Genomic DNA, 56,730 nt, shown 5'->3' on the forward strand with positions numbered 1-56,730 from the left:
CGATTAAAAGTCCGGAAAAAACGGTTGCAAGCATTCGGTCCTGGGTAATCACCATATTGCCGAACAGATTCTCAAAAATCCCCAGAATAAATGGATAATAGAAGGTACTGATTAAGGTTGTCAGCGCAAACGCCTTTCCAAGCACAAATGCGCCGGCAGCAAACATGATAATATTAAATACCCCTACAAACAGAGCAATTGAAATTCCAAGTTTTGCATGGGCAACTAAAGCAAGACCTGTTGTACCTCCTGTAATCAGCCCATTTGGAAGAATAAACAAAGAAACAGCAAGCGCATATACGGTGTTTCCTGCCAGCACCGTAGCTATTTTTTTCAAATTCATACTTCAGTAACTTCCTTTCGTATACTTATTGCGCTAAAAACTTTGCTCTGAGCGCATCCCTTTTTTCCTGAGTCACAGACAGCCGGTCTGTCAGATAATGGTCTATGGTTCCAAAGGACTGTTCTATGGCAGAAAAAGCGCGGAGAATATAAGACTCCGAAACAGTAAATAATACCCTGACGCAGTCTGCAAGGCTTCTGTCCCCAGTCTCCTTTTCAATCATGGAACAGGTGAGATTTACCTGCTCCATGACGTAATCATTGGTCTTTACAAAATCCTTTATAATGGTATCCCGTTGAACCCCAAGTGCAGTAAGGAGCAGTGCAGTCCCCACTCCCACCCGGTCCTTTCCGGCTGTGCAGTGCCATAGAACCGCCCTGTCATCCGCTTCCAGCAAAAGATCGAAAAATCTGGAATAGGAATATGCGGCGTGATCATTTAAAACAAGATCTTCGTAAAGCCTGTCCACATACGTCTCCGGCTTTCCGCCTAAGGAAGAGGCATGGAGAAGGATTGATTTTATTGCATCCGGTTCCCCTTCCTCTGCCTCCTGTTCTTCGTCTTCAAAGGTAATTCCCACTGTCTTTTCATCCAGAATGGGATTAAATATATTACGGACTCCCGGCATATCGGGATCCGGCTTCTGCTTTCTTTCCGTCGCTGTTCTGAAATCAATGACTGTTCCAAGACCGCACCCATCAGATAATATCCGGATATCATCACCGGTTGCCTCGTATAAGGTTCCGCTCCTGATCAGCCTTTTAGGCAGTATCATCTTTCCGTCCTGAGTTTCCAAACCGCCTAAATCTCTGGTGTTATGCAGCTTCTCAAGCTTTATTCTCCCCATGGAACCGGTATTTTTCTCATTCATCTTTATCATTTCCTCCCATTTTTCCTGCAGTACATTACGTCGTAGGAAATTGTATTTTGTCAAGTATATCATAATTTAACTTCAAGAGGAAGCGAGTATTTCCGGAAATCCCGGCATGGTAAGATAGCGGGAAATAATATTTTTCAGACACCAGACAGCAGTCAGGCGTTTCGTCCCTTCTGTTAAATAAACAGGAAACTCCTTTACTGTTTTCCCATTTAACATGTATGTAACAACACCCACTGCCTGCCCTTTTTTAACAGGGGCCTCTAACTGATTTGGAACACTGGTCTTCACAGTCACCTTCTCGTCATCTGCCAGCAGAAGTTTCATGCTTTTCTCCCTGTCATCTGCCATGGCACAGGCGATTAAAACCGGCTTGTCAAGCCCTCCTGATAAGGGGATTCCTTCATTTATCAGCACTTTTGGCAGATTTACTTCTTCATATACATCCCGGTAATGGAACCGTTCCATTCCATACTGAAACAGCTTTCTGGCATCGGACCATTTCCAGGTTTTATGGGGCGGCCATCCGCAGCCTAACAGGGCAATGGTAAAGATTCTTCCGTCGCTTTTAACTGCTCCCACATAGGAGTAGCCTGCCCCGCCGGTGAATCCTGTTTTTCCGGAAAATGCCCCGCCAAGGGAATTTAAAAGGGCGTTATGGTTTGTGCAGCTAAAGGTCCTTTTTCCATTTACATCAGTAAAGGAATAATTCTGTGTTCCCGTTATTTCCAGGAACTGCATGCTTTTAGGAGATTCCCCGATACAGTAATTCATGATCCTGGCTAAATCGGCCGCAGTGGTAGCATGCTCCTTTATTTCTCCGTCTTTTTCTTCCTTTGCGTCCAGACCGTTGGGGGTAATAAAGTATGTATTGCTGCACCCTAACTCCTTCGCTTTCTGATTCATGAGCTTTGCAAATCCCTCTCTGCTTCCTCCCACATGCTCTGCAATCATCATGGCTGCATCGTTGTGGGACTCAAGCATCAGACTGTAAAGCAGGTCTTTTAAATAGATTGTTTCTCCTTTATAAACTCCTAAATGAACCTTGGGCTGGTTCGCCGCATTCTGGGTGGCAGTAACCGGATCAGACAGTTTGCCGTTTTCAAGAGCAATAATACAGGTCATGATCTTTGTAGTACTGGCCATGGGACGCACCAGTTCCTCGTTTTTTCCGTATAAAATCCGGTTGGTCGAGGCATCCATTAATACTGCTGACTGGGCATAAAGATTCAGTTCATCGGTTGTCTGCAATGGTATTTTATGATCCGCTTCTTCTGAAGTCACTGATGTATGGTTTTTAACGGTCTCTTTTTCTGCCAGCTTACCCGCAAATGTTCCCATAAGAGAAAACAGCGCGAGTCCTGCTGCTGCCAGGAGTATTCCTTTGGCATGCCTCATAAAAGAGCCTCCCCCTTGACTTTATTTTATCCTATTCCGCGTATTTTTTAATTATTCCCCTTTACTTTCCGAACATATTTTCGGTATAATAAAAGAAAAAAGGAGAATCGGATATGTCAACGGAGCCTCTCATTTTCCATATTGATGTAAACTCTGCATTCTTAAGCTGGGAATCCGCAGACCGCTTAAGGCAGAATCCAGAAGACCTTGATTTACGGACGATAGCCTCTGCAGTAGGCGGCGATGCCCAGTCAAGACACGGAATCGTGCTGGCAAAATCCACGCCTGCCAAAGAATATGGAATCACGACCGGAGAACCCATCGCCCAGGCACTTCGCAAATGTCCGGGACTCACTGTGGTTCCTGCCCGCTTTGATATCTATCTGGAATATTCCAGAAGACTGATGGAACTCCTGTCCGACTATACTCCGGATATTGAACAGTTCAGCATTGACGAAGCCTTTCTCGATATGACCTCAACCATCCATTTATTCGGCTCTCCCCTTGATACTGCCAATTTAATACGGGAGAGAGTCTGGCAGGAACTGAAATTTACGGTGAACATCGGCATTGCACCGAATAAACTGCTTGCCAAGATGGCCTCCGATTTTAAAAAACCCAATCTCTGCCATACCCTTTTTGCTCATGAGATCAAAACCAAGATGTGGCCTCTGCCCATTGGAGAGCTGTTCTTTGTGGGCCATTCTGCCAGACAGAAGATGGAGAGCATCGGCATTCATACCATCGGGCAGCTGGCTGCCTGTGATGTAAAGTATTTAAAGCACCTTCTTGGAGAAAAATATGCGGTTTTAATCCACGACTATGCATGTGGAATCGATTCTTCCCCGGTCGCCCACAGGGAGCCTGCGAATAAAGGCTACGGGAACAGCACCACTCTGTCAAAAGATGTGGAAGACATGGAGACTGCACGCTACATCCTTTTATCCTTAAGCGAGACAGTGGGGGCCAGGCTGCGAAGAGATCATGTGATGTGTGACTGCGTCTGTGTGGAGATCAAGGATTGGGACTTTCATACCCAGTCCCATCAGACCACGTTAAACTCTCCTACGGATTCCACCAGTGTCATTTACGAACACGCATGCAGGCTGCTGGAAGAATTCTGGGACAGGACACCCCTGCGTCTGTTAGGAGTCCGCACGACGAAGATATCAGATGAGGGTTATATGCAGATGAACTTATTTGAATCAGAACAGTCCAGAAAGATGAAAGAGATGGAAAAAGCTGTGGATCATATCCGCAGCAAATTTGGTACTGACAGCGTGAAGAGAGCCAGTTTTTTACAAAAGGACCGGATGGTGGATCATGCAGCCGGAAAGGAGAAGCATATGAGAGAATAATGTTCTCCGTTCCGCGCTGCCAATATAATCAGTTAAAACTGCCCGTTTATGGGTTTAAAGCCTTCCCCATATACTTCATTAGAATCAGTTATGATGAGGAATGCATCCTTGTCCGTCTCATGGATCGCCCTGCGGACAGAGACAACCTGGGAGTTATTGCATGCGCACATAACCACATTCTTTTCATTTTTGGAGAAAGAGCCCTGCCCTTTTAAGAAAGTGCTGCCTCTGCCGGTTGCCTCTTCGATTTTACAGGCCACCTCCGCCTCATGGGAGGTGACTACAAATACCAGCTTGCCGGCTCCTAAACCGTACATGATTTTATCGATTACCATCGTTGTAACGATGGAGGAAACCAGACCCAGTATCACTGCATCGATATTTCGAAACACCAGTCCGCCGGCCAGAATTACAACGGCATCCACCACAAGGGAGATCTTGCCGATAGTGAGATGGGGAAATATCTTTCTGATCGCCATAACCAGGAAGTCAGTCCCTCCGGTGGAACAGTTTCTCAAATATACAATGGTTAAACCCATCCCGGAAAAAATACCCGTACATGCAGATGCATAGAGAGGATTTCCCTGATAGGCCGGCAGCATGGGTACAACATAATCCAGAACCAGTGCAAAGATCAGCATACTTTTCATGGAGCGGAGGAGGAAACTTCGTCCAAGAAGTTTATAGCTGACCAGTATAATGGGGATATTTAATACAATGCTGGTAATACCCATAGGCAGTCCGAACAGATAGCGCAAAATAAGCGCAATACCTGACACTCCTACCGGTGCAAACTGTGCATTTACAGCAAAGTTATAAATTCCCACATTAAATAAAATTGCTCCCACAAGATCACACAACAAATCAATGCCAAGCTCTCTTGGGGAATATTTATCACGGTCTCCCTTCATGTGTATACTGCCTCCGTTTCTCTACCAATTGTTTTACAGAAAATAATCATTAATCTCAAATTCTTTTTTTCCGATCTTTATCTGCTTAATCAGGACACTGACCTCTCCATCCTCGTCCGTGCAGATTCCGGTTGCAACGATCTGTGTCTTACCATAGGATTCCGTCAAATTCAATTCTTTATCCAGAATTCCCTTATCTGCCAGCGCTTCCGCCAGATCAAGCAAAACCTCTTCTACTTCTTCCTCAATATGATTTTTCTCAAACTCTGATTCCAGTTCCTCATACGTTTCTTCATTAAACATGTGATATCCCCCTTTCCGCTTTTACAAATTAATTATACTCTCAAGTCCCTTCTTGTCAATCACGTTCCTTCATGATAGAATCGGCTTATGAAAATGACCATGAATTATACAATCACAGAAGCATCAAACGATAAAACCATAGAACGGTATCTCTTAGAACAGGGATACTCCCAAAGCCTCATCCGTCACTTACGCAATACGGAGAATGCAATCACAGCCGGGGGCATGGCAGTATATACCACTCACAGACTGATATCCGGGGAAACGCTTACCATTGCCTTTCCTGATAAGAAAAATTCAGAAAATATTGTGCCCGCCAGGATGCCCATTGATATCCGGTTTGAGGACGAGCATCTTCTGGTTATCAATAAATCTGCCGGCGTTCCCATTCACCCTTCACAGGGTAACTTCGACAATACCCTGGCCAACGGACTGGCCTGGTATTTTAAAGAAAAGCAGGAGCCTTTCACCTTTCGTGCAATCAATCGGCTGGACCGTGATACCACCGGTCTTTTGATCATAGCCAAAAACCCGCTAAGCGCCTGTATTCTGTCTGATATGGTAAAAAAGCATGAGATTCACAGAAGGTATCTTGCTGTTGTTCAGGGTAAGCTTCCTATGGAAGGAATCATCGACGCTCCCATTGCCAGGACCCATGACTCTACCATAGAGCGCTGTGTGGACCCGGTGAACGGAGATCCTGCAAAGACCTTTTTTCAACGCCTTTTTTATGATCCTGTTACCAATCACTCCCTCGCAGGACTTCGCCTGGAAACCGGGCGTACCCACCAGATCCGGGTTCATTTAAAATCCATCGGCCATCCTCTTCCGGGTGATTTTCTTTACAATCCGGATTACTGTCACATAAAGCGGCAGGCGCTCCACTCCTTCCGGCTGGATTTCATCCACCCGGTTACCAGAGTTCCTCTTTTTTTTGAAGCCGCCCTTCCGGCAGATATGCAGTTTATTGGTATTACATCCACCGAAGGCCTTTGGGATAATGATTTTTAAGAATTCCGGCCGCCAGTTTTGCAAATCCGATGGAAAAACCGTCTGTCACTATAAGCACCCATCCTTTCTGGTCCAGCCTGGCTGGCCAGGAAAAGGGAGCGCAAAGAGTCTGCCCTTTTAAATATTTCACCATATCTTCATGATCTGACGGTATCTCTGCCCACTGAAGAACATCCTCCTTTTTTAAGCAAAGAGCCAGTGCATGGGAAGGTTCAAACCGGTTCTTTTTTATGGTTCCCATATGAAGTCCCGGTCGAATCACCTTAAGCCCCTTTAAATCGATCATTTCAGGCGGAAGAAGGTAGAGCTGTTCTCCAAAAAGAATATATTCTTTCCTGTCTGTAAAAGCTTCCGGTTTTACAAGCAATTCCTTTAAAAACCCCTCTGCTTCTTTCCACACCGATTTATCCTTTAAATAGGATGGACAGGACCTCTTTCTCTCAGGGCCTGCTTCCCCGCCTCTTTTTAATACTGCCAGAAAATGTCCCTCACCCTCTGACTTGTGAGGCCAGATGCGATACGTTTTTTTTAGCTCATCTGCCCCTGTATTGCTCCACAGTGCCATTCCGCGGGAAAGCCCCGGACGTTCCCCTCTGTCCACAACAGAAAAATCGGGGTGGGAAAGTAAAAAATCTTCCATCACCTGTTCATTTTCTTCCGGTGAAAAAGTACAGGTGGAATAAACCATGGTTCCCCCGGGTTTTAACATCCCTGCGGCATGAAAGAGAATCTCGCTCTGCCTCCTGGCACAGACAGCCACATGATCCGGGCTCCATTCCAGTCTGGCAGCCTCATCCTTACGGAACATCCCTTCCCCCGAACAGGGTGCATCCACCACAATCCGGTCAAAAAACTCAGGAAATTTAAGGGATAGTGATTGGGAATCCTCGTTGGTAACAACGGCATTGCTAATTCCCATACGCTCTACATTCTGAGCCAGAATTTTTGCCCGGGCAGGATGAATCTCATTGCTTAAGAGGAAACCGTCTCCTTTTAATTTACCTGCAATATGTGTTGTTTTACCACCAGGAGCCGCACATAGATCCAGAACCTTTTCTCCCGGCTTTGGATCTAAAAGTTCAACCACTGCCATGGCACTTGGTTCCTGAATGTAATAAACGCCGGCTTCATGATATGGATGCTTTCCCGGCCGTTCTCCGGCCTTATAATAAAAGCCTTCCGATGCCCAGGGAACCGGTTCAAGCAAAAAAGGCGAATCCTGAACAAATTCCAGGGGCTCAGCCTTTAAGGGATTGATCCTGAGACCCAAAGCACGGTCTTCCTCATAGCTTTTTAGAAAGGCAGGGTATTCATCCCCCAGCAGTCCTTCCATCTTTTCCATAAATTTATCCGGTAACTGAATCATTCTTATTCCTCTTCCTGTCTATTTTTAAAATCCCCGTTATTCTATGTTATTTTTTCAAGTTAGTGGCAAACTATAGGAAAGAAATACCCGGGAGGTGTCTTATGACAATTTTATCCATAACCGCTTATATTATCATCCCTGTTTATACCGTATTGTTTGCCTGGGGAACCAACTGGTTTACCCTTAATTTTTCTGTTCTTGGAAGTCTGACAGACAGAAAAAATCTGTTTCTTCTATGGGGTATTATCGTTGGTACGTATTTTTATTATGTATTAAAACGAATTATCCGCACTCTTCCCAGAAATAAAAAGGAGACAGTATTCACCACTTCTGCCCTCCTTCTTTTAGCTCTGGCCGTTATCACTCCATACCTGCCGGATTCACAGCCTTTTCACGCGGTTCTTCATGTGTTTTTGTCCTTTGCAGCCTCCATTTCGCTTCTGATCAGTCTGTATCTGGTGATATGGAAACTTTACTGCATGAATCAGGCTGCCTATCGTTCTTATTTTATGAGTCTTCTGATCATCACAGCGGTTTGTGTGGCTCTCTTTTTCCTGACCGGTATCGTCAGTTCTGCTCTTGAGATATTCTTTGTCTTATCAGACACCTTTTTGCTGCATAAGCTTTATTTGAAGGTGTTAAACCCTGGTATCATGCGGAAATATCAAAGATTATAAAGAAAAGAAATGCTGCCAGGAAGAAAGCTGCCTGCTGTTATGGCCTGATAACCAGGCGTGCGCCTGCCATTTTTTCTGTTATCTCATACATGTTCGTCACAGTACCAACGCTGAGTTTTTCTGACAGTCCATAAAAATTCAGACAGGTTCCGCAGGTTAAAATCTCAACACCCTGCGCTTCCAGTGTCTTTAAATCTTCTAAAGATGCAGAACCCTCGGTTGACAGCCTGGCTCCTCCATTGTAAAGCAGGATGGTTTCAGGCAGTTCCTCCAACTGGGTCAGGGCATACACAAAGCCTTTCATCAGAATGAGGCCAAGCTCTTCACTGCCGGTTCCCATCTGATCAGAGGAAAGCACAGCAACCAGACCTTTCTTTCGGCTGTCAGGCACACATTCTTCTAAAGCACTCTGCTGTAACGGAGCTGTTCCTTTTTCCATGTAAAACAGTACCTGATATTCCTTATCTGACAGCTTTTGGGAAGAAGGATTCATCCCTGAATAATTCCCCAGTTTCATCACGTTCTGAACTGCAATCTCATTGTCAACGAGAATGGTTAAAGTACCTTCTGTCATATCCTTCATGGCTTCCTTTGCCTTTATTACCGGCTGAGGACACGCCAGTCCTCTGGCATCAACTGTCTTATCCATGCTTCCATCTCTCCTATCCTTTTATACAATAAAATCAAAAGCCGGGACCGGCTCCATATCCCGGACCTTTCCCGACTTTTCATTCTTAATTCTCTTATTTCTCTTCTTCCTCGTCTTCGCCTACCAGTTCATCATATTCTGCTTCATCTAACAGCTGATCAAAGGCATCTGCTACGATCTCATATTCATCGTCATCTTCGATATTCGCAAGATCCGGCTGTCCGTCTTCTTTCTCAGAATAACGATACAGATAAACTTCTCCTTCTTCTGCCTCAGGGCCTTCCATAGGAAGCAGAGCGATGTAGTCTCTCTCAGCTGCTGTGAAAATTGTAAGTACAACGCACTCCAGTTCTGATCCATCATCCAGGGTCAGTGTCACTGTCATCTCCTCCTGGGGTTCCATATCATCGCGCTCTAAATTAGGATCCTGTGCCATCCTGATACCTCTCTTTTTCCATCTTAATATTATGGTGTATCATTACACCTTTCTTCACTCTATCAGACAATCCGGCAAAAATCAAGGGATTTTGACCTTATTCTTCACGTTAATATTCAATTCCCCGTCTGGCATTTACGCCCTTGTCATAGGGATGCTTTATCTTTTTTATTTCTGATACATAATCAGCCTGATCTATCAACCTGGAGGAGGGATTTCTTCCTGTGAGCACCACTTCCAGCTTCTTCGGTCTGTCAGAGAGAAAGCGGAGTACTTTATCCTCATCCACCAGTCCATAATTGCACACAGCCATAATTTCATCTAAAACCAGCAGATCAAAGGATTCTTCTGCCGCTTTTTTAAGTACTGCATCAAGAAGTTCTGAATAATAGATTCCGGCTTCCTTCTTTTGTTCCTCTGTCATATTGGTAAAAAATCCAAAGCTCCGTTCACAGGGCATGACTGTGATGCCGGAAAGGGAGTGAAGCGCCAGCACCTCTCCGGAATGATCCGTCTTTAGGAAACGGGCAATCAGCACCCTTTTATTACATCCGCTGGCACGGACTGCCAGGCCGATGGCCGCGGTCGTTTTTCCTTTTCCATCTCCGCAGTAAATGTGAACACAAGATTCCATACGTTCCATTCCCTCCTTAATTTTTACCCAGATACTCCCTTACAAAGCGGGATACCTCCTGCTTCTTTCCGTATCGTTCCGTAACATAATTTACATGAAGCCGTTCCTTTGCCCTTGTCATCGCCACATAAAACATCCTTCGTTCCTCTTCCAAATCAGCGGAAAGTACCGCCTTATGATGAGGCGTTACCCCTTCGTTGGCATCTAAAATATAGACAATTTTGTATTCCAGTCCCTTGGAGCTGTGCATCGTCATCAGTGCCACGCCTTCCGACTTTGTCTGACCTGACTTTGCCCGGTTATTCAGTTCTTCCCCATACTCTTTCATATGGACAAACCACTGGTCAAACGTCTGAAAGCCAGCCGCACTCTCCTGGAGCTGGTCCGCCACTTCCAGAAGTTCTTCCGGTTTCATTCTCCGGTACTGGGCATACTCTTTTAAATAATCATCGTATCCCACCGCTTTCCTGATATAATTGACAGCTGCCACGGGTGCCATGTTTTTAATCATCCGTAAATCATATTCCAGCTGCTCAATCCGCTCAACCATAAAGCTACGATCCTGATAGAAAGATTTTACAGACTCCCAGTTTACCGGATTGCCCTCCAGCGAATCCCTGCTTATGTAGCGGTTTGGACGGTTAATGATCTGGAGAACATTAGCTCTCTGGCGGTCTCCCAGGGCTGTTTTTATGTAGGAAACCAGATTCCCGGCAATCCAGTGATCATATAAATTAGGTACGGAATCTCTGGTGCTAAACGGAACATTATATTCCATAAACTTCTCAATCAAAAGTCTGGGGCCTAAATTAGTCCGGTATATAACAGCGATATCACTGAGACCATACCCTGCTTTTCCATAATCAAGAATCTCCCTGACAATTTCCATGGTTTCTTCCTGAGGATCCTTCCACATTCTGGTAACTACAGGTTTCCCCGGTCCTTTTTCCGTTACTATTTTTTTAGAAAAACGCATCTCGTTATGTGCGATCAGCTTTCCCGCCGTTTCCACAATGTCTCTGGTGCTTCTGTAATTAATATTTAACAGCACCTTCTTTGCATTTTTATAATCCTTTTCAAATCCCAGCATAATTTCCGGCTTTGCTCCCCGAAAGCGGTAGATGGACTGGTCATCATCTCCCACAATGAAAAGATTATCCTCAGGCTTTGCAAGCATGCGGACAATTTCATACTGCACCCGGTTAATATCCTGGAATTCATCAACCAGGATATACTGGTATTTCTTCTGCCATGCTGAAAGGATATCCTTTCTCTGGGTGAAAAGCTCATGGCACATCACCAGCATATCATCAAAATCAATTAAGCAGGCTTTTCTCAGCCTGTCTTCATACCCCTGATACAGCTGCTTAAATATTTCCTCAGAACAGTTTTTGGAATAATAATGATCCAACGGAATCATATCCCCTTTCACTGAACTGATTTCTGACAAAACAGAGGTCACAAACTCCACTTCATCCTCCACTTCCACACCGCGGCGGTCCATCTCTTCCTTAATAAATCTGGTTTTCTGGTCTTCTCTTATAATATTCCTGGCATCATAGCGGTAGGCAAATTTAAGGATACGGAAAAATATGGCATGAAACGTTCCAAAACTGACGAAAGGGGCAGGTTCTCCCATCAATGCATCAAAACGCTCCTTCATTTCCGTAGCTGCAGCCTTTGTAAATGTGATGACCAGAATACGGGAGGGATCCACTTTATATTCTTCAATCAGGTGGCAGACTCTGTGTGTGATGGTAAAGGTCTTTCCTGATCCCGGTCCAGCTAACACTAACATGGGTCCATCCCGGTGAAGAACCGCTTCCTTCTGGGCGCCTTCATAGGTCACTTGTTGTTTCATGTAATCCTCCGTGTGAAATAAAAAAGCAGGAGTCCGGTCATATACCATTCCCCTGCTTTCCACTTCTTATCTATAAAGTCTCTTTGCTTAAAAGTTCGATCCCTTTTCTGATTCGATTTAAGGATTCTTCTTTTCCAAGGACCTCCATAATTTCCGTTGCACCTGCGGGAGTCATCTGCTTGCCTGATACAGCAGTGCGGATGGGCCACATCACATAGCCTGTCTTAAATCCCTTTTCAGAAACAAACGCGGAAAGTGCTGCATAGAGCGCATCATTGCTGTAGTCCTCCTGTGCCTCCAGAATAGGAAGAATCTCCTTTAGCAGTGCAAGAGAGGTTTCGCTGTCCGTCTTCATCTTCTTATTGGAGTACATGGAACAATCATATTCCGGGAGTTCCTCAAAGAAATCAATATGATTTTCTATATCAGGGAATACTTCGATCCTGGTTTTAACCATAGCGGCGATCTTTCTAAAATCCAGATCTTTTTTTATCACTGCTTTGATATAAGGCTCTGCCATCTCATAGAACTTATCAAAGTCCATGGCTTTCATATATTCGCTGTTCATCCACTTTAATTTAGTCATATCAAACACAGCCGGAGATTTGCTGATGTTGCGGAAATCGAATTCTTTAATTAATTCTTCCAGAGAGAAAATCTCCTGGTTTCCCACCGGCGACCAGCCAAGTAAAGCAACATAATTAACCACAGCCTCAGAGATAAATCCCTGTTCAATTAAATCTTCATAAGAAGCATGTCCGCTTCTCTTGCTTAATTTCTTGTGCTCCTCGTTGGTGATTAACGGACAGTGCACGTAAACAGGAACCTCCCAGCCAAATGCATCATAAAGGCGATTGTATTTGGGAGAAGAGGATAAATACTCGTTTCCTCTTACCACATGGGTGATTCCCATAAGGTGGTCATCCACTACATTGGCGAAATTATATGTCGGATATCCGTCTGATTTAATCAGAACCATATCATCAAGCTCAGAGTTATCAACGGTGATATCTCCGTAGATCTCATCGTGAAATGTGGTGGTTCCGTCAACCGGATTATTCTGTCGGATTACATACGGCATTCCTGCTGCCAGATTCGCCTGTACTTCTTCCTTTGAAAGGTGAAGACAATGCTTGTCATAAATCATGATCTCCTGACCGTCTACCGTTTTCTTTAAAGTATCCAGGCGCTCCTGGGTGCAGAAGCAGTAATACGCTTCGCCTTTTTCCACCAGCATTCTGGCATAATCAAGATACATTCCAAGAGCATGGCGTTCACTCTGGACGTAAGGACCAACTCCGCCATCCTTATCCGGTCCTTCATCATGAACAAGTCCGGTCTCTTCCAATGTTCTATAAATAATCTCCACAGCACCTTCTACAAAACGTTCCTGGTCGGTGTCCTCGATACGGAGAAGGAAATCTCCTCCTTCATGTTTTGCAATCAGGTACGCATACATAGCAGTTCTTAGATTCCCTACGTGCATACGGCCTGTGGGGCTTGGGGCATATCTGGTTCTAATTCGATTCATTATAAACACACTCCTATATCTTCATTCTCGTGATGTTTCAGACAAATTTCATTATATAACGAACAACTGGAAAAAACAATGACTTCACCCTATTTTTATTCCATTCCAGGTCCGACAGCCTCAACCTGGGAGTCATCATCTCCAGGTCCTTCCCCGACTGCTCCGCCGGATTGCGGGTCTTCATCCCCTGGGAAAACAGAGGTTGTGGTCTCTCTCGGCTTTCCCATACCAGGTCCGATTTCCTGAGGTTTCTCAGAATCGTCCTGTTTGGGAAGTGACTGAACATGGCTGACTGCTTCATCAAGAGCCTGTTTTAAGCTGTCATAAGTCTCTGTTCCGTTTAACTGTTCCAAAAACGTTCTGGCAGAGGCAATCTTATCATCTGTGGAGCTGTCACGGTAATCCATACTGTTAAACTCTGCAATAAGCGCCTGTAAAGAGGCTGCTGCCTGTTCCAGTGTCTGCCTGGCTGCATCCGCTGCCGCCTGATTCATCTGATCCTGGGACTCCTTAAGCTTACGGGCTTCTTCCTCTTTCCATTTTCTTGAATCAGCCTTAGCTGCCGCTTCTGCCACAGATGAGAATAAATCCTTGTTTCCTGTTTCCTGATCTGTTTTTTCTCCTCTGGAATCCACATTATAAAGTGATACGGTAGAAGGCATATCCCAGTCCAGAGGCGGCAGATCCTTATTGATTTCAGTCATAAAATCATGCCACATTTTACCGGAATACGTCTTTCCGTAAACTCCCGGCATCGCTCTTGGACTATCATAGCCCACCCAGATCGCGGTAGTATAATATCTGGTATATCCGCAGAACCAGGTATCTTTACTGCTGTTTGTGGTTCCTGTCTTTCCTGCTGCCGGGACGTTAAGCCCCAGACCGGAACCTGTTCCGTAAGGCTTATCCAGCGTTCCCTTTAACACATCGGTGACCATATATGCAATGTCTTCCGTAAAGATTCTTTCATCCGCCTGGCTTCCTTCATAGATCTCTCCGTCATACTGGCTTTTCATGCTTGTTATGCAGGATTTATTGCTGTATTTCCCCTGATTTGCGAGAACGGAATAGCCTTTCGCCATATCCACAACTCTGGCTCCCTCCGTAAAACCTCCGATACTCATACTGCTGTTTCCATTGTCCATATAGCTTAAGCCGACAAAATGCATTTTCCCCAAATAACTCATGCCCTTATCCACGCCGATATCAGTAAGAACCTGCCACGCCACAGTATTTAAACTCCGGTTTAAAGCCTCTCTTACGGAAACGATTCCATAATATTTGCCTCCGCTGTTTTTCGGTCCATCTTCAAACAAATGGTCATTCACCAGTCTGGAGGGATAATAAAAACCGGTTTCAAATGCGGGGGCATAGTCAATCAGCGGTTTAATGGTGGAGCCTGGCTGCCGTCTGCTTAAAAATCCCCGGTTATATTCGTCATCCGTTCCCCGGCCGCCTACAATGGCCACCACATATCCGGTCCGGTTGTCAACACAGACAGCTGCGCCCTGCAGAGCAAATTTTCCATTCTCCTGCTTTTCTGTAAATCCCTTTAAATGGGTATCAATATTGTCCTGAAGCACCGCCTGCAGTCTGGAATCCAGGCTGGTATGAATTTCAAATCCTCCCTTGCGGATCATATCGCTCTTAGCCTGATACTGCTCCTGATATTCTTCCTTATAGGAATCATAGGATGCCTTATTGGGAAATACGTACTGAAATACAAAGCCGTCATTCTTCATCAGCTCCAGCACAGCTGAGTGAATGGCATAGCTGGTCTGATAATTTTCCTTTGTTCCGCCTTCATAAACTTTGGCAACCGTAAGGGGTTGTGCCTTTGCATTTTCCTGTTCTTCTTTTGTTATGAATTTGCAAAGGGCCATATTATCAATTACCTGATCCCTCTTCCATTTGGAGGTGTCGGGGTGAGCCACCGGATCATATCTTGAGGGATTATTACTGATTCCGGCAAGGGTTGCCGCTTCCCAGACAGTTAAATCCTTTGCTTCCTTGTCAAAGTAATAACGGCTCGCCTCGGAAACACCGTAACACCGGTTGGCATAGTAATTGGTATTGCAGTAAAATTCCATAATATCCTGCTTGGAGTACTTGTCCTCCATCCGGGGAGCTGCAAAAAATTCCGTTATCTTTCTCTGAATGGTCCGCTCCTGGGTTAAATAGGTATTTTTAATCACCTGCTGGGTAATGGTGCTGCCCCCCTGCGTCGCCACCCCTTTGTTTTTAATGAAAACCAGACCGGCTCTTAAAAGCCCTTTGTAATCAATTCCATGATGCTTATAGAATCTTCTGTCTTCCTGAGCTATGTAAGCATTCTGAAGATTTTCGCTGATTTCCTTAACCGGCACATACTCGTAGTGACCGGAATTAATGGTTCCGATTAAATTCCCTTCTGAATCATAAACTCTTGTATCCATTGGCTGTGAGAAGTCTGTTTTGGAAGTCTGGCTTATAATTGAGTCAGCCTTTTCCTTGCATGCCATGATCTCATCCTGATATTTTAAAAATACGACGCCTCCAGCCAGGCACCCTATCACCATTGCCAGTAGAAATACGAAGAGAATGATCTTTATGGGACGAAAAAATATATTCCATGCACTTTTTTTCTTCCTGCTTTTCTTCCCCATAATAACCTGCCTCCATCTTTACTTTTTATGATATGACAAAAACGGGAAGTCTCCTGATTAAGACTTCCCGTTTGTTACAAGCTGATGACGGGACTCGGACCCGTGACCTCCTCACTACCAATGAGGTGCGCTACCACCTGTGCCACATCAGCATTTCTTTGGTTCGTCGCTCGAACCTCGTATATCATAGCATGGGAAAATCTATTTGTCAACGTCTTTTAGAAGTTTTTTATAATATACATAAAACTACAAAAATTCTACAAATACTTCACTAATATATCTGTTATTCACCCTGGAAAACGATCAGGAAAGAACAGGCACCGCCCATCCTTTCCTGCCTTCTTTTTTATAAAATACCCTGAAAGCTCTCTCTTAAAGTATCGCAGGATTTGCCAAACTGCTTCATCTCTTCCTCTGTAAGAGACAGGGATAAAACCCGCTGAATGCCATTCTTGTTTATGATACAGGGAACGCCTGCATATACATCATTCTGACCGTACTCCCCTCTTAACATGGTTGATACGGTAAAGACACTGTTCTCATCTCCAAGTATAGCTTTCGTGATTCTGGTCAGAGCCATTCCGATTCCATAATAGGTTGCCTGCTTTGCGTCTATAATCCGGTAAGCTGCTCCCCGTACCTCCTCTTCAATCCGCTTTAACTCTTCCCTGCATACCATATCATCTTCCCCGCCGCTTCCGCAAAGAGATAAAATAGGTTTGGTAGCAATCATGGCCTGACTCCAGGGCACGAATTCGCTGTCCCCATGTTCTCCCATGACGTAGGCATGGACATTTCTCGGATCCACCCGAAGGGATTCTCCCAGCAGATACCGAAGTCGTGCCGTATCTAAGGCTGTACCGCTTCCAAGAACCCGCTTTGGATTGAAACCGGAAAGAGAATAGGTAATCCTGGCCATAATATCCACCGGGTTGGTTGCAACCAGAAAAATTCCGTTAAATCCGGACTCTGTTACAGGCTGTACAATGGACTCAAAGACGGAAGCATTGCGTTTTAACAGATCAAGTCTCGTTTCTCCCTGTTTCTGCGCCACGCCTGCACAGATCACCACAATATCCGCATCGGAACAGTCCTTGTATTCTCCTGCATAAATCTTCATATGATACCCGGAAAAAGCCAGTCCGTGGTTTAAATCCATGGCTTCTCCCTCTGCTCTTTTGCGGTTAATATCAATCAAAACAAGCTCATCACAAATCCCCTGATTCAGCATGGAATAAGCATAGCTCATTCCCACCATTCCTGTACCTACAAGCGCAACTTTTCTTTTATCTGTTCTCATATTTTATGCCACTCTCCTGTTCTTATTATAGATAGTGTTACTGCATGAAATGGAAACTATGCGTTTGAAATTCCCCGTTCGATTTTTTTTGACATCAGTTCACTGTTACTGCTGTAAATGATTGCATTTTCTTTTGTGATCTTACCTTCTTTATAAAGATTCAGCAGACTAAAATCCATGGAACGCATTCCTTCTGCCTGACCGGTAGCAATGACCGAATCAATCTGGTGGGTTTTGGATTCCCGGATCATGTTACGGATTGCATTGTTAAAAAACATAATTTCAAATGCCGGATATACGCCTCCGTCTACAGTGGGAATCAGCTGCTGGGAAATCACAGCCTGCATCACCATGGACAGCTGCATCCGGATCTGCTGTTGCTGATTGGGAGGAAAGCTGTCAATAATCCGGTCAATGGTATTGGCTGCTCCTACTGTATGAAGCGTTGATATCACCAGATGACCGGTCTCTGCGGCAGTCATGGCAATGCGGATTGTCTCATAATCCCTCATCTCCCCCACCAGAATTACATCCGGTGCCTGGCGAAGGGCAGATCTTAGTCCGGTGACGTAACTGTCCGTATCTGTCGTCACCTCCCGCTGGGTTACCACGCTCTGTTTATGGCGGTGTAAATATTCCAGGGGATCTTCAAGGGTTATAACATGGGCATTTCTTGTATTATTAATCTTATCAATAATGCAGGCAAGAGTGGTTGTCTTACCGCTTCCTGCAGGTCCTGTTACCAGCACAAACCCTTTCGTCAGCCTGGCTGCATCCATCACCGGCTCCGGAATATGAAGCTCTTTATAATCAGGAAGATCAAAGTTCACCACACGGATCACCGCAGCCAGGGAACCTCTCTGGCGGAATACGCTGGAGCGGAACCGGGAGATTCCGGGAATTGCAAAGGAAAAATCGTCATCTCCATGTTCTCTTACTTTCCCCATGTCTCTTTCTCCAGCCAGCTGGTAAAGCTCTGTAATCAGCAGCTCCATCTGGGCCGGGTACAGCTTTTCCTCACTCTGGTAAACAATCCTGCTTCCAATCTTATATGAAAACGGCATACCGGGTACAAGAAATATATCGGATGCCTTCTGTGCCACAGCAGAACTCAACAAATCTACTACCTTCATCTTCCAATCTCCTGCTCTGTCAATTCCCGCCGTTCCACACCGGCAGGGATTGATCAATTTCATAATCTTCTGTCTGAATCACTTTCCACTGGGATATCAAAGTCTTTCCCGCTTTATCCGGAATTGGACTCAGCTTTATGGAAAGCGACTGGGACCGTTTCATGGGAATCTGAGTGGATATGGTCCCGGATTCAGAGTCATAGTACTCTCCCAGTTCCTTTGACAGAGTATTTTGAAACGCCTGTAAATCCCCTTCTTCCTTCTGTGCATGATCCACTGTCTGCAGAACCATCTGGTAAAAGGCCTCTCCCTCTTTATCGGCTCTGTAATATTCCGTAACAGAATCTGCATTTCTCTGAGCCAGATTCCACTCACTTTTCGCTGTGGAAAGAGAGAGCATTCCGAAAGTAACCAGACAGAGAATCATGAATATTAAAATAAGAGTAGGAGTTCCGATATTGGCTCTGTAGCCAATTTCCTGTTTTGCCATATGCTTCCTCCTTCACTCAATCTGCTTCATGCCGGCTTACAGTCAGGGAATATAACGTTTTTCCATCCTTAGATACAGTTACTTCCGCTTCCATTCCGCTTATGGCCCTCAGTTCTCCGTAATAAACTGCGTGGGACTGATCAGAGGTGTTACCTCTTTTGTCAAACATCATGGTATATGTCTGTACGGGAGAATCTTTTTTCTGATTATAGGAACGGCTGGACAGACCTGCTTCTCCTTCTGCCTTCCAGATCTCAGCCGTACTTTGAGCAATCAGCACACTCTGATTTAAATCGGAGGCTCTTTTGCTGAGCAGGTCTGCTTTCACAAATGCCTGAATACAGACAGCTGCACATAAAAGGAAGAAAAATACAGCCACTATCATCTCCATCATCATCACACCGGATCTGTTTTTTCTATTCATCTGCAGCCCCTCCGCTTCTTAAAGAAATAAAGAGCTGGCCTCCTGTTTCACCGTCTGATTTCAGATGCAGAAGACCATCCTCCAAATCCATGGTGATTTTCCCGCATTCCAGTACCTGATTTCCGTCATGAATGGAAAGTCCGCTGTTCTGGTCAGCAAACAATTCCCATAAGATTCCGTCACGGTAATAAATCTGTGTCACATATACCGTGTCATCTATGGTCTGCTTTAATTTAAGAACCTGTACTCCCCCGTCTTTAGTAAGCGATACGGCACCGGCCTCATCTGCCTGCCTGACCTTATTGGCAATATAGCTGAACGCAATATCTTTCTGATAGGTCAGCTCCGATCTTTTATTGATGTTTTCATAAACTCTGCCGCCGATCAGTATGAGAAATAAGGCGCACAGCACAAACACCAGAAACAAAAGGAGAGGAAACACGATTGTTCCCAACCGGCTTTTCGGTATTTCTTTTCCTGTCATTGGGCACCTCTCTATGGATTTTGTAAATTAACGGTGATATCCGGCATGAAGTTTGATGCGAATCCGCTGTAAAACACATCGTAGCGGTCTCTGTCAATCTTAATCCCGTAATTCTCTTCTAAGTATTCCACGCTGGGCGGATATCTTCCTTCAATTGCATAACACTGGACCGATGCCCTGCGTATGGCATCCCGTAAAATCTCTGCTCCCCGTTCTCCGGATCGCTTTGAAAATGTCAATGCAGAGGAGACAAAAAGTACAACGGCAAGAGAAAACGCCCCCAGGGATAAAAGCTGTCCGGCCAGTTCTTTTCCTGATTCTTTTTGTTTTTTCATAGAAACCTCCTAGCCGATAGCAGACAGGACACCCATTAACGGCAGCATGACTGACAAAAGAATCATGCCGACAGAAACTGCCAGAACTGCTATTACAGTGGGTTCAAACCGGCCAATCATCTGTTCCGTGGCAAGGTCTGCCTCTTCCTCGTAGCTTTTAGATATTTCTGACATTACACTGTCCAAACGGCCGCTTCTTGTTCCCACTTTAATCATCTGGATATAAAAGCCGCTGAAAAGACCGGTATCTTTCATGGCGCTGTAATAATTGTTACCGGCTTCCAGCGAACTGGCACACCGACGTATCTTCTCTTCCACTGCCGGATTCTCAACCAGTTCTCCTGCAAGCTCCATCCCTTTTTCCAGGTCCAGCCCGCTTTTTAACGTCAGCGAAAGAACGGCAGTAAAACGGCGGTTTGCTATGGACTTTGCTATTTTGCTTCTTCGCTTCAGCCAGTTAACCAGTCCTTCTGCCAGAAGGATCTTTTTGCCGTTTCTTCCCATAATCCAGACAAAAAAAGCCGCAATTCCAAGGAGAAGAATGATCACCAGCGAAACGGCGCTAAATATTCCTCCCAGTCTTGTTGCAGCAATTGACACCGGCGGCATCTGGGCCCCCAGCTGTTTATATACCTTTTCAAATACAGGCATTACCCTGGTAAACAGTACAAGGAGAACAATCAAAAGCATCCCGATCATCATAGCCGGATAGGTAATGGCATTTTTCATGTTCTTCATCATAATATGCTCTTTTTCATAATATTCGGCCAGAGACTCCATAATCTGGTCCAGAGTTCCTGTTTCTTCTCCAAGCCTTGTCATTCGGACCATATAAGCCGGATAAACGCCGGTTTCCTTCAGTACCTTCGAAAACGGATTTCCCAGTTCTGCATCCTCCGCCATCTTTAACAGCAGCTTCTTTTCTTCATCCTGCTGTGCATCCTCCGCCATAACAGACAATCCCTCATCAAGAGGGATTGCCGCATGAAGAAGAATGGATATCTGAAGGCAGAATGCAGAAAGTTCCCGGGCAGAATACTGTTTCTTTTCTTCTTTTGCCATCTGTCCTTACTCCCTTTTCATTCCATTCATTAGTAGGTATATTTTGCCTTATAATTCGAACTGTTGGTAATATAATCCTTAATCTTAGGATCACTCTTTCCCGATGAGGCAAAGGTCGGATCCATCAGTTTCCACTGATAGCCATCAAAATAAATGATGTTATCCACCCAGCCCTGTCCTTCTATGTATACACTCACCCATGCATGGTAAAGACTTCCCGTATATCCTACGATCAGCTTGGTTGGAATATTCTGGGATCGGAGCATGGCTGTCATAACAGCTGCATAGTCAAAGCAGATCCCTTTCTTCACAGACAGGACATGATCCACATTTGGTAAGTAACCGGACTGGACTGTGTTGGCAAGCGCAGTATCGTATGTAAAATTCTGTACAACGTAATTATATACATTGCTCACGACTCCCAGGGCATCTGCTGCAGAAGCAGCGACCTCTGCGCCTTTTGCAACCACAGCGCTGCCCGCAGAGAAATTCACATACTGGTTGGGATAAAGAAAGGGTTCATACTCATTTGACAGCGTTACATTTATGCTGTTGTTTGATTTTACCGCATACTGGTTTCCGGAGACCTGTTCCAGCACCCTGATTGTATAGGTTCCGTTTCCTTCCGTCAGCGGGAACACTTCATACGCTGATCTGGAGTTCAGATCATAGGTATAAGTTTCTCCCCCGCTTTTTAATATCTGAACCTTAATTTTAGCTGAATCACCTGAATACTGCACCATTACATATCCATGGCTGGTATTGGAGGCATCGAGAAGAACGTTATTGCTGCTGTAAGTGACTGTTCCTGATGCCTGGGGAACCTTAACACTGCTTCCGGCAGGTTTTGAATAAAGAGGGACTGCCTCATCTTTAATTGTAACAACCGTTTTCCACTCTGTAGGTTCTGCTGTCTGATCAGCAGAAGCAATCCGGTTTGCCGGTGCACAGCCGTTTAAGGAAAGCAACAGGGCCGCACAGACAGCGGCAGCAGCCGTACCTTTTTTTCTCATGCTTATCATCTCCTAAATGGTTATCCCAAACGCTGCCTTACAATCTCATAAGCCAGCACTCCTGCAGCTACCGAGGCATTGAGAGAATCAATGTTTCCCTTCATGGGTATGGAAGCAACCATATCACAGGTTTCTTTTACCAGTCTGCTTACTCCGCTTCCCTCACTGCCGATTACAAGACCGATCGGTCCTTTTAAATTTAGTCGGTACATGCTCTCTCCATCCATATCGGCACATACAAACCACATTCCCTTTTTCTTTAAATCTTCCATAACAGCGGTTAAATTCGTCACCTTGGCAACTGGCGTATAGTTAAGAGCACCTGCAGAAGTCTTCGCCACTGTGGCTGTCAGACCTACTGCTCTGCGCTTCGGTATAATAACACCGTGGGCGCCTGCAAGGTTGGCGGTACGGATAATGGCTCCCAGATTGTGGGGATCTTCAATTCCGTCAAGTAGAAATAAAAACGGCGGTTCTCCCTTTTCCTCTGCTGCCTTTAACAAATCTTCCACTTCTGCGTATTCATAGGCAGCCGCATGGGCGATCACACCCTGATGACGGCCTTCCTCTGACATCTGGTCCAGACGTTCTCTTTCCACAAAGTTAACAATGGTATCTGTCTTTTTGGCTTCCCGCAATATGGATTGGATGGGACCATCGGAAACACCTTTTAGCACATACAGCTTGTCAATGGTCTTTCCGGAACGGAATGCTTCAAGCACCGCATTCCTTCCTTCTATTGTAAATTCTTCTATCATTCCAGTTCTCCTATTCTGTTAAGCCCCCTGCTTACCACCCAAATCAAACGTTCCAGCCTGCCGCTTAAATAGAGATAACCGCATAAAGCCTCAAACCCGGTTGCTGTTCTGTAATCTGCCACTGTGGCGTGTTTGGCTGTTGTGGCAGATTTGGCATTGCGCCCCCGTTTGTATACGGCAATCTCCTCCGGAGTCAGTTCTTCCCCTTCTACCAGACTTCTGATGATGTCCGCCTGAGCCTTTGCATTCACCAGCCTGGCACTTTTCTTATGCATGTTGTTCACCTGCGTGCTTCCGTGGTTCATGACTTTCGTCCGGATAATCAGTTCATACACCGCATCTCCGATATAGGCCAGTGCAAGAGGAGAATAGCTGGTAATATCCACTTTCTTTAACTGAAGGGTATCTGCAAAAAAACCGGCAAAGGCAGACAGTGAAATTATATTCTCTTCCATTTTACACCTTCCCTGGTGTCCTCCAGCACAATGCCCTGATCCAGCAGTTTTCCCCGGATTTCATCAGCCAGTGCAAAGTCTTTGTCTTTTCTCGCCTGCTGTCTTGCCGCAATCATGGCTTCAATCTCTTCAGCAAGAATTACTTCTTCCTTTTCTGTTATAATGCCTAAAATATCGCAAAGTCTTTCAATGGTATCTTTTAATAAGGAAACATATTCCAGAGAGCTCTCCTCATCTGTGGTGGAATTGCTTAATTTCACCAGTTCAAAAACTGTGGAAATGGCATCTGCCGTATTAAAATCGTCATCCATGGATGCTTCATATTTTTCCACCAGAGCATCGACCAGACTCCGGTCTTCTTTCTTAAGCAGACCTTCTGTGCTGGCCACTGCTTCAAGGCTCTTTAATTTTTCAACAGCAGTCAGAATGCGCTCCAGTCCGTTTTTTGAAGACTCCATCAAATCTGCACTGAAATTTAAGGGACTTCTGTAATGAGCGCTGAGCATAAAGAAACGCAGCACCTGAAGATCATATTTTTCACTGATATCACGGACTGTAAAGAAGTTGCCCAGTGATTTAGACATCTTCTTATTGTCAATATTAAGAAATGCGTTATGCATCCAGTATTTTGCAAACTCTTTTCCGTTTGCCGCCTCGCTCTGTGCGATCTCATTCTCATGATGGGGGAAGATTAAATCCTCGCCGCCTGCATGAATATCGATCTGGTCCCCTAAATATTTCTTGGACATAACAGAGCATTCAATATGCCAGCCGGGACGGCCGTCGCACCAGGGGGACTCCCAGTAAGGCTCCCCTTCCTTCTTGGGCTTCCAGAGCACGAAATCAGAAGGATCTTCCTTTTCCTCTTCTCCGGTTACCTTCAGTTCACGGAAACCTGACTGTAAGTCTTCCAGGTTTTTATGAGACAGCTTTCCATACTGTTCAAATGATTTTGTACGGAAATAAACGGTCCCATCCTTTGCTGCATACGCATGACCGGAATTAATTAAATCCTTTATCATGTCCAGCATACCGCAGATTTCTTCCGTAGCAAGCGGATTCTTAGTCGCCGGTTTTACATTCATGGCTTCCATATCCTTTTTGCATTCCTCTATATAACGTTTTGATACCGTATCTGCATCAACGCCCTCTTCTATGGCTTTCTTAATAATCTTGTCGTCCACATCGGTAAAGTTGGATACAAAATTCACATCATAGCCCTTATATTCAAAATATCTCCGCACTGTATCAAACACGATCATCGGGCGTGCATTACCAATGTGTATCAGATTATATACCGTAGGCCCGCAGACATACATCTTCACCTTTCCGGCCTCTAACGGTATGAATTCTTCTTTTTGTCTGGATAACGTATTAAATATTTTCATGCTTTCTCCCTTCCATTCTCCTGTTATTCATGTTTGCAGCAGCCTTTACAGCCCTGACAGTCATTTTGCATGATTCTGTCATCATAACAGTAATCACCCACAGAAGTCAAAAGAGCAACGGCCTGAGAGGCAATTCCTTCTCCTCTTCCGGTAAATCCAAGTCCTTCCTCTGTTGTTGCCTTTACATTCACTTTATCAACAGGCAGACCAAGCGCACCCGCGATATTCTCAGCCATTAAGGGTCTGTATGAAAGAAGCTTTGGCTTTTGAGCTATGACTGTGGAATCAATGTTCTCCACCACATACCCTTTTTCTTCCAGTAAAGCAGCCACATGCTTTAACAGTTCCATGCTGGAGACTCCTTTATACTTTGGATCCGTATCCGGGAAATGTTCCCCGATATCTCCCAGTGCAGCAGCTCCCAGTAAAGCATCTATAATTGCATGGGCAAGCACATCTGCATCTGAATGGCCGAGAAGTCCCTTCTCATAAGGAATGGTCACTCCTCCCAGGATTAAATCCCTGCCTTCTGCAAATTTATGAACATCATATCCCTGTCCAATTCTCATTATTTTTCCTTTCCTATATAAAAAGATCAGATCTTAAACGATCATACGAAGTTTCTTACCGATACACCGGATTTCCACATCATTCTGACAGAAGCAGCTTTCTCCATCGACATGAACCGCCATGGGACGGTCCATATGAATGTGAATCTCTTCACAGGAATAGAAACGGAATCCTTTGTTCACGGATTTTCTTCCCATCAGGGAATTAAGCAGTACACACACAAGCTTTCTCTTCTTCCTGGTATTCATCACGCAGACCGACAGCCTGCCGTCTTCAAAATCTGCATCCGGCGCGAACTTAAATCCTCCGCCTTCATATGGATGAATATGGGTCGAAATAAAATAAGCATGGTTAAACTCAATCTTCTGTACTCCATTCAGTAAAATATATCCCTTACAGGGCTTTGCCGATATCAGCTGTCTGACACCCACAAGTAAATAGGCCAGCTTCCCAATCCGTAGCCTGTGCAGCAGCCCTCTGGTTCTGGAATAAAGCAGATTATGACAGACAGCAGCATCCATACCGATTCCGGCACTGACGACAAAACGCCGGTGGGAGATCTCACTGTCTCCATAGGATAATACTCCGTAGTCCATCAATTTATAGTATTTGGGATGCAGGATCTTATTTAAACATCGGACCGGATTCTTTGGGAGTTTTAAGCTTCTTGCCAGATCATTGCCAGATCCTGCAGGAATATAACCAAGTGTAACACAACTGCACATGGAATATCCGTCCAGAATCTCATTGACTGTCCCATCTCCGCCGACCGCGATGATCACATTGGATTCCTTACATCCTTCTGTTAAATTTTTTGCAAATATCTTTGCGTCCCCTGGCTTTTCAGTTAAATATGCCTGATATTCCACACCGGAATCTTTTATAGTCCGTTCCAGCTTATCCCAGATAACTTTACCCCGTCCGCAACAGGAGTTCGGGTTAACAATAAAATAGTACATGGAATCCCTCCGCTTTTTGCTATTTTTTAGTATAACATAAAACAGCAAAAATGAATATAAAAAAAAAGGAAAAAGGTCATCATGCCTTGTCGAAATAGATCGAATCCTGTATTTTATAACTTTTGTTATTCTAATATTAATTTTTCATTGCGTTTCTTCCACACTTTTTATATAATATTCTTAGATTTGTCAGTCAGGTTTGAGACCTGCTGCAAGTAAATATAATTAACGGGGGTATTTACCATGAGAAAAGTGCAATTATTTCTCGTTGCTGCGTTATTGGCCGCAGTATTCAGCATGACTGCCTATGCAGCTGACTGGAAAAGTAACGACCAGGGATGGTGGTATCAGAATGATGACGGTACCTATCCTGCAAACAAACTGGAAAAAGTTGGAGAAAACTGGTACTATTTTAATGAAGCCGGTTACGCTCAATGCGGCTGGGTACAGCTTGATACCGGCTGGTATGAGTTAAATGACTACGGTATCTGTCAGAATCCCATCGATCCAGCTACCCAGCAGCCTGCTGGTGCTCCTTACGGCGGGTGGATTAAATATGTTGACTGGTTTGGAAGCAAGGAAGAGCTTGGTGCTGTATATCACAACAACTTTTACTGGATCAAGTTCTATGATATAGAAAAACCAGATAATACCAATGCAAATCAAAGCGATTTTAACCAGGTATAAAAGCCCGGTACCATTGGCCAGTGTCACTGATGCTGGCCAGTATTTTTAATCTGTATCAATTCCTGCAAATAAAAAAACACATCAGATCTGACTTGACATCAGACTTCCATGTGTTTTAAAAATAGCGGAAGGGAGATTCGAACTCTCGACACCACGGGTATGAACCGTGTGCTCTGGCCAACTGAGCTATTCCGCCATATTCAATTCTTTGATAAGCGCTTGCTTATCAGTGGGACCTACAGGGCTCGAACCTGTGACCCTCTGCTTGTAAGGCAGATGCTCTCCCAGCTGAGCTAAGATCCCAGTGCCTGTCAGGAGCCATTATTTTCTTTCGTTCCCGACTGCTTCATTAGTATAATATGAATTGTATTAATTGTCAACACTTTTTTGTCAATTTTTTTCTTTTTTTACCAGGTCTTGCAAACCCCTGATTCCTGCGTGGTTTTCTCCAATTATCCCCCTGTGTGGAACAAGTCAAAAAGCTCTTTATAGTAAGTCTGATAGATACTTCCTTTTCTCCAGATAAAAGAAAAATCATGATGCAGTTCAAAATCCTCCAGATGGATCTTTCTTAAAATTCCCTCCTCCAGTTCCTGTTTTACAGCTGTCTCATACAGAAAGGTGATCCCCCTCCCTTTTGCAGTCATCTGCTTTATGGCGCCGATGTTGTTGACCTCTACCCGATTGGTAAAATCCTGAAGAAGCAGATTCTTTCCTTCCAGATACCGTTCCAACACATACCTGGTTCCGGAACCGGACTCTCTGATAAAGAGACGTTGTGTGAGAAGATCTTCCACTCTCTTAACTTGTTTATGAAATACGTAATCCCCGGCACACACAGCGGCAAAGGGTTCCGAATCATAAACCAGAAAATCATATTCCTTTTTTTGGAAAAAACCTTCCACGAGAGCAAATTCGATCTCGCCTTCATTGAGCTTTTGCAAAAGCTCCCTGGTGTCTGCCACAATCATCCGGACAGAAGAATCCGGATATACCTCTAAATATCTCATCAATGCTTCCGGCATCTTATATTCCCCAATGGTCATCGTAGCTCCGAATACCAGATGTCTTCTTCTCTCAGACTGCTGTTTCATGATTTTCTTCAAATGAAGTTCATCATCTCTCATGGTAATGGCTGCTGACAAAAGAGTTCTTCCCCCATCTGTAAGACTGATCTTCTTACCGCTGTATTCAAACAGCCGGACTTGATATTCCTCTTCTAAATATCTGATATGATGAGATACCGCAGGCTGTGTAATATTCAGTTCTCCTGCGGCTTTTGTAAAATTCATATGCCTGCACACTGCAAGAAAGGTATCCATCCGAAAATCCAGCATCTTTCGTACTCCTTTTTAGTATTATCTAAATCATAACATATATTTATCATTAAATAAATATTTATAATTTCATTTTATTGAATTTTTCCTATATAATTGCTTCAGATCAAATATGAGGAGGAATTCACAAATGAAAAAATATGTTCCAGGCCTGATACTGTGCCTGATTCTTGCAATACCCGCCTGGTTTCTTGGAAAACTGGTTCCGGTTGTGGGAGGACCGGTCTTTGCCATACTTCTCGGCATGAGCGCCGCACCGTTTCTTACGGGAAAGGAACAAATCCGCCCAGGCATCGTCTTTACTTCAAAAAAGATTCTGCAGTATGCTGTCATACTTCTGGGATTTGGCATGAATCTGTCCACAGTTTTGCAAAAGGGCAGGCAGTCTCTTCCCATTATTGCAGCCACCATCACCACTTCCCTTGTTATCGCCTATGTGCTGTTTCGCAGGTTAAAGGTTCCTGAGAAAAGTGCAATTTTAATCGGCATCGGATCTTCCATCTGCGGGGGCTCCGCGATTGCAGCCACTGCTCCAGTCATCGATGCAGATGACAATGAGATAGCCCAGGCGATTTCTGTTATATTTCTATTTAACATCGCAGCTGCCCTGTTATTTCCGGCTCTGGGCACCGCACTTGGCCTTTCCAATGAGGGTTTCGGTCTATTTGCAGGAACTGCGATTAACGATACGTCTTCCGTCACTGCAGCAGCTTCTGCCTGGGACGGAATCTATGGAAGCAATACGCTTGAGGCTGCAACAATTGTCAAATTAACCCGTACACTTGCCATTATTCCCATTACATTGTTTCTGGCTGTGTACCGGGCAGGCAAAGAGCAGAAAAATTCCGGGAAAAAATTGGGATTAAATAAAATTTTTCCATTTTTCGTGCTGTATTTCCTTTTAGCCTCCATTATCACCACCGTTTTCGCTCTTCCCCATTCCCTGACCGGCTATATAAAAGAATTAAGCAAATTTTTCATTATTCTCGCCATGGCTGCCATTGGCACCAACACCAATCTGCCCAGGCTCCTGAAGACCGGTAAAAAACCAATTATCCTGGGTTTTTGCTGCTGGGTGGGAATTTCTGTTGTCAGCCTTTTGCTTCAGGTTGTTCTTGGAATCTGGTAAGTACACTTTTCTTACAAAATCGAATAATATAGTAAAGTAATATAATTAGAGGTGAGAAGATGTCAAAACAAAGCACTTCTTCTAAAACAAAAGATAATGCATTGCTGAGCAAAGGATACCCAGTACAGGATGAAGCCATATCAATTCAGGTTGATAAATACTTTGGACGGCTGATGAATTTTATAGAAGAACGCAGCCTGGAAGATATCAAAAATGGGATTAAACAAAATTTACTATTTTGTCAGAAAAAAGATGGCCCGGCTTATAATGCAATTATTAATTATTACAACCGTTACAGCAGCCTGTGGGGAGCTTATGATCCGAATAAGGGAATATATGATCTTGTGGATAACCGTGCTGATGCATTAGTAAATCATAAAAAAGATTTTGAATGGCTGTATGGACAGCTTAGTGATTATAGATCTAAGAAGATTATGTTAAATATCCTTTCCTATTGGCTTAAGACTGATAAAACATTGATTGGAGATATCTGTGATAAGTGTTACAGTCAATATTTTGATTTTGATTTGATACACTGTGATCAAAACGAGGTTTTCGTGGATATCGGTGCTTTTATAGGTGATACTTTGATACAATATACAAATATGTTTGGTAAAAATTGTTATAAGCAGATTTATTGTTATGAAATTATACCCGCAAACGTACAATACATTTATAAAAACATTGAGACATTTCATCTGGAAAATGTGATAGTGCGTGAGAAGGGCGTAAGTGATAAAAGCGGATTCATGTATATAGAAGAAGATGGTATTTCTTCTGTCCGCCAGCTTACGGAGGACGGATCTATTAAGACTCCGACAGTCACCATAGATGATGACATTGAGGGGAAAGTAACGTTTATTAAGATGGACATTGAGGGCGGAGAAGAAAGTGCATTATCAGGGTGCAGGAATAAGATAGCCCAGTATCATCCCAAATTGGCTTTGAGCGCTTATCATAATCATAAAGACCTATGGAAATTAGCACGAATTATTAATGAAATTGACCCGTCCTACCGGTTTTATCTGCGATACTATGGATTTGCTCTGGTTCCCACAGAATTTATATTATATGCATTGTAATGACCAGACAGAATGTTAAAGACTGTGCAGGGAGCTTTTAGCCTACCCTTCACAGTCCTTTTATTTATTTTAAAAATACGGAGTTACTGTTATTCTTATTCTCTCTCACTTCCAGCTGCGGTATGCTGTGAACAAACTTGGAAAATGTGGAGTAGCCGTAATCCTTTACTTTAAAGTCTGCGAATTTGCGATGCATTCCATTACCAAGAGCCGCCAGCTCCATTCCATTCTTTCCGCTTCCTTTTACCAGTTTAACCGCATAATCGTCAAGCTCCTGCTTTTTGGTCCGGTTATCCTTAATCCGTACAGTGACTACATTGCTTGTCTTTCTCAGTTCAAAGCTGTCCATCTCTTCGAGAAACTTGGATAAAGAGCTGTATCCGTAATTTCTCACGTCAAAATCCGAATATTTTTTAACCAGCCGGTTGCCGATTTCTCCCAGACCGGTTGCCTTGTTCTTATCCTCGTTTTCCAGGATTATGGAAGCAATATCCTGTTCAATCACTTCTTTTCCGATGGCTCCGCCTCCGGTACCCTCTTCATCCTGATCCAGCAAAACTTCCAGATTGGTGAATACAGTACAGGCAGCGCGGAAGGATTTGGGAGTTTTTTCCTCCCCCATTCCAATGACTTCCTTACCTGACTCCCTCAAACGGCTTGCAAGACGGGTAAAATCACTGTCACTGGAAACAATACAGAATCCATCTACGTTATCGGTATAAAGTAAATCCATGGCATCGATAATGAGAGCGGAATCGGTTGCATTCTTTCCCACTGTATTGGAAAACTGCTGAATTGGTGTAATAGAATTTTCAAGAAGTTCCATCTTCCATTTACCCATCTGGGCGCTTGTCCAGTCACCGTAAATTCTTTTGTAGGTAATTACTCCATATCGGGTCATCTCATCCAGAATACACGTAATGTACTTTGCGGAAATATTATCCGAATCAATCAATACTGCAAATTTCTTATCACTCAATCCTCTGCTCTCCCGTCATAATTGTTTTACATTTTCTGTCAAATTCATTGACTTTGTTTCTATTATATTTCATTTTTCCAATTATTACAATAACATCACAATGGGTAAACTGGGATAATTTTTGCAACGTATTTTTTTATTTTCGCTCCATAATATAAAAGAGTTAATCAATCAGCAACAGAAGGGAGTGTTACTATGAATTCAGTAGCTGCTAACGGATGTGAAACTGCAACACCCAGCCAGACTGTAGCTTTAGCCATTGCGACCGTTCCCATGCAGCCGTGGGAACAGCCATTTGATCCAAAGACAGCTTTAAAGCATGGGACCATATTTCCCAGCCTAGATCTGCCATTTTACGTAACAGGAGGGGAACAGCCATGATCGATCAGAAGAACCTGCTCAGTCAGATAACTGAAATCAGCTTTACCGTAAATGATTTAAATCTTTATCTGGATACTCATCCTCTTGATGAGAATGCGTTAAATGCATTTAAGGACGCTATGACACAAAGGAAACAGCTGCTTCAAACCTATGCGGATAATTTTGAACCGCTTACCATGAACTGTATCTGCCCTGATACCAACAACAAGACAAAAACCCAGACAAAATATCCCGACCAGAGACATTTCACCTGGTGCGACGGTCCCCTGCCATGGGAAGGAGGTGCTTTCTAATGTGGACATATGAAAAAAGACTGCAATTCCCTGTTAATATTAAAAATACCTGCCCCAAAACAGCTTCTCTGATTATCAGCCAGTTTGGCGGACCAGACGGAGAGCTGGCAGCCTCCATGCGTTATCTTTCCCAAAGATATTCCATGCCATGCAAGGAAGTGGGCGGACTTTTAACCGATATCGGAACGGAAGAGCTGGGGCATTTGGAGATGGTCTGCTCCATTATTTACCAGCTCACCAAAAACCTGACCACGGAACAGGCAAAAACGGCTGGTTTTGATGTTTATTATATCGATCATACTACCGCGCTGTGGCCTACAGCTGCAGCAGGAGTGCCTTTTAATGCCTGCGAATTCCAGTCCAAGGGCGATGCAATCACCGATCTGGTGGAAGATCTGGCAGCGGAGCAGAAAGCAAGAACCACCTACGAAAATTTAATCCGTGTGATTACAGACCCGGATGTAATAGAACCTCTTAAATTTCTGCGGGCGCGGGAAGTGGTTCACTTCCAGAGATTCGGGGAAGCGCTGGAAAAGATAAAGACTACGTTGAATCCGAAAAACTTCTATTATTATAATCCGGAATTTGACAAGCAGTTTGTGAAAAAACAGATGTAAGATTCTGAAATTAAAACACCTTTCGCTTCATTATTATATGCGAAAGGTGTTTTTTCAATTATAATATTTATTAACGCTGTTCTTCATAGCTGTATTTCAACAGCTCATATATTTCATCTGTTACCCGATCATCTTTATAGTACTCATCAAGAAGGCTGATGATTTTAGCTGCATATTCCGACGGAACCGGAAGCTTTCCAACTGCCTCATGAAAATCCTTCTTCATATCACTGACCATCTCTTTTTTTTCCGGAACAGGCAGACCGTAGATTTTATATAGCATTCCCATGGCCGCACACGCCTCATTGGGGGAAGTTAAGGGCGCGTTTTCAAACCTGGTTTTAATTTCTACAGCCTGTTTATTAATATAAAATACCATGATATTGTGATTCCTTATACATTTTTAACTAAAGCAATGTCAATCAGAGTGAGCTCCTTCGCTCTGTTTTCCATGCTGGTTACGAGGGCTGCTGCCGTATCTAAAGACGTAAGCACGGTCACGCCGGTTTCGATTGCATTTCTGCGGATTACAAAACCATCCTTGCTTCTGTCTGCGCCCTGAGGCGGGGTATCGATAACCAGGTCAATCTCATGGCCCAGAATCAGATCCAGGAGGTTGGGGGACTCCTGCTCCAGCTTGCGAACCTGGAATGCTTTGATTCCGTTATCATTTAACACCTTTGCCGTACCAGCCGTAGAGAAGATCTTGTAACCCTGATCTTTAAATCTGCGCGCGATATCGATAATCTCTTCCTTATCAGAATCCTTTACCGTAATAATCATGTTCTTATGCTTGGGAAGCTTGATTCCTGATCCCGCAAAAGCTTTGTAAAGTGCCTCATTAAAGGTCTTTGCAATTCCCAGGCACTCTCCTGTTGACTTCATCTCAGGTCCCAGGCTGATGTCTGCACCCCGGATCTTTTCAAAAGAGAACACCGGCATCTTCACTGCGATGTAATCTGCTTCCGGCTGAAGCCCCGGCTTATATCCAAGCTCTTTAATGGTATGACCGCAGATGACTCTGGTTGCCAGGGGTACAATGGGGATTCCTGTCACCTTGCTGATATATGGCACCGTACGGGAAGACCGGGGATTTACCTCGATGACATAGACCTCTTCTCCGCTGACAATAAACTGAATGTTGATCATTCCCTTTACATGAAGTGCCCTTGCAAGTCTTCTGGTGTATTCCACAAGCTTGTCTTTGATCTCTTCGTTTAAGCTCTGGGCCGGATACACGGAGATACTGTCACCGGAGTGAACGCCCGCGCGCTCAATATGCTCCATGATTCCCGGTATGAGAATGTCTTCTCCGTCACAGACTGCATCTACCTCGATCTCTTTTCCCACGATATATTTATCGACTAAAATGGGGTGTTCCTGGGCGATCTGGTTGATGATTGCGATAAATTCATCTATATCCTGATCAGAAATGGCAATCTGCATTCCCTGGCCACCCAGTACGTAGGAAGGTCTCACAAGAACCGGATAACCAAGCTTTGCCGCTGCTCTCTTTGCTTCTTCTGCTGTAAATACGGTCTGTCCTGCAGGTCTTGGAATCTGGCATTCTTCCAGAATTTTATCAAATAATTCTCTGTCTTCTGCCGCATCCACATCTTCTGCCGCTGTTCCAAGAATTGGAACTCCCATCTTCATAAGTGCCTCTGTCAGCTTGATGGCTGTCTGTCCGCCGAACTGTACCACAGCTCCGTCCGGTTTTTCAATATCAACAATGCTTTCCACATCTTCCGGAGTAAGAGGTTCAAAATACAGCTTATCTGCAATATCAAAATCCGTACTGACTGTTTCCGGATTGTTATTGACGATAATGGTCTCATAGCCTTCTTTGCTGAAGCTCCATGTACTGTGAACAGAACAGAAGTCAAATTCAATTCCCTGGCCAATCCGGATTGGACCGGAGCCTAATACCAGAACCTTTTTTCTTCCAGTGGTCTGCTCCGCTTCATTTTCACTTCCAAAGCAGGAGTAGTAATAAGGTGTCTCTGCCGCAAATTCAGCCGCACAGGTATCTACCATCTTAAAGGCAGCCGTTATCCCGTTATCTTTTCTTGTCTGATGGATTTCTTCTATAGATATACCGGTCAGTCTTGAAATTACCGTATCAGGAAATTCCAGTCTCTTTGCCTCTTTTAGCAGCTCAGTGGTAAGAGGACCTTTCTTTAATGCTTCCTCCATCTCCACCAGAATTGCCAGCTTATCAATAAACCAGACATCAATTTTTGTGATATCATGGATAAGTTCATAGGTAAAGCCTCTTCGCAATGCCTCAGCGATCACCCAGATCCTTCTGTCATCGATCAGATGAAGGGTTTCTGTCAGCTGGTCATCCGTGAGCCCTGTATAGTCATATGACATTAAACTGTCCACATGCTGTTCCAGAGAACGGATTGCTTTCATTAAGCCGCCTTCAAAATTGGTACAGATACTCATTACCTCACCGGTCGCCTTCATCTGGGTACCAAGTGTTCTCTTGGCGCTTAAAAACTTGTCAAACGGAAGGCGCGGCATCTTAACGACACAATAGTCCAGCATAGGCTCGAAGCTTGCATAGGTTTTCTTCGTTACCGCATTTTTAATCTCATCAAGGGTGTATCCCAGAGCGATCTTGGCAGCTACCTTGGCAATTGGATATCCGGTTGCCTTTGAAGCCAGAGCAGAGGAACGGCTGACTCGGGGATTTACCTCGATCACACAGTATTCAAAGCTCTCCGGGTGAAGGGCGTACTGAACGTTGCAGCCGCCTGTAATGCCTAATTCGCTGATGATCTTTAATGCAGATGTACGAAGCATCTGGTATTCCTTGTCTCCCAGTGTCTGGGAGGGAGCTACTACGATGCTGTCACCTGTGTGAACGCCTACCGGATCCAGGTTTTCCATGTTGCAGACAGTAATTACATTGCCTGCACCATCCCGCATTACTTCATATTCAATCTCTTTCCAGCCTGAAATACAGCGTTCCACCAGAACCTGGCCAACACGGGACAAACGGAGTCCGTTTTCAAGAATCTCACGGCACTGGGCCGGATTTTCAGCAATTCCGCCGCCGGAGCCTCCCAGTGTATAAGCCGGGCGTAAAACGATGGGATAACCGATTTCTTCCGCAATTCTTAAACCATCTTCCACATTTTCAACGATATCAGAGGGAGCTACCGGCTCACCGATCTTCTCCATGGTTTCCTTAAACATCTCCCGGTCTTCTGCCTTTTTAATAGTCAGTGCAGTGGTTCCGATGAGGCGGATATTATTCTTTTGGAAAAATCCCTTATCTTCAAGCTCCATGGCAAGGTTTAAGCCTGCCTGGCCTCCAAGTGTAGGCAGAACGCTGTCCGGTCTTTCTTTTAAAATCAGCTGCTCAACAACCTCTACAGTCAGCGGTTCGATATAAACCTTATCAGCAATATCTTTATCCGTCATGATGGTTGCAGGATTGGAGTTTAAAAGCACAACCTCTATTCCTTCTTCTTTTAAAGAACGGCATGCCTGCGTTCCCGCATAATCAAATTCTGCTGCCTGACCGATGATAATCGGACCGGATCCAAGGACTAGTACTTTTTTGATATCCTGATTCTTAGGCATTCTTTCCCACCTCCATCATGTTTATAAAACGGTCAAATAAGTAGCTGGAATCCTGAGGTCCCGGACATGCTTCCGGGTGGTACTGTACGGTAAATATGTTCTTTCCGGTATATTTCATACCTTCATTTGTTCCGTCGTTAACATTCACAAATGCAGGAACTGCCACAGCCGGATCCACAGTATCCTCGTCCACCACATATCCGTGGTTCTGAGAAGAGATGTATACCCTTCCGGTTTCTAAATCCTTAACCGGGTGGTTGCCGCCTCTGTGTCCGTATTTCAGCTTATGGGTATCAGCGCCGGTCGCCAGTGCCATCAGCTGGTGCCCCAGGCAGATTGCAAATATGGGGACTTCTGATTCATACAGCTTACGGATTTCCTTAATAATGTCTGTGCATTCCTTGGGATCTCCAGGGCCGTTTGACAACATAATGCCATCAGGATTGGAAGAAAGAATTACTTCTGCCTTCGTATCTGCCGGATATACAGTAACCTCACAGCCTCTCTCATTTAAGGACCGTGCAATATTCTTTTTAGCACCTAAATCTAACAGCGCCACCCGCTTGCCTTCACCGGGAAGCACATAGGATTCCTTACAGGTCGTTGCCTTCACAACGCCGGTAACGGAATATGTTTTCATACGCGAAATGACTTCGTCAAGATCAAATCCTTCATCGGTTGTGATCATGCCGTTCATTGTACCTTTTTCTCTTAAGATTTTTGTTAGGGCTCTCGTATCGATACCACTGATACCTGGAATGTCGTTACTTTCTAAGAAATGCTGAATGGTATCCTCGCTTCTAAAGTTGCTGGGGATTCTAGATAATTCTCTGACAATGTAGCCATCCGGCCAAGGTTTGCATGACTCCATATCTTCCTGACAAATGCCGTAATTACCAATTAGCGGATATGTCATCACAACTGCCTGTCCCGCATAGGAGGGGTCGGTGAGGACTTCTAAATAACCCGTCATGGAAGTATTGAATACGATCTCACTGATCACTTCCCGTGTTGAACCAATGCTCGTGCCTGTAAAAACAGTGCCGTCTTCCAGTATTAAAAAAGCTTTCATACGCAAAGTCCCAATCCTTTCTTAATAATAGTCCATGTCAATTTGCAGCTGACTGGTATCAACCCAAATTGAATAGATTATACATTATCCTGCGACATATTTCAACTGTTTTTTTATAATTTATTAATCTACTTTTTATGCATTATTTTTCTTTTTTCAGATATTTTAAACACTCATCCTGTATATTTATGCAAAACAATTAATATTATACATTTTCGTATACTTTCTCCCAACTTCGAACAAACTATTCATGAGGTGATAAATCATGATAGATAACAATGAACTTCCCATAGGATTTACCATGGAACTGGCACAGCATTCAGACATTATGGTACGGTTTGCCGGACTCTCCAAAGACGAACAAAACCGCATTATCAACGGTGCAAGAGACATTGAAAGCCGCAATGAAATGAGAAACTACGTAGAGTCCATGTTCCATGAACCCAAAACATCTTTCTTTTAAAAAAGTCCCCGCAAAAACTGATTTATTTGGTTTTATGCGGGGCTTTTGTAATCATTGCCCAAATGAGCTAATATATTATTAATAATCATTCCAATAAGGGGCTATTTATGAATCCATATATGACCACTGCCCAGGAAACAGCTGCTTCCGGCTCTCTTCAGGTAGATGTGGTATCTTCGGAAAATAACTACCCGATCCAGGACGCAGAAATTTCCATCTCCTTTACAGGAGAACCCGACAGCATTTTAGAAACGGTTACTACGGATAGTTCCGGACAGTCCGAAACCGTAAGCTTATCAGCACCGCCCGTAGACTTAAGTTTATCGCCCGGACTGCAGCAACCGTATTCGGAATATACTCTTTTTATCACTGCACAGGGCTTTGAACCCGTGGCCATCTCCGGAACACAGATCCTGGCAGACACGGAGGCGATTCAGCCAGTCCGTATGACTCCTGTCAAAGACGAGACAACTCCAGATGTTCCGATTACCATACCCGACCATACTCTATACGGCGATTATCCTCCAAAAATTGCAGAGGCTGAGGTAAAACCAGTTGCAGAAACCGGCGAAATCGTATTAAGCCGGGTTGTCGTTCCCCAGACGATTATCGTTCATGACGGCGTACCTACCGATCCGACAGCAACGAATTATTATGTCCCTTATGGCGATTATATTAAAAATGTCGCTTCCAGTGAAATTTATGCTACCTGGCCAAGAGAAACAATAATTGCCAATGTTCTGGCAATTATGAGTTTTACCTTAAACCGTGTTTATACGGAATGGTACAGGAATCAGGGTTATGACTTCACCATAACTTCCTCCACCGCCTTTGACCATAAATGGATCTACGGCAGAAATATTTATGAAAGTATATCCCAGATTGTTGATGAAATCTTTAACAGCTACTTATCCCGGCCAGGAATCAAACAGCCAATCTTAACCCAGTACTGCGACGGAAACCGGGTAACCTGTCCAAACTGGATGTCACAATGGGGAAGCAACACGTTAGGACAGCAGGGTTATACAGCCATCGATATTCTCCGTAATTATTATGGAAGCAACATGTACATCAATACTGCAGAGCGGGTTTCCGGTGTTCCCTCCTCATTCCCGGGATCTAATTTATCTATAGGGGCTTCCGGTGACAAGGTCCGCCAGGTCCAGGAACAGCTGGATACCATAGCCGGTGTTTATACCAGAATTCCCCGGATTACGGCAGATGGAATCTATGGAGAAAATACGGCTGAAGCAGTCCGCCAGTTCCAGTCCATCTTCAAGCTGCCGGTCACAGGAGTCATTGATTTTGCAACCTGGTATAAGATCTCCCATATCTATGTGGGCATCACAAGGATTGCCGAATATTCTTAAACTCCATAAAAGAGAGATATTCCGTCAGATGCAGAATCTGTATCCGACGAATATCCCTCTCCTTTTTATTTCAGGAAATCACTTACCCCTCTCCTCCCAGCAGATCTGCAGCAACGTAACCTAAGAGCGCCAGTGCAATTCCTCCCAGAAGTTCATAAATTTCCACTGTTTTCCAAGGCACATCCCATAAAATTACAAAGGGTGAGGAAATCACCAGGCCAATGACCACCCGGTACATCTGGTGTTCATAAAGAGTCAAAAGACGCTCCACCACCCTGGCGAATAAAAGAACACCAGTGAGCATGCCGAAAAAATACGGGAACAATACCATTCCGTTTTTCATAAGACTGTAAAAATCAAGAGCACAGGCTGCTCTGATGCAATCATTGTTCGTCTGTAAAACAGGCTCATAAAAACCCAGCATCATCATAACCATTGAACCGCTTACTCCCGGTACAATCATGGTAGCGGCTGCCAGAAGCCCCACTGCAAAAAGAGTCACACCCCAGTATTTCCCTGACGATAAATATTCCGCTCCTGATGCCATGGCAAAGCTCTCTCCGCTATGGCCGGAAGCGATCACCGTCTCTGCCCAATATGTAATTAAAATTACGATACTGCATGTAATACCGGCAGTTACAATCCCTTTCCATAAGTCATTTTTCTTTCCGGAAAAAGCTTTGCGGGAAAGAGCCGGAAGGCCTCCTCCGATTAATCCAAGAAATGACAGCTTCGTCTGAAGGGGATAGGTATGAAACAGATATTCAAACACCAGCGACAGAAAAATAATGCCTGCAACTGCACCGATTCCGTAAGGAAGGAGAAGCCTTATACTTTTCGCCGGCTCCTTAAAAAGCCGGTTTACTGCATGGATGATCTTATCATAGACACCCATGGTGATGGCCAGTACCCCGCCGCTGATGCCAGGCAGTATATTTGCCACACCAATAATCACACCTTTTAAAAGCTCACCGATATACTTCAAGCAATGCCTCCTGCATTAATCCGTATATCCAATCCTATGCCCCTTTTACCGCTTCTAATACATCTTTTACCTGATTCAGCTTATAATCCGCAAGACTCTGGTCAAATCCATATCTTGTATCAATCACTGCCGCAATCTGAAGCCCTGCCCTGTGTGCAGCTGTTATTCCAATGGTGGAATCCTCCACAGCCAGACATTCTTCGGGCTTTAACCGGAGCTGTCCGGCCGTATACAAATAGATCTCCGGATCGGGTTTGCTCTTTTTAAACTGCTCTCCGCTCACCACTGCCTCAAAATATTCCCGGATTCCATTTTCCTTAAGAACCCGTTCCACCAGCTCCAAATGGGTGGAGGACGCCAGCGCCAGACGGAAACCTGCGTGTTTTAACTGCTTTAATGTATCAGTTACCTCCGCTCGGTAAATGCTGCGGTAATCAATCTCACCATAGATATCCCTCTGGCGGAATTCTGTTCTTAACTCTTCCCAGGTTTGTCCATTGGAAACTGCCCGTTCCACTACCTCCCAGCATTCCTGTTTCGTTGCTCCCACCATTGGATACAGATCCTCCAGCCTCACATCGGGATTTTTCTTTTTTGCAAACTCCAGCTGATATTGCAGATACACACCCTCGCTGTCAATAATAACGCCATCCATATCAAATATCACTGCCTTAATCATAATTCTCTCCTCTGTGCTCATTCTGAATAAGACCATACGACAAAAAGAAGCATCTTGTCAAGTCAAAGAAAAAGAGACAGCCGGAAGATATGCTTCTTTTTCATACCTTCCGGCCGCCCTCCAAACCTCAATATACAGCCGGGCGTTTCACCATAAATGTGCTGTGCCCCAGCTGCCTGAGAGCCTGCTCCATCTTAACCGCATTGTCCATATTTCGGAATGCGCCGACTCGAACTTTGTATAATCCGTCTTCATAAACTACAAATGCAGGAAATCCCTGGGATTTTAATATATCAGCCTGATTTTCTGCCAGAGAACGCACCCGGAAAGCACCGGTCTGTACCTGATAATACTGGATCTGGGTCTCTTCCTGCTGCTGTATGGTATTTAAAATACCACTGGCAATGGCCTGGGCAATCTCCTCAAAGTGATCATCAAAAAGATAATTATCTGCTTCATTATCTATAAATCCAACCTCTGCCAAGACAGAGGGAAGCTTTGTTCTTCTCAGCACTACCAGCCCCGGGCGTTCCACCGTTCCTAAATTGGTAAATCCAACAGCACCAAGGGCTTCACCGATATTCTTAGCAAGCATTCCCTCTACGCCTTTGTTTTCAAAAACAACGGTCTCAACTCCAGATCCGGTTCCTGGAACCGGCATGGCATTGCGGTGAATGGAAACAAATAAATCCGCTTCCGCATCATTGGCCATCATGGCTTTTTCCAGGGGAGTATTATAGGTATCGTCAGTTCTTGTATACCTGACATCAACTCCGTTGTCTGCAAGGATCTTCCCGACAGCAAGCGCAAGTTTTAAGTTATCATCTTTTTCCTGCCGCTCAATATAGGATGCACCCGGGTCCGCACCGCCGTGACCGGCATCTATTACCACGATCTTTCTCTCAGCCAAAAGAAAAACTCCTTTCACATACCTCTATTCTATAAAGTATGTAAAAGAAGTGTTCTCCGTACCATGTTTCAGACCATGATTTAATCATTTTCTCCTAATTCCGCCATAACATCCACGCCCCTTGGTCCAACCGGAGTGGAGAAGACGATCTGGGTACTGGTCTTTCCGTACTTCTGAAGCTGTCCGATGAAAATATCCAGCTCCATGGTGCTTTGAAATGCCACCTTAATCAGCATGGAATAATCTCCCGTCACGCAATTGCATTCCAATACATTGGGTATGGATTCCATGTAGGAATAGAACTGAATTTTATCCACTGGTGACACATCCAGATTCACAAACGCAATGATATGATACCCCAGCTTCATGGGATCCACTGATGCATGATACCCGGTAATAATTTTTTCCCGCTCCAGCTTTTCAATTCTGGAGGAAACAGCAGGCGAAGACAAAAAGGTATTTTCTGCTATGTTCTTTAAAGATGCCCGGGCGTTCTTCTGCAGTGTCTGCACTATTTTCTTATCAATATCGTCCATATCTTCCTCCTTGAATTAAAAAAAGCGCCAGTACCACCAAAGTACTGAACGCTTTTGTTCTAACAAATTAAGCCTAAACCTTATTAATCTTTTCTTATCAATATCATAACCAATTATCAAATACTTGTCAACATTTATTTTATTAAGGACGGCATCTTTTTCATCCGTTCAATGGCTTCCACTGTATTTTCATAGGTTCCGAACGCAGTAAGCCGGAAGTACCCTTCCCCGCTTGGACCAAATCCGCTGCCAGGTGTTCCGACAACACTGGCTTCCTCCAAAAGCCGGTCAAAGAAGTCCCAGGAGGTCATTCCTTCCGGCACCTTTAACCAGATATAGGGAGCATTGACACCTCCGTAAACTTCACAGCCCGCTTCTTTCAAACCGTCATAGATCACCTTTGCATTTCTCATGTAATAGGCAACCTGCTCTTTTAACTGAGCCCTGCCCTCTTTGGAATAAACCGCTGTACCAGCTTTCTGAATAATGTAGGGAGCGCCGTTAAACTTGGTTCCGTGGCGTCTTGCCCATAAGGAATGGAGCATGACCCCTCCCCGCTCCAGTGATTTGGGGATTACGGTAAAGCCAAGGCGCACACCGGTAAAACCGGCATTCTTTGAAAATGAGCGGAATTCAATGGCACAGGTCTTTGCTCCCTCTATCTCATAAATGGTATGAGGTACATCATCCTGAGCAATATAAGCTTCATAGGCCGCGTCGTAAAGAATGACTGCTCCTGTTTCATTGGCATAATCCACCCATACCTTTAACTGGTCTCTGTTAAGAGTGGTTCCTGTTGGATTGTTTGGAACACATAAGTAAATAAGATCCGGGATCTCCTCTGGAAGCTGCGGCACAAAATGATTCTCGGCTGTGCACGGCATATAAATGACGTTACTCCACTTACCGGTCTTTTCATCATATTCACCGGTTCTTCCAGCCATGACATTGGAATCTACATAAACCGGATAAACAGGGTCACAAACTGCAATTTTACAGTTCTGGTCAAAAATCTCCTGAATATTTCCGCAGTCGCTCTTTGCTCCGTCAGATACAAAGATCTCATCAGGCGATATCTGGCAGCCTCTTGCGATGTAATCTTCACCGGCAATCAGTTCTCTTAAAAAACCGTATCCAAGATCCGGTGCATATCCATGAAATGTTTCCGCTGCTCCCATCTCATTCACGGCCCCGTGAAGCTCCTCAATAATTGCCGGAACAATGGGCTGTGTTACGTCACCGATTCCAAGTCGAATCACCTTTTTACCGGGATTTGCCTCTATATAAGCATTTACCTTTTTTGCAATGGTGGAAAACAGATAGCTTCCGGGTAATTTTAAATAGTTTTCATTGATCTTAACCATAGGTTCCTCCTGTTTTTTAAAGATTATTTATGTCGAACTCTCCCTCAAACACTTCCACAGCAGGACCTGTCATAAACACATGACCGCTCCCCTCTCTGTCCCAGTGAATGGTCAGATTTCCGCCTTTTAAAGATACTTCAACCGTATTGCCGGTGCGTCCGCATAGCGCGGAAGCGACAGCGCTGGCTGTAGCTCCAGTACCGCACGCCCACGTCTCCCCGCTTCCTCTCTCCCACACCCGCATGCGGATGTGCTCGGGACTCATAACCTGAATAAATTCAGAATTGGTACGCTCAGGAAAACGCTCATGATTCTCAAATCCAGGCCCGACAGACTCTAAATCCAGACTGTCAATGTCATCCATATAGTAAACTGCATGGGGATTTCCCATGGAAATTCCTATAAATTCATAATCCGTGCCATTCACACAGATTGGTTCCGGAACAAGGCTGGTCACCTTGGGAATGCCCATATCTACCGTTAAAAGAACTGCCTTTCCGTTTTCCTCCGTCACTTTTAAACGCTTGATTCCTGCACCGGTTTCCACATCAAACTCTGTCTTTTCAACCAGATGATGGTCGAACACATATTTTCCCACGCATCGGATTCCATTGCCGCACATGGGGCTCTCTGAACCGTCCGCGTTAAACATGCGCATACGGCAGTCAGCTGCCTCGGACGGACAGATCAGAATCAGGCCGTCCGATCCGATTCCGAAATGCCGGTCACTGACTAATTTTGAAAGCTCTGCCGGATTCTCAACTGATTCTTCAAAGCAGTTAATATACACATAATCGTTTCCGATTCCCTGCATTTTAGTAAATTTCATCTTAATCCCCCACTGTTAAATATTAATAAGGCTCATGATCATCTGGGCAGTCTCCACCATATTGGTTCCGCTGTCCATGCTGCACTTTTGAATGTAACGGTGTGCTTCTGCTTCTGTCATATGGTTTCGTTCCATTAAAAGTTCCTTGGCCTGCTTAATCAGTTCCTGTTCTTCTCCGCTTCTTTCCTTTGGCTGGCTCTTTAATTTCTTCCGCCTTTTTGCCAGAGATTCCATCATCATCTCTATGGTGCTTAAAAGATCCTGAACCTTTAAGGGCAGTCCAAGACAGACCACATCGTCCGGCGCTCTGCCGCTCCACTGGCTGGGAGATGCCACAAGAAGCATCAGCATCCCTTTGGGAAGACATTCATAAATCTCCTGATACACCATATCTGCAAATCTGCAGCCGCATATCACGATTCCGCTGCCCAGTTCATCAGCACTGTTCACTGCCTGAGCGCCGGAGGTGCAGACTGCCGAGACCGTAAAGCCGTTTTTCATAAGAATATTCTTTATATTTTTCGCATCCTCTGCCTTTGAAAATGCCACAATCACATTGGTCAAACACTCTCACCTCCAGATAACAGTATCAGGGAACTTAAATCTGTCAATACTTGTATAAGTATTCTTCCACTTCCCAGTCCGTTACCTGTGCACGGAACACACGCCATTCGGCTTCCTTTGCTTCCAGGTATTTGGTATAAATGTGCTCGCCCAGAACTTCCTTCATAAACCAATCCTTACGGAACGCTTCAATGGCCTCTCCCAGTGTCTCAGGCAGCTGCTCGATTCCCTTTGCAGCCATCTCCTCCACAGACATGGAATAACCGTTGCAGTCCACGCTTTCCGGCGGAGCCATCTTCTTTTCTATGCCGTCAAGACCTGCTGCCAGACAGGCTGCAAGGGCCAGATAGGGATTTACTGCAGAATCCGGGCTGCGCAGCTCGATCCGGGTACTTTCCCCTCTTGCACATGGAATCTTGATCAGAGAACTGCGGTTTGAACGGGCAGACCATGCCACATAAACCGGAGCATCGTATCCGGGAACAAGACGTTTATAGGAATTGACCAGCGGATTGGTTAAAATCGTCATTCCCTTCATGTGATGGAGAATTCCCGCCATAAACTGATATGCAGTCTGGCTTAACCCCAGCTCATCCTCTTTATCTTCAAACATGTTCTTGCCTGATAAATCAGAAAGGGACATATTAATGTGCATGCCGGAACCATTGACTCCTGCCTTTGGCTTTGGCATAAAGGTGGCATGAAGTCCGTGGCGCTTTGCAATGGCCTTGACTGCCATCTTAAATGTCATAATGTTATCAGCTGTCACCATGCCTTCTGCATACTGAAAATCAATCTCATGCTGTCCTGGTGCGATCTCGTGATGGGAGGCCTCAATCATAAAGCCCATCTCTTCCAGAGTGAGTATCATGTCTCTGCGGACATTCTCCGCCTGGTCAATGGGAGCCACATCAAAATAGCCGGCCATTTCGTGAGTATCCGTGGTTGGACGTCCCTCCTCATCCATATGGAAGAGAAAGAATTCACATTCCGGACCTGCATGAAAAACAAAGCCCATGTCACTGGCTTTTTTCAGTACCTTCTTCATTACGAACCTGGGATCTCCTTCAAAAGGAGTCTGGTCCGGGCAGTGTACATCGCACATCAGTCTTGCAACTTTCCCCTGCTGGGGACGCCATGGGAATATCTCAAAGGTATCCAGATCCGGATAGAGATACATATCAGATTCTTCACTTCTAACAAAGCCCTCTATGGAAGAACCATCAAACATACAGCGGTTTTCCAGTGCTTTTCCCAGCATATTCTTTGTGATTGCCACATTTTTCAGCATGCCGAATATATCCGTAAACTGAAGACGGATAAATTCCACATCTTCTTCTTCCACAATGCGGAAAATATCTTCTTTGCTATACTTGCTCATAAAACACTCTCCTTTTCTCATGATTGAATAAAGAGCCCCGGATTTATCGGGACTCTCCGCCACTTATGCGATCCTTGCGGAGCGTCTCTGCTCTATGGGGAACGAAGTTCCTATAGAAAATAATACCAGAAAATGGGGTGGGCAAACACAGCCTCACTACAATGGACCATCTTCGCACCACCCCGTCATATGTGTAAAATATAACAGCTGGAAAAAATTTTGTCAATGTGTTTTTTCATTCCTGCTTTGATACCGGAGAGCCCGGACCGCATTTAAGATAGCAAGTACGGATACCCCCACATCACCGAAAACAGCTGCCCACATGGTGGCAATTCCTGCAGCTGACAGGATTAAAATCAGCACCTTTACGCCTATGGCAAAGATAATATTCTGCTTCACAATGGCCACTGTTTTTCTGGCAATCAGGATCGTATCAACCAGCTTTGTCAGCTCGTCGGTCATGATTACCACATCAGCTGCTTCAACGGCTGCGTCGGAACCGATCTGACCCATGGCAATTCCCACATCTGCACGGGCGAGAACCGGAGCATCATTGATTCCGTCTCCCACAAACGCCAGCGCTGCATCCTTATGTTTCTTTGTCAGCAGTTCTTCCACTTTTCCCACTTTATCACCAGGGAGGAGACCTCCGTGAACCTCATCAAGTCCAAGCTTTTCTCCCACCAGTTTTCCCACTTCCGGTTTATCGCCGGTAAGCATCACAAGCTTTTTCACTCCTGCTGCCCTTAAGCCCTTTAATGCCTTTGGTACGTCTTCCCTGATGGTATCTGATATGGTTACAGAACCGAGATAAGTGTTTTTATCTGCTATATAAAGCGTGGTTCCTGCCGCCGAATCTGCAGCGTTTACAGCGATCTTCTGCTTCTCCATGAGTCTGGCATTCCCGATATAAAGCTCTCTTTCCTTATTCTGTGTATAAACGGTTGTTTTTACTCCAAATCCTGCAAGTTCTTCTGCTGTCCCCACCTTTGACTGATCCAGTGGCTTTCCATAAGCTTCTTTCACTGATTGGGCAATTGGATGGTTGGAATGGAATTCTCCATATGCGGCCAGCTCTAACAGCTCTTCCTTTGTTCCTTCCAGAGGATCCACGCTGGTAACCTGAAACTTTCCGGTTGTGAGAGTCCCTGTTTTATCAAATACCACCGTATCAAGGTCTGCCATAGCTTCCAGATAGTTGCTGCCCTTTAAAAGGATTCCCTGACTGGAGGCGGCTCCAAGCCCTCCGAAAAAGCTTAACGGAACCGATATGACCAGTGCGCAGGGACAGGAAACAACTAAAAAGCTGCAGGCACGGTAAATCCAGGTTCCCCAGTCACCGTTAAAAAGGGGCGGAATCACAGCAAGTAAAACAGCAAGCACTACGACTACCGGAGTGTATACCCTTGCAAATCTGGTAATGAAATTTTCTGCCCTTGCCTTTCTGGAGCTGGCATTCTCCACCAGTTCCAGGATTTTAGCAACGGTGGAATCATCAAACTGTCTGGTTACCTTTACCTCCAGAACACCGTTTAAATTAATGGATCCGCTTATAACGGTATCCTGTTCCTTTATCTCTGCAGGCATGGATTCACCAGTCAGTGCTTTGGTATCAAGACTACTGCTGCCCTTAACCACGATACCGTCAAGCGGCACCTTCTCTCCCGGCTTTACTACAATGATGTCATCAACAGCCACTTCATAGGGATCAACCTTCTCTTCTACACCGTCACGAAGCAGATTGGCATATTCCGGATTAATGTCCATAAGATCCGTTATGGATTTTCTTGACCTGTTCACTGCATAATCGTTAAACAGTTCACCGATCTGGTAAAACAGCATAACACCGACAGCTTCTTCCAGAGCCCCGATTCCGATTGCACCAAAGGTTGCCACAGACATCAGAAAGTTTTCATCAAAAAACTGACCGTTTCTGATATTTCTCACCGCTCTTAAGGGAATATCATAGCCTGCTGCCAGATAAGAAATAATAAACAGGATCCAGTACCAGTAACTTCTTCCCTCAGCTGCCATGGCAAGAGCAAAGAATGCGGCACTGATTATCAGCCTGATTCCCATAATTTTCTGTTTTTTAGTCATAACTGCTCCTTTTGCTTACCGAAGTACTTTAAATTCTGCTTCCGGCTCAATCTTATACGCTGTTTTTCTGGCTGCTTCCATGATCTCATCCACTCTTGCCTCTTCTACTTCCATGGTTAATCTCTGAGTCATGAAGCTTAAGGAGGCGTTTTCAACACCGCTTAATTTTTTTACCTCTTCTTCGATTTTAGCCGCACAGTTTGCACAGCAAAGGCCCTCTAATTTAATAATTTTTTTCATGTTTTATCCTCTCCTTTTTCCTATATTTTATTACGAATTTCTTATTCGCTGATATGCTCCATTCCCTGAGCCAGGATTGTTTCAATATGACCATCTGCCAGGGAATAAAAAACCGTCTTTCCTTCCCGTCTGGATTTCACCAGCCGCATCTGCTTTAACACACGAAGCTGATGGGAAATAGCCGACTGCCCCATCTGAAGCAGATTGGCAATATCACAGACGCACATCTGTGACTGGCTGAGTACATAGAGAATTCTCACTCTTGTCGGGTCTCCGAATATTTTAAAGAAATCTGCAAGATCCATCAGCTGCTGGTCTTTGGGCATTACTTTTAAAACCTGATTCACAACATTCTCATGAACGCAGATAAAATCACACTGGTCTATCTCACCGTCCTGAATGACTCGTTTTTCTTCTGCCATCTGGAACCTCCTTATATTAATATATGAATATCTGTTCATATGTTTATATTATCATTTTTATTTTATTTGTCAAGTACCTTTTGCCAAACTATTGACAGTTTTTTCCTGCGGTGATAGACTATAATTCCTTTTCCATATCTAAACTCACATCTCAAATTCAGGAAAAGAGAATATTGAAACCACGGTAGAGTCCCCGGAAAGGAATTCCGGAGAGCTGTGCTGGCGATTTTGCCTGCACTGACCGCTTGGAAAGATATTAGGACGTTCTGACCAGTTATGACAGATCTCCCGCCTGCCAGGGTAGGAGCTGCCCGCTGCCGGAATGAAACGTTCACAAATATTACTGCCAGGAGGAATTTATATGATTCAAGTGGAACACATGAACAAGACTTTTAAAGTCGCAAGAAGAAGTGCCGGATTTTCCAATGCGGTAAAGGCGCTTTTTCACAGGGAGACCGACACGGTCCATGCTCTTTCAGACATCTCCTTTCGCATCGGAGACGGAGAGATGGTAGGCTATATTGGCCCCAACGGTGCCGGAAAAAGCTCCACCATCAAAATTTTAAGCGGAATTCTGACTCCGGATAACGGAACCTGCCTGATTAACGGCCGGATTCCATGGAAGGACCGGAAGGAACACGTAAAGGATATCGGCGTTGTATTCGGGCAGCGTACCCAGCTATGGTGGGACGTTCCTGTTATTGATTCCTTTGAACTGCTCCGCGACATCTACGACATCCCCAGACACCAATACTTAATTACCCTGGAAGAGCTCACCAGACTTCTTGCTTTAGAAGAGATCATAAAGACTCCGGCAAGACAGCTTTCTCTCGGTCAGCGCATGCGCTGTGAAATTGCAGCATCTCTTCTCCATACCCCAAAGATCCTCTTTCTTGATGAACCCACCATTGGACTTGATGCAGTTTCCAAGCTTGCAGTCCGGGACTTTATCAGAAAGTTAAACCGGATTCATAAAACCACGGTTCTTCTTACCACTCACGACATGCAGGACATTGATGCCCTTGCAGACAGGGTTTTGCTGATCGGGAAAGGCCGGCTGCTTTTGGACGGAACTCTCTCAGATCTAAAATCCCGCTGTGAACCCCCATGTGCCACCTTAGATGAGATTGTTGCTTCCCTTTACCGGGAATTTGAGATTTAGGAGGGAACAGGATGAAAAAATACTGGTCTTTTTTCCGCATCCGGTTTATCAGGGGACTTCAGTACCGCACCGCCGCTGTGTCCGGCATGGTGACACAGTTTGTATGGGGAGCCATGGAAATCCTTTTATTTAAGGCCTTCTATGAAGCATCTCCGGAAAGCTTCCCCATGACCTTTCAAGCACTTTCCACTTATGTGTGGCTCCAGCAGGCATTTCTGGCGCTGTATATGGTCTGGTTCTGGGAATCGGAGCTTTTTAATTCCATCGCAACAGGAGATGTGGCCTATGAATTATGCAGACCGGTCCGCCTTTATAACATGTGGTTTGTAAGAGGGCTGGCAGTCCGGCTTTCAAAAGCAGTGCTGCGCTGCATGCCGATCCTCCTTTTCTCCTGGTTTCTTCCAGCTCCCTACGGGCTCACCCTGCCGGGGGATCTGACAACCTGGGCAATCACTCTTTTGTCCATGACACTGGGACTGCTTCTCATCGTAGCTTTCAACATGATTGTTTATATGTCCGTGTTTTACACCGTTTCCTCACAGGGGATCAAGCTGGTCATTACTTCTTTAGCAGAATTTTTAGGAGGAGCTGTCATACCCATTCCCTTTCTTCCCGGCCATGTACGGAAAATCGTAGAATTTCTTCCCTTCGCCTCTGCACAGAACGTTCCTTTCCGGATCTTTGGCGGCGATTTAACAGGACCTGATCTGTATAACAGCATCATAAAACAGGTATTCTGGCTGTTTGCATTTGTGTTCATCGGACGGTTTCTGGAAAAACGGGCATTAAAACGGGTTATCATACAGGGAGGCTGAAAGGAGAATCTCATGAATTTAATCAGGCTTTATGTAAATTTTTTTCTTATGCATTTAAAAAGCATGATGCAGCACAAAGTTTCATTTTTCATGACAATAACTGGTCAGTTTTTAATCTCCTTTAATATCTTTTTAGGAGTCTACTTTATGATGACCCGTTTCCATCAGGTGAAGGGCTTTTCTTACAGTGAGGTACTGCTGTGCTTTTCCATTACTCTGATGGCCTTTACACTGGCAGAAACCATATTCCGGAGTCTGGATACCTTTGAGACCATCATTGGAAACGGAGAATTTGACCGTATTCTCCTCCGTCCAAAAAACAGTCTGTTTCTGGTTCTGTGCAGCAAGATCGACTTAACCCGCTTCGGACGTCTTCTACAGGCTGTTGTCATGCTGATTTACGGAATATCCTCCAGTTCCATATCCTGGACACCCCTTCGCTGCCTCCTTGTAGTGCTCATGATTCTTGGAGGAATCTGCGTCTTTGCTGCCATCTACTTAATTTTCGCATGCTTATGCTTTTTTACTTTGGAGGGGCTGGAATTTATGAATGTATTTACAGACGGCGCCAGGGAATACGGGAAATATCCCATAGGCATTTATGGAAAAAATGTACTTTTTATCTGCACCTGGCTGGTCCCCTTTGCCTTATTCCAGTATTATCCCCTGTTATATCTCACAGGCAAATCAGAGAATGCCTGGTTCGTATTGCTTCCGCTTTGCTGTGCACTCTCCCTGATTCCTGCATTCCTTTTATGGAATTTCGGGCTGAGACACTACCAGTCCACCGGTTCCTGATCATAGAAAATGCATCCGTTCAGCCCTTTTATGGCTGATACGGATGCATTACCATATCTGTCTTTTTCAATTATAAAATTAATGTCCGCAGGATTCTCCATGATGACCGCATTCGTGCTCTTCACTTCCTTCATGATGATGATCGCAAAGAGTATCCGGATCAAATTTAAGGTTTCCTGACAGCAGAGAACTCACTGCCTCATCTGCATTCCCCTCCACTCCCGGATATAGCCGGATGCCTGCATCAGACAAAGCATTTCTCGCTCCTGCACCAATTCCTCCGCAGATCAGAGTCTTCACACCCAGCCTTGTTAAAAAGCCTGCAAGTGCGCCATGTCCGTCTCCATTGGTATCTTTGATTTCCTGTGATACCACGTTTTTATCTTCCACCTCATAGATTTTAAACTGTGTGGTTTGTCCAAAATGCTGAAATACATTTCCTCTGTCATAAGTTACCGCTATCTTCATTCAATGACCTCCTGTTTCTTTTATTTCGTATTAAGGATATCATAAAATCATTTTGATCATACGTCAATAACTTTTGCCCTGTTATTAATAATTCGTCCAAATAATGTTGTAAAAACCACCATGGACACGGTTACACTGATGAAATCCGATATAGGCTCCGTATAAAAAATATAATTGACGCCAAACCATGCCGGCAGCGTTACTGCCCCAATCAGGAAAATTGTTTTTCTGAACATGGAAAGAGAGATTGCCGCCTTTGCAGCTCCCAGACCGGTAAATCCGTCTACAATTACATACTGAAGTGCCAGAGGTATAATTCCCATGGTATAGACCTTTATTCCTCTGACAGTTAAATCCACATAAGACTGGTCTCTTGTGAAAATATGTACAAAGAACTGGGGAACCGTATGTGCAAGAATGAACATCACAGTGGTAAAACCAACCGCAAGAAATGCAATATACCGTTCTGCCTGTCTGATCCTTCCCGGCCTCCCTGCCCCTAAATTAAAGCCAAGGATTGTCTGGGTTCCTGTTGTAATTCCGCCTAACGGCATGGTTACCATCAGCATAAAGCTCTGAACAATGGTCATACAGGTAAGCAGCTTCTCTCCGTTTCCCTCCCCGCCGTAATGCATAATCACAGTATTGAGGGATATGATGAGTACATTGTCAAATGCAATAATAAGGAAAGGAGAAAGGCCTAATGTCAGAATTCTCTTTACAACTTCCAGGTCATAGCCCTGAAAGGTTATCTGAATGGGCGGAGTTCTTCCAAAAAGGAACCGGAGAACATAGATACAGGATATCATCTGGGATATCACGGTTGCAATTGCGGCCCCCCTTACCCCCAGTCCAAACACAAAAATGAACAGCGGGTCCAGGATAATATTACTCACGGCCCCAAAAACAACGGATTTCATGGCTGTCCTGGCATACCCCTGACATACAATAAAGGGATTTAATCCTGTGGAAAACAAAGCGAACACCGTCCCGGTGAGATAGATGGAAAGATATTGATCTGCGTAAGGAAATACTGTCTTTCCAGCACCGAACCACACCAAAAGGCGGTCCTTAAGCAGAAAAGAAACAGCCATTATGAAAAGAGAAAAAAAGAGTAAGAGCAAAAAGCAGTTGGCAAGAATCTGTCTGGCAGCTCTCTGGTTTTTTTCTCCCAGACGAATGCTCATAAGCGGTGATCCGCCTGCGCCCACTAAAAAAGCAACAGAAGAAATCAAGGTTACAATAGGACCACAGATTCCAACTCCTGCCAGGGCGGCTTCCCCGATCTTTGGGATATTTCCGATATACATACGGTCTACAATACTATATAAAACACTGACAAACTGAGCCAGCATGGAGGGAACCGCAAGCCTCCATACCAGCCCTTTTATATGATCTGAATTTAAATCGTTTTCTGTTTTCACCTGTAACTCCGTTATCTTGTCTGATTTGTTATCTCTCCCTGCGAACCGAATGTATAAGAGACATTATCGATTACCATGGTTTTATCATGAACCATGATGCCGTTCGAATCAAGATAATACCATTTCCCGTCTGTCTGGATCCAGCCGGTCTGTTTTTCATGGTTTTTCATGTAGTACCGTTCTCCGTCAATGGTTTTAAATCCATCTGCCGGAATAAGAGCGCCATAATCTGCAAAGGACAATTCAATGGTAACATCTCCTTCGATACCATCCACCCTTCCTTTATCCGTACACTGCCAGATGGTCCTGTTCTGGCATTCATTGACGGTTCCGTATCTGGCATACCATACATCATAAGGAACCTGGCTCATATCAATATGAAGTGACAGCCATTTATTGTTTGCGTATACAATGGGACGGTAGCCTGCATCTGAAATGGTTTTGCAGAATGCATTGATGTTATCCGTAATCTGCTGTCTGGAAAGTTTATTATCAAGAAGATACTGGGATTCCACATCATAAGCGATTGGGTAGGAGATCCGGTAATCCTTTACCTGACGAAGCACGTACTTCGCCTCTTCCACTGCAGTCTGCGTATCAAGAGCCTGTGTATAGAAGAACACGCCGGTCTTGATCCCGTTTTCCGAAGCATGTTTCATATTTTCGGAAAAATACGGGTCCATATCATTTAAGTAGCCAATCCGCACCATGGCAAAAGAAACCCCGTCCTCCGCTACCTTCTTCCAGTCAATTCCACCGTTTGCCTCATTCTGTCTGTTCTGGTATTTGGTTACTGTGATTCCCTTTTCCAGAACTCCTGTAATGGGATTACCGGATGCATCAATATATTGTCCGTTTTCCAGTTTCCAGGCTTCTGCCGAAAAACCATTTAAAGGGGTTGCAAATGCCTCAGAAGCCATAAGACAGGCAACCAGATACGCGGCAATCCTCAATCTTATGTTTTTTTTCATGGTATCCTCCAATTACTGCTTTTAATCTGTTTAATCTTTCTCTTTCCGGAACGCATCCACATCATGAATTAAGGTCTTCACGCTGTATAAGAACCGGTCAAATGCACCGAATTTATAAATATTGATGATCAGCATGCCTACGGGAACAGCAAGTATCATACCGGCGATCCCGCTTATTTTAAAGCCCAGATATAAAAATAATAATGTCATTAACGGGTCCAGCCCCATGGTATCGCCTACGATCTTCGGCTGAATGATCTGTCTTAATACCAGAGTCAGAACATAGATCACAATCAGACCGACTCCAAAGGCGTACTCTCCCGAAACGATCCGCAGCAATGCCCACGGTATCAGGATGGTTCCGGTTCCAAGTATGGGAAGGAAATCAAGTACTGCAATAAGAACCGCAAGCAAAAGTGCATACTTCACTCCCAAAACCAGAAAGCCCGCTGCCAGAACACCGGCGATAATAAACATAATTTTAAACTGTGCCAGGAAATAACCTCCCACCAGATGCTTTACGTCTTTTTTAAGATAATGATAATATCCCGAAAACCCCTTAGGCATATACCGTTTTACAAATGTAAGAATCTTATCCCGGTCCACGATAAATATATAGGAAGAAAATATGGTTACAACGATGTAAACCAATGCCGCAGGGATACTCTTTACCACATTTCCCGCAGCCATAAAGGTGGGAGATGCGATTTTCTGTACCATGACATTTAAATACTCGCCGATATGCGTTACAAATACATTCACTGAGTCCTGAACCCCCTCAGGGAGAAAACGCAGGACGTTTTCCGCCATTAAGAGCATTTTCTGAACTTCTACCCAGGCCGATTCGTAGTAAAGGGGGATATCTTCCACAAATCCCGCTGCTTCGCTAACCAGTTTGGATATGAGAAAATAAAAAGCCGCAATAATCAGAGCCAGTACTGCAACTACAATCAGAACAGAACTGTGCTTTCTCACAAGCTTCAGTCTTTTCTCCAGCAGACGCACCAGCGGATTAGCGATCACCGAAATCACCCAGCCGATTACGAAAGGAAGAAAAAAATTCAGTATTCTCGGTCCCCACACACAGATGAAATAAAAGAACACGATAGGGATTATAATATTCAAAATGATTCTGCAATATTTTTTTACATATTCCATGCTTATCTCCTGCCTTTATGATACCCCCAAAAGCCCAAGTGATAAATACTATGATAAAAGAAATTTCTCCAGGAAATCGTAAAGCTTTTCCATCTCTTCATCCGTCCCAATGGTGATCCTTAAATGATTATCAAGCCCTGGCTGTTTAAAGTAACGAACGAAAATCTGTTTTTCTCTCAGTGCCAGATAAATATCCTCCGCTTTTTTCTCCTTATGGCTGGCAAATATAAAATTCGCCATGGAATCCGGGAAAGTAAATCCCAGTTCACTGAGACGTTTTTTCGCTTTCTCTCTTGTAGTTATAATTTTTTTAATGGTTTCTTTAAAATAGCCGTCATCCTTCACTGCTTCCGCTCCCAGAATCTGGGAAGGCATGTTCATGGTGTAAGAATTATAGGAATATTTCACATCATTCAAAGCCCGTATCAGATCTTTGTTTCCCATGGCATATCCGATCCGCATTCCTGCCATGGACCGGGATTTGCTGAAGGTCTGCACTACCAGAAGATTTTCGTATTTTTTAATCAGCCCGGCAGCACTTTCACC

The 56,730-nt window shown here is 44.5% G+C and carries 60 protein-coding genes and 3 tRNA genes (2 of these 63 running past the window's edge); 14 read left to right on the top strand and 49 right to left on the bottom strand.

Annotated features, from left to right (window positions below; genetic code table 11):
• From V7D18_RS11870 to V7D18_RS11880, 3 genes are all read right to left on the bottom strand, one after another.
• Positions 1–343, bottom strand: the start of a protein-coding gene (locus V7D18_RS11870) for a YitT family protein (RefSeq protein ID WP_426154489.1). The gene continues 503 nt to the left of window position 1, outside the view; the window shows 343 of its 846 coding nt (coding positions 1–343); its start codon is at positions 341–343; its stop codon lies off the left edge, out of view.
• 25 nt (positions 344–368) lie between these two features.
• The gene (locus tag V7D18_RS11875) at positions 369–1,214 is read right to left on the bottom strand and encodes a tyrosine-protein phosphatase (RefSeq protein WP_426154490.1); all 846 of its coding nucleotides are present in this window, start codon (positions 1,212–1,214) and stop codon (positions 369–371) included.
• Positions 1,215–1,295: 81 nt separating this feature from the next.
• Positions 1,296–2,618 (bottom strand): D-alanyl-D-alanine carboxypeptidase family protein, encoded by a 1,323-nt coding sequence (locus V7D18_RS11880; protein ID WP_426154491.1) that lies wholly within the window; start codon positions 2,616–2,618, stop codon positions 1,296–1,298.
• Positions 2,619–2,731: 113 nt separating this feature from the next.
• Here V7D18_RS11880 and V7D18_RS11885 point away from each other — a divergent pair, with 113 nt between their 5' ends.
• Entirely contained in the window at positions 2,732–3,976 is a 1,245-nt protein-coding gene (locus V7D18_RS11885) for a DNA polymerase Y family protein (RefSeq protein WP_426154492.1), read from the top strand.
• 32 nt (positions 3,977–4,008) lie between these two features.
• Here V7D18_RS11885 and V7D18_RS11890 read toward each other — a convergent pair whose 3' ends face one another.
• Both V7D18_RS11890 and V7D18_RS11895 read right to left on the bottom strand, forming a co-directional pair.
• On the bottom strand, positions 4,009–4,887 hold the full coding sequence (locus V7D18_RS11890; RefSeq protein ID WP_426154493.1) for a YitT family protein: 879 nt from the start codon (positions 4,885–4,887) through the stop codon (positions 4,009–4,011).
• A 33-nt stretch (positions 4,888–4,920) separates the two neighbouring features.
• Complete coding sequence (locus V7D18_RS11895; protein ID WP_117415247.1) at positions 4,921–5,190, bottom strand: U-box domain-containing protein 56; 270 nt, start codon at positions 5,188–5,190, stop codon at positions 4,921–4,923.
• An 87-nt stretch (positions 5,191–5,277) separates the two neighbouring features.
• Between V7D18_RS11895 and V7D18_RS11900 the strand changes: the two genes are divergently transcribed.
• Complete coding sequence (locus V7D18_RS11900; RefSeq protein WP_426154494.1) at positions 5,278–6,201, top strand: RluA family pseudouridine synthase; 924 nt, start codon at positions 5,278–5,280, stop codon at positions 6,199–6,201.
• On the opposite strand, the gene V7D18_RS11905 is transcribed toward V7D18_RS11900, so the two are convergent.
• Positions 6,164–7,567, bottom strand: a complete 1,404-nt coding sequence (locus tag V7D18_RS11905; RefSeq protein ID WP_426154495.1) for an RsmB/NOP family class I SAM-dependent RNA methyltransferase — start codon at positions 7,565–7,567, stop codon at positions 6,164–6,166. The two genes, V7D18_RS11900 and V7D18_RS11905, sit on opposite strands and share 38 nt — an antisense overlap.
• 101 nt (positions 7,568–7,668) lie before the next feature.
• Between V7D18_RS11905 and V7D18_RS11910 the strand changes: the two genes are divergently transcribed.
• On the top strand, positions 7,669–8,244 hold the full coding sequence (locus tag V7D18_RS11910) for a hypothetical protein (RefSeq protein WP_426154496.1): 576 nt from the start codon (positions 7,669–7,671) through the stop codon (positions 8,242–8,244).
• A 37-nt stretch (positions 8,245–8,281) separates the two neighbouring features.
• On the opposite strand, the gene yedF is transcribed toward V7D18_RS11910, so the two are convergent.
• The 20 genes from yedF to V7D18_RS12010 all read right to left on the bottom strand — a co-directional run bounded on the left by yedF (position 8,282) and on the right by V7D18_RS12010 (position 26,371).
• Complete coding sequence (yedF, locus tag V7D18_RS11915) at positions 8,282–8,893, bottom strand: sulfurtransferase-like selenium metabolism protein YedF (RefSeq protein WP_426154497.1); 612 nt, start codon at positions 8,891–8,893, stop codon at positions 8,282–8,284.
• A gap of 94 nt (positions 8,894–8,987) precedes the next feature.
• Positions 8,988–9,329 (bottom strand): DUF1292 domain-containing protein, encoded by a 342-nt coding sequence (locus V7D18_RS11920; protein WP_117415250.1) that lies wholly within the window; start codon positions 9,327–9,329, stop codon positions 8,988–8,990.
• Between the two features lie 109 nt (positions 9,330–9,438).
• Complete coding sequence (locus V7D18_RS11925; protein WP_426154498.1) at positions 9,439–9,963, bottom strand: cob(I)yrinic acid a,c-diamide adenosyltransferase; 525 nt, start codon at positions 9,961–9,963, stop codon at positions 9,439–9,441.
• A gap of 16 nt (positions 9,964–9,979) precedes the next feature.
• Positions 9,980–11,812 (bottom strand): ATP-dependent helicase, encoded by a 1,833-nt coding sequence (locus V7D18_RS11930; RefSeq protein WP_426154629.1) that lies wholly within the window; start codon positions 11,810–11,812, stop codon positions 9,980–9,982.
• Between the two features lie 82 nt (positions 11,813–11,894).
• Positions 11,895–13,355 (bottom strand): glutamate--tRNA ligase, encoded by a 1,461-nt coding sequence (gene gltX, locus V7D18_RS11935; RefSeq protein WP_426154499.1) that lies wholly within the window; start codon positions 13,353–13,355, stop codon positions 11,895–11,897.
• 95 nt (positions 13,356–13,450) lie between these two features.
• Positions 13,451–16,000: a transglycosylase domain-containing protein gene (locus tag V7D18_RS11940; protein WP_426154500.1), complete on the bottom strand. Its 2,550-nt coding sequence runs from the start codon at positions 15,998–16,000 to the stop codon at positions 13,451–13,453.
• Between the two features lie 79 nt (positions 16,001–16,079).
• Positions 16,080–16,152: transfer RNA gene (locus V7D18_RS11945), tRNA-Thr, on the bottom strand.
• Between the two features lie 194 nt (positions 16,153–16,346).
• Positions 16,347–17,300 carry an L-lactate dehydrogenase gene (locus V7D18_RS11950; protein ID WP_426154501.1) on the bottom strand — a complete coding sequence of 318 codons (954 nt, stop codon included), beginning with the start codon at positions 17,298–17,300 and terminating at the stop codon, positions 16,347–16,349.
• A 56-nt stretch (positions 17,301–17,356) separates the two neighbouring features.
• Positions 17,357–18,433: a type IV pilus twitching motility protein PilT gene (locus tag V7D18_RS11955; protein ID WP_426154502.1), complete on the bottom strand. Its 1,077-nt coding sequence runs from the start codon at positions 18,431–18,433 to the stop codon at positions 17,357–17,359.
• Between the two features lie 19 nt (positions 18,434–18,452).
• Positions 18,453–18,923, bottom strand: coding sequence for a short-chain dehydrogenase (locus V7D18_RS11960; protein WP_426154503.1), 471 nt, complete (start codon positions 18,921–18,923; stop codon positions 18,453–18,455).
• A 16-nt stretch (positions 18,924–18,939) separates the two neighbouring features.
• A complete protein-coding gene (locus V7D18_RS11965) occupies positions 18,940–19,347 on the bottom strand; it encodes a hypothetical protein (RefSeq protein WP_426154504.1) in 408 nt (135 codons plus the stop codon).
• Positions 19,340–19,831, bottom strand: coding sequence for a DUF4860 domain-containing protein (locus tag V7D18_RS11970; RefSeq protein WP_426154505.1), 492 nt, complete (start codon positions 19,829–19,831; stop codon positions 19,340–19,342). The genes V7D18_RS11965 and V7D18_RS11970 overlap by 8 nt, the downstream gene beginning before the upstream one ends.
• Before the next feature lie 11 nt (positions 19,832–19,842).
• Positions 19,843–20,166, bottom strand: a complete 324-nt coding sequence (locus tag V7D18_RS11975) for a hypothetical protein (RefSeq protein ID WP_426154506.1) — start codon at positions 20,164–20,166, stop codon at positions 19,843–19,845.
• A 9-nt stretch (positions 20,167–20,175) separates the two neighbouring features.
• A complete protein-coding gene (locus V7D18_RS11980; RefSeq protein WP_426154507.1) occupies positions 20,176–21,228 on the bottom strand; it encodes a type II secretion system F family protein in 1,053 nt (350 codons plus the stop codon).
• A gap of 29 nt (positions 21,229–21,257) precedes the next feature.
• A complete protein-coding gene (locus V7D18_RS11985; RefSeq protein ID WP_426154508.1) occupies positions 21,258–22,241 on the bottom strand; it encodes a transglutaminase-like domain-containing protein in 984 nt (327 codons plus the stop codon).
• A 20-nt stretch (positions 22,242–22,261) separates the two neighbouring features.
• The gene (rlmB, locus tag V7D18_RS11990; RefSeq protein ID WP_426154509.1) at positions 22,262–22,999 is read right to left on the bottom strand and encodes a 23S rRNA (guanosine(2251)-2'-O)-methyltransferase RlmB; all 738 of its coding nucleotides are present in this window, start codon (positions 22,997–22,999) and stop codon (positions 22,262–22,264) included.
• Positions 22,996–23,454, bottom strand: coding sequence for a Mini-ribonuclease 3 (locus tag V7D18_RS11995; protein ID WP_426154510.1), 459 nt, complete (start codon positions 23,452–23,454; stop codon positions 22,996–22,998). Before V7D18_RS11995 ends, rlmB begins: the two co-directional genes overlap by 4 nt.
• Positions 23,439–24,842: a cysteine--tRNA ligase gene (cysS, locus tag V7D18_RS12000; RefSeq protein WP_426154511.1), complete on the bottom strand. Its 1,404-nt coding sequence runs from the start codon at positions 24,840–24,842 to the stop codon at positions 23,439–23,441. Before cysS ends, V7D18_RS11995 begins: the two co-directional genes overlap by 16 nt.
• Before the next feature lie 23 nt (positions 24,843–24,865).
• Positions 24,866–25,411 carry a 2-C-methyl-D-erythritol 2,4-cyclodiphosphate synthase gene (gene ispF, locus V7D18_RS12005; RefSeq protein WP_426154512.1) on the bottom strand — a complete coding sequence of 182 codons (546 nt, stop codon included), beginning with the start codon at positions 25,409–25,411 and terminating at the stop codon, positions 24,866–24,868.
• A gap of 33 nt (positions 25,412–25,444) precedes the next feature.
• A complete protein-coding gene (locus V7D18_RS12010; RefSeq protein WP_426154513.1) occupies positions 25,445–26,371 on the bottom strand; it encodes a diacylglycerol/lipid kinase family protein in 927 nt (308 codons plus the stop codon).
• 243 nt (positions 26,372–26,614) lie between these two features.
• Between V7D18_RS12010 and V7D18_RS12015 the strand changes: the two genes are divergently transcribed.
• The gene (locus V7D18_RS12015; RefSeq protein ID WP_426154514.1) at positions 26,615–27,058 is read left to right on the top strand and encodes a hypothetical protein; all 444 of its coding nucleotides are present in this window, start codon (positions 26,615–26,617) and stop codon (positions 27,056–27,058) included.
• 122 nt (positions 27,059–27,180) lie between these two features.
• Here the strand turns inward: V7D18_RS12015 and V7D18_RS12020 are convergent.
• The 3 genes from V7D18_RS12020 to V7D18_RS12030 form a co-directional block, all read right to left on the bottom strand.
• A tRNA-Met gene (locus V7D18_RS12020) sits at positions 27,181–27,254 on the bottom strand.
• 34 nt (positions 27,255–27,288) lie between these two features.
• Positions 27,289–27,361 (bottom strand) — tRNA-Val (locus V7D18_RS12025).
• Between the two features lie 149 nt (positions 27,362–27,510).
• On the bottom strand, positions 27,511–28,395 hold the full coding sequence (locus tag V7D18_RS12030; protein WP_426154515.1) for a LysR substrate-binding domain-containing protein: 885 nt from the start codon (positions 28,393–28,395) through the stop codon (positions 27,511–27,513).
• Between the two features lie 130 nt (positions 28,396–28,525).
• On the opposite strand from V7D18_RS12030, the gene V7D18_RS12035 reads away from it, so the two are divergent.
• Together V7D18_RS12035 and V7D18_RS12040 are read left to right on the top strand one after the other, a co-directional pair.
• Positions 28,526–29,524: a YeiH family protein gene (locus tag V7D18_RS12035; protein ID WP_426154516.1), complete on the top strand. Its 999-nt coding sequence runs from the start codon at positions 28,526–28,528 to the stop codon at positions 29,522–29,524.
• A gap of 59 nt (positions 29,525–29,583) precedes the next feature.
• Positions 29,584–30,606, top strand: coding sequence for an FkbM family methyltransferase (locus V7D18_RS12040; protein WP_426154517.1), 1,023 nt, complete (start codon positions 29,584–29,586; stop codon positions 30,604–30,606).
• 64 nt (positions 30,607–30,670) lie between these two features.
• Here V7D18_RS12040 and V7D18_RS12045 read toward each other — a convergent pair whose 3' ends face one another.
• Entirely contained in the window at positions 30,671–31,585 is a 915-nt protein-coding gene (locus V7D18_RS12045) for an NYN domain-containing protein (RefSeq protein ID WP_426154518.1), read from the bottom strand.
• 195 nt (positions 31,586–31,780) lie between these two features.
• Between V7D18_RS12045 and V7D18_RS12050 the strand changes: the two genes are divergently transcribed.
• The 3 genes from V7D18_RS12050 to V7D18_RS12060 are packed head-to-tail and all read left to right on the top strand — an operon-like array spanning position 31,781 to position 32,876.
• Positions 31,781–31,966, top strand: coding sequence for a spore coat associated protein CotJA (locus V7D18_RS12050; RefSeq protein ID WP_426154519.1), 186 nt, complete (start codon positions 31,781–31,783; stop codon positions 31,964–31,966).
• Positions 31,963–32,259, top strand: a complete 297-nt coding sequence (locus V7D18_RS12055; protein WP_426154520.1) for a spore coat protein CotJB — start codon at positions 31,963–31,965, stop codon at positions 32,257–32,259. Before V7D18_RS12050 ends, V7D18_RS12055 begins: the two co-directional genes overlap by 4 nt.
• Complete coding sequence (locus V7D18_RS12060; protein WP_426154521.1) at positions 32,259–32,876, top strand: manganese catalase family protein; 618 nt, start codon at positions 32,259–32,261, stop codon at positions 32,874–32,876. The genes V7D18_RS12055 and V7D18_RS12060 overlap by 1 nt, the downstream gene beginning before the upstream one ends.
• Before the next feature lie 70 nt (positions 32,877–32,946).
• On the opposite strand, the gene V7D18_RS12065 is transcribed toward V7D18_RS12060, so the two are convergent.
• The 3 genes from V7D18_RS12065 to V7D18_RS12075 are packed head-to-tail and all read right to left on the bottom strand — an operon-like array spanning position 32,947 to position 37,545.
• Positions 32,947–33,255 carry a DUF3837 family protein gene (locus V7D18_RS12065; RefSeq protein WP_426154522.1) on the bottom strand — a complete coding sequence of 103 codons (309 nt, stop codon included), beginning with the start codon at positions 33,253–33,255 and terminating at the stop codon, positions 32,947–32,949.
• A gap of 14 nt (positions 33,256–33,269) precedes the next feature.
• Complete coding sequence (gene carB, locus V7D18_RS12070) at positions 33,270–36,473, bottom strand: carbamoyl-phosphate synthase large subunit (RefSeq protein WP_426154523.1); 3,204 nt, start codon at positions 36,471–36,473, stop codon at positions 33,270–33,272.
• Positions 36,466–37,545 (bottom strand): carbamoyl phosphate synthase small subunit, encoded by a 1,080-nt coding sequence (locus tag V7D18_RS12075; RefSeq protein ID WP_426154524.1) that lies wholly within the window; start codon positions 37,543–37,545, stop codon positions 36,466–36,468. The genes carB and V7D18_RS12075 overlap by 8 nt, the downstream gene beginning before the upstream one ends.
• A gap of 265 nt (positions 37,546–37,810) precedes the next feature.
• Here V7D18_RS12075 and V7D18_RS12080 point away from each other — a divergent pair, with 265 nt between their 5' ends.
• Both V7D18_RS12080 and V7D18_RS12085 read left to right on the top strand, forming a co-directional pair.
• A complete protein-coding gene (locus V7D18_RS12080; protein WP_117416544.1) occupies positions 37,811–38,008 on the top strand; it encodes a hypothetical protein in 198 nt (65 codons plus the stop codon).
• Between the two features lie 107 nt (positions 38,009–38,115).
• Positions 38,116–39,378 (top strand): peptidoglycan-binding protein, encoded by a 1,263-nt coding sequence (locus V7D18_RS12085; protein WP_426154525.1) that lies wholly within the window; start codon positions 38,116–38,118, stop codon positions 39,376–39,378.
• 82 nt (positions 39,379–39,460) lie between these two features.
• Here the strand turns inward: V7D18_RS12085 and V7D18_RS12090 are convergent, their stop codons facing one another.
• The 11 genes from V7D18_RS12090 to V7D18_RS12140 form a co-directional block, all read right to left on the bottom strand.
• Positions 39,461–40,363 carry a DUF368 domain-containing protein gene (locus V7D18_RS12090; protein ID WP_426154526.1) on the bottom strand — a complete coding sequence of 301 codons (903 nt, stop codon included), beginning with the start codon at positions 40,361–40,363 and terminating at the stop codon, positions 39,461–39,463.
• 34 nt (positions 40,364–40,397) lie between these two features.
• Positions 40,398–41,042, bottom strand: a complete 645-nt coding sequence (locus tag V7D18_RS12095; RefSeq protein WP_426154527.1) for an HAD family hydrolase — start codon at positions 41,040–41,042, stop codon at positions 40,398–40,400.
• 127 nt (positions 41,043–41,169) lie between these two features.
• Positions 41,170–41,952, bottom strand: coding sequence for an N-acetylmuramoyl-L-alanine amidase (locus V7D18_RS12100; protein ID WP_426154528.1), 783 nt, complete (start codon positions 41,950–41,952; stop codon positions 41,170–41,172).
• Between the two features lie 80 nt (positions 41,953–42,032).
• Positions 42,033–42,488 carry an Lrp/AsnC family transcriptional regulator gene (locus V7D18_RS12105; protein WP_426154529.1) on the bottom strand — a complete coding sequence of 152 codons (456 nt, stop codon included), beginning with the start codon at positions 42,486–42,488 and terminating at the stop codon, positions 42,033–42,035.
• 134 nt (positions 42,489–42,622) lie between these two features.
• Positions 42,623–43,852 (bottom strand): LL-diaminopimelate aminotransferase, encoded by a 1,230-nt coding sequence (locus V7D18_RS12110; protein WP_426154530.1) that lies wholly within the window; start codon positions 43,850–43,852, stop codon positions 42,623–42,625.
• A 16-nt stretch (positions 43,853–43,868) separates the two neighbouring features.
• Positions 43,869–44,681: a diaminopimelate epimerase gene (gene dapF, locus V7D18_RS12115; RefSeq protein WP_426154531.1), complete on the bottom strand. Its 813-nt coding sequence runs from the start codon at positions 44,679–44,681 to the stop codon at positions 43,869–43,871.
• 15 nt (positions 44,682–44,696) lie between these two features.
• Positions 44,697–45,245, bottom strand: coding sequence for an ANTAR domain-containing response regulator (locus V7D18_RS12120; RefSeq protein WP_426154532.1), 549 nt, complete (start codon positions 45,243–45,245; stop codon positions 44,697–44,699).
• A gap of 43 nt (positions 45,246–45,288) precedes the next feature.
• Positions 45,289–46,626, bottom strand: a complete 1,338-nt coding sequence (gene glnA / locus V7D18_RS12125; RefSeq protein WP_426154533.1) for a type I glutamate--ammonia ligase — start codon at positions 46,624–46,626, stop codon at positions 45,289–45,291.
• Positions 46,627–46,848: 222 nt separating this feature from the next.
• Positions 46,849–48,726, bottom strand: coding sequence for a heavy metal translocating P-type ATPase (locus V7D18_RS12130; protein WP_426154534.1), 1,878 nt, complete (start codon positions 48,724–48,726; stop codon positions 46,849–46,851).
• A 15-nt stretch (positions 48,727–48,741) separates the two neighbouring features.
• Entirely contained in the window at positions 48,742–48,966 is a 225-nt protein-coding gene (locus V7D18_RS12135; RefSeq protein WP_426154535.1) for a cation transporter, read from the bottom strand.
• 41 nt (positions 48,967–49,007) lie between these two features.
• Positions 49,008–49,388 (bottom strand): ArsR/SmtB family transcription factor, encoded by a 381-nt coding sequence (locus V7D18_RS12140; RefSeq protein WP_426154536.1) that lies wholly within the window; start codon positions 49,386–49,388, stop codon positions 49,008–49,010.
• Positions 49,389–49,749: 361 nt separating this feature from the next.
• Here V7D18_RS12140 and V7D18_RS12145 point away from each other — a divergent pair, with 361 nt between their 5' ends.
• Genes V7D18_RS12145 through V7D18_RS12155 form a run of 3 tightly spaced genes read left to right on the top strand, consistent with a single transcriptional unit; the run spans position 49,750 to position 52,163 of the window.
• Positions 49,750–50,550, top strand: coding sequence for an ABC transporter ATP-binding protein (locus tag V7D18_RS12145; RefSeq protein WP_426154537.1), 801 nt, complete (start codon positions 49,750–49,752; stop codon positions 50,548–50,550).
• Between the two features lie 11 nt (positions 50,551–50,561).
• The gene (locus V7D18_RS12150) at positions 50,562–51,365 is read left to right on the top strand and encodes an ABC transporter permease (RefSeq protein WP_426154538.1); all 804 of its coding nucleotides are present in this window, start codon (positions 50,562–50,564) and stop codon (positions 51,363–51,365) included.
• 12 nt (positions 51,366–51,377) lie between these two features.
• Entirely contained in the window at positions 51,378–52,163 is a 786-nt protein-coding gene (locus V7D18_RS12155) for an ABC transporter permease (protein WP_426154539.1), read from the top strand.
• A gap of 78 nt (positions 52,164–52,241) precedes the next feature.
• Here the strand turns inward: V7D18_RS12155 and V7D18_RS12160 are convergent, their stop codons facing one another.
• The 5 genes in view from V7D18_RS12160 to hisC are tightly spaced (at most 56 nt apart) and all read right to left on the bottom strand, a layout consistent with a single transcriptional unit that may run on beyond the window.
• On the bottom strand, positions 52,242–52,631 hold the full coding sequence (locus tag V7D18_RS12160) for a NifB/NifX family molybdenum-iron cluster-binding protein (protein ID WP_426154540.1): 390 nt from the start codon (positions 52,629–52,631) through the stop codon (positions 52,242–52,244).
• Positions 52,632–52,687: 56 nt separating this feature from the next.
• Complete coding sequence (locus V7D18_RS12165) at positions 52,688–54,055, bottom strand: MATE family efflux transporter (RefSeq protein WP_426154541.1); 1,368 nt, start codon at positions 54,053–54,055, stop codon at positions 52,688–52,690.
• 11 nt (positions 54,056–54,066) lie between these two features.
• Entirely contained in the window at positions 54,067–55,026 is a 960-nt protein-coding gene (locus V7D18_RS12170; RefSeq protein WP_426154542.1) for a GH25 family lysozyme, read from the bottom strand.
• Positions 55,027–55,056: 30 nt separating this feature from the next.
• Positions 55,057–56,184, bottom strand: a complete 1,128-nt coding sequence (ytvI, locus tag V7D18_RS12175; protein ID WP_426154543.1) for a sporulation integral membrane protein YtvI — start codon at positions 56,182–56,184, stop codon at positions 55,057–55,059.
• A 48-nt stretch (positions 56,185–56,232) separates the two neighbouring features.
• Positions 56,233–56,730, bottom strand: partial view of a histidinol-phosphate transaminase gene (gene hisC, locus V7D18_RS12180; protein WP_426154544.1) — the 3' portion only. It continues 561 nt past the right edge of the window; 498 of the gene's 1,059 nt are visible here — the last part of the coding sequence; the start codon falls outside the window, past its right edge — the gene reads right to left on this strand; the stop codon is at positions 56,233–56,235.

Source organism: Lacrimispora sp. 38-1 (genome assembly GCF_049890855.1).
GTDB lineage: Bacteria > Bacillota > Clostridia > Lachnospirales > Lachnospiraceae > Lacrimispora.

What these genes read in the sequence shown, in the direction of transcription:
- ytvI (WP_426154543.1), bottom strand. Translation starts at nt 56,184, where the DNA reads ATGGAATATGTAAAAAAATATTGCAGAATCATTTTGAATATTATAATC.
- V7D18_RS12040 (WP_426154517.1), top strand. Translation starts at nt 29,584, where the DNA reads ATGTCAAAACAAAGCACTTCTTCTAAAACAAAAGATAATGCATTGCTG.
- V7D18_RS12050 (WP_426154519.1), top strand. Translation starts at nt 31,781, where the DNA reads ATGAATTCAGTAGCTGCTAACGGATGTGAAACTGCAACACCCAGCCAG.
- V7D18_RS11925 (WP_426154498.1), bottom strand. Translation starts at nt 9,963, where the DNA reads ATGGAATCTTGTGTTCACATTTACTGCGGAGATGGAAAAGGAAAAACG.
- V7D18_RS11975 (WP_426154506.1), bottom strand. Translation starts at nt 20,166, where the DNA reads ATGAAAAAACAAAAAGAATCAGGAAAAGAACTGGCCGGACAGCTTTTA.
- V7D18_RS11985 (WP_426154508.1), bottom strand. Translation starts at nt 22,241, where the DNA reads ATGAGAAAAAAAGGTACGGCTGCTGCCGCTGTCTGTGCGGCCCTGTTG.
- yedF (WP_426154497.1), bottom strand. Translation starts at nt 8,893, where the DNA reads ATGGATAAGACAGTTGATGCCAGAGGACTGGCGTGTCCTCAGCCGGTA.
- V7D18_RS11905 (WP_426154495.1), bottom strand. Translation starts at nt 7,567, where the DNA reads ATGATTCAGTTACCGGATAAATTTATGGAAAAGATGGAAGGACTGCTG.
- V7D18_RS11910 (WP_426154496.1), top strand. Translation starts at nt 7,669, where the DNA reads ATGACAATTTTATCCATAACCGCTTATATTATCATCCCTGTTTATACC.
- V7D18_RS11900 (WP_426154494.1), top strand. Translation starts at nt 5,278, where the DNA reads ATGAAAATGACCATGAATTATACAATCACAGAAGCATCAAACGATAAA.
- V7D18_RS11875 (WP_426154490.1), bottom strand. Translation starts at nt 1,214, where the DNA reads ATGAATGAGAAAAATACCGGTTCCATGGGGAGAATAAAGCTTGAGAAG.
- V7D18_RS11960 (WP_426154503.1), bottom strand. Translation starts at nt 18,923, where the DNA reads ATGGCAAAACAGGAAATTGGCTACAGAGCCAATATCGGAACTCCTACT.
- V7D18_RS12075 (WP_426154524.1), bottom strand. Translation starts at nt 37,545, where the DNA reads ATGAAAGCTTTTTTAATACTGGAAGACGGCACTGTTTTTACAGGCACG.
- V7D18_RS12035 (WP_426154516.1), top strand. Translation starts at nt 28,526, where the DNA reads ATGAAAAAATATGTTCCAGGCCTGATACTGTGCCTGATTCTTGCAATA.
- V7D18_RS11950 (WP_426154501.1), bottom strand. Translation starts at nt 17,300, where the DNA reads ATGAGAACAGATAAAAGAAAAGTTGCGCTTGTAGGTACAGGAATGGTG.
- V7D18_RS12140 (WP_426154536.1), bottom strand. Translation starts at nt 49,388, where the DNA reads ATGGCAGAAGAAAAACGAGTCATTCAGGACGGTGAGATAGACCAGTGT.
- ispF (WP_426154512.1), bottom strand. Translation starts at nt 25,411, where the DNA reads ATGAGAATTGGACAGGGATATGATGTTCATAAATTTGCAGAAGGCAGG.
- gltX (WP_426154499.1), bottom strand. Translation starts at nt 13,355, where the DNA reads ATGAATCGAATTAGAACCAGATATGCCCCAAGCCCCACAGGCCGTATG.
- V7D18_RS12110 (WP_426154530.1), bottom strand. Translation starts at nt 43,852, where the DNA reads ATGGTTAAGATCAATGAAAACTATTTAAAATTACCCGGAAGCTATCTG.
- cysS (WP_426154511.1), bottom strand. Translation starts at nt 24,842, where the DNA reads ATGAAAATATTTAATACGTTATCCAGACAAAAAGAAGAATTCATACCG.
- V7D18_RS12160 (WP_426154540.1), bottom strand. Translation starts at nt 52,631, where the DNA reads ATGAAGATAGCGGTAACTTATGACAGAGGAAATGTATTTCAGCATTTT.
- V7D18_RS12150 (WP_426154538.1), top strand. Translation starts at nt 50,562, where the DNA reads ATGAAAAAATACTGGTCTTTTTTCCGCATCCGGTTTATCAGGGGACTT.
- V7D18_RS11965 (WP_426154504.1), bottom strand. Translation starts at nt 19,347, where the DNA reads ATGAATAGAAAAAACAGATCCGGTGTGATGATGATGGAGATGATAGTG.
- V7D18_RS12015 (WP_426154514.1), top strand. Translation starts at nt 26,615, where the DNA reads ATGAGAAAAGTGCAATTATTTCTCGTTGCTGCGTTATTGGCCGCAGTA.
- V7D18_RS12095 (WP_426154527.1), bottom strand. Translation starts at nt 41,042, where the DNA reads ATGATTAAGGCAGTGATATTTGATATGGATGGCGTTATTATTGACAGC.
- V7D18_RS12060 (WP_426154521.1), top strand. Translation starts at nt 32,259, where the DNA reads ATGTGGACATATGAAAAAAGACTGCAATTCCCTGTTAATATTAAAAAT.
- V7D18_RS12085 (WP_426154525.1), top strand. Translation starts at nt 38,116, where the DNA reads ATGAATCCATATATGACCACTGCCCAGGAAACAGCTGCTTCCGGCTCT.
- V7D18_RS11955 (WP_426154502.1), bottom strand. Translation starts at nt 18,433, where the DNA reads ATGAAGGTAGTAGATTTGTTGAGTTCTGCTGTGGCACAGAAGGCATCC.
- dapF (WP_426154531.1), bottom strand. Translation starts at nt 44,681, where the DNA reads ATGAAATTTACTAAAATGCAGGGAATCGGAAACGATTATGTGTATATT.
- V7D18_RS11995 (WP_426154510.1), bottom strand. Translation starts at nt 23,454, where the DNA reads ATGGAAGAGAATATAATTTCACTGTCTGCCTTTGCCGGTTTTTTTGCA.
- V7D18_RS11920 (WP_117415250.1), bottom strand. Translation starts at nt 9,329, where the DNA reads ATGGCACAGGATCCTAATTTAGAGCGCGATGATATGGAACCCCAGGAG.
- V7D18_RS11890 (WP_426154493.1), bottom strand. Translation starts at nt 4,887, where the DNA reads ATGAAGGGAGACCGTGATAAATATTCCCCAAGAGAGCTTGGCATTGAT.
- V7D18_RS12010 (WP_426154513.1), bottom strand. Translation starts at nt 26,371, where the DNA reads ATGTACTATTTTATTGTTAACCCGAACTCCTGTTGCGGACGGGGTAAA.
- V7D18_RS11885 (WP_426154492.1), top strand. Translation starts at nt 2,732, where the DNA reads ATGTCAACGGAGCCTCTCATTTTCCATATTGATGTAAACTCTGCATTC.
- V7D18_RS11895 (WP_117415247.1), bottom strand. Translation starts at nt 5,190, where the DNA reads ATGTTTAATGAAGAAACGTATGAGGAACTGGAATCAGAGTTTGAGAAA.
- V7D18_RS12080 (WP_117416544.1), top strand. Translation starts at nt 37,811, where the DNA reads ATGATAGATAACAATGAACTTCCCATAGGATTTACCATGGAACTGGCA.
- carB (WP_426154523.1), bottom strand. Translation starts at nt 36,473, where the DNA reads ATGCCTAAGAATCAGGATATCAAAAAAGTACTAGTCCTTGGATCCGGT.
- rlmB (WP_426154509.1), bottom strand. Translation starts at nt 22,999, where the DNA reads ATGATAGAAGAATTTACAATAGAAGGAAGGAATGCGGTGCTTGAAGCA.
- V7D18_RS12145 (WP_426154537.1), top strand. Translation starts at nt 49,750, where the DNA reads ATGATTCAAGTGGAACACATGAACAAGACTTTTAAAGTCGCAAGAAGA.
- V7D18_RS12130 (WP_426154534.1), bottom strand. Translation starts at nt 48,726, where the DNA reads ATGACTAAAAAACAGAAAATTATGGGAATCAGGCTGATAATCAGTGCC.
- V7D18_RS11970 (WP_426154505.1), bottom strand. Translation starts at nt 19,831, where the DNA reads ATGACAGGAAAAGAAATACCGAAAAGCCGGTTGGGAACAATCGTGTTT.
- V7D18_RS12030 (WP_426154515.1), bottom strand. Translation starts at nt 28,395, where the DNA reads ATGCTGGATTTTCGGATGGATACCTTTCTTGCAGTGTGCAGGCATATG.
- V7D18_RS12065 (WP_426154522.1), bottom strand. Translation starts at nt 33,255, where the DNA reads ATGGTATTTTATATTAATAAACAGGCTGTAGAAATTAAAACCAGGTTT.
- V7D18_RS12135 (WP_426154535.1), bottom strand. Translation starts at nt 48,966, where the DNA reads ATGAAAAAAATTATTAAATTAGAGGGCCTTTGCTGTGCAAACTGTGCG.
- V7D18_RS12055 (WP_426154520.1), top strand. Translation starts at nt 31,963, where the DNA reads ATGATCGATCAGAAGAACCTGCTCAGTCAGATAACTGAAATCAGCTTT.
- V7D18_RS12105 (WP_426154529.1), bottom strand. Translation starts at nt 42,488, where the DNA reads ATGGACGATATTGATAAGAAAATAGTGCAGACACTGCAGAAGAACGCC.
- V7D18_RS11880 (WP_426154491.1), bottom strand. Translation starts at nt 2,618, where the DNA reads ATGAGGCATGCCAAAGGAATACTCCTGGCAGCAGCAGGACTCGCGCTG.
- glnA (WP_426154533.1), bottom strand. Translation starts at nt 46,626, where the DNA reads ATGAGCAAGTATAGCAAAGAAGATATTTTCCGCATTGTGGAAGAAGAA.
- V7D18_RS12170 (WP_426154542.1), bottom strand. Translation starts at nt 55,026, where the DNA reads ATGAAAAAAAACATAAGATTGAGGATTGCCGCGTATCTGGTTGCCTGT.
- V7D18_RS11980 (WP_426154507.1), bottom strand. Translation starts at nt 21,228, where the DNA reads ATGGCAAAAGAAGAAAAGAAACAGTATTCTGCCCGGGAACTTTCTGCA.
- V7D18_RS11940 (WP_426154500.1), bottom strand. Translation starts at nt 16,000, where the DNA reads ATGGGGAAGAAAAGCAGGAAGAAAAAAAGTGCATGGAATATATTTTTT.
- V7D18_RS12155 (WP_426154539.1), top strand. Translation starts at nt 51,378, where the DNA reads ATGAATTTAATCAGGCTTTATGTAAATTTTTTTCTTATGCATTTAAAA.